58 protein-coding genes are annotated in these 56,769 nt (G+C 49.4%); 36 read left to right on the top strand and 22 right to left on the bottom strand.

Annotation, left to right across the window (positions count from 1 at the left end; all coding sequences use genetic code 11):
• Positions 1-168: 168 nt before the first annotated feature.
• The 3 genes from ompR to R3187_RS16520 all read left to right on the top strand — a co-directional run bounded on the left by ompR (position 169) and on the right by R3187_RS16520 (position 6,312).
• Positions 169-894 (top strand): two-component system response regulator OmpR, encoded by a 726-nt coding sequence (gene ompR / locus R3187_RS16530; RefSeq protein ID WP_141397766.1) that lies wholly within the window; start codon positions 169-171, stop codon positions 892-894.
• Positions 894-2,207 (top strand): two-component system sensor histidine kinase EnvZ, encoded by a 1,314-nt coding sequence (gene envZ, locus R3187_RS16525; protein ID WP_318968165.1) that lies wholly within the window; start codon positions 894-896, stop codon positions 2,205-2,207. Before ompR ends, envZ begins: the two co-directional genes overlap by 1 nt.
• Positions 2,208-2,568: 361 nt before the next feature.
• Positions 2,569-6,312, top strand: coding sequence for a S8 family serine peptidase (locus R3187_RS16520; protein ID WP_318968274.1), 3,744 nt, complete (start codon positions 2,569-2,571; stop codon positions 6,310-6,312).
• A 57-nt stretch (positions 6,313-6,369) separates the two neighbouring features.
• On the opposite strand, the gene hslO is transcribed toward R3187_RS16520, so the two are convergent.
• Positions 6,370-7,215: an Hsp33 family molecular chaperone HslO gene (hslO, locus tag R3187_RS16515; protein WP_413229037.1), complete on the bottom strand. Its 846-nt coding sequence runs from the start codon at positions 7,213-7,215 to the stop codon at positions 6,370-6,372.
• Positions 7,216-7,225: 10 nt separating this feature from the next.
• Positions 7,226-7,636: a ribosome-associated heat shock protein Hsp15 gene (hslR, locus tag R3187_RS16510; RefSeq protein ID WP_318968164.1), complete on the bottom strand. Its 411-nt coding sequence runs from the start codon at positions 7,634-7,636 to the stop codon at positions 7,226-7,228.
• Positions 7,637-7,804: 168 nt separating this feature from the next.
• On the opposite strand from hslR, the gene gspC reads away from it, so the two are divergent.
• From gspC to R3187_RS16450, 12 genes are read left to right on the top strand one after another with little or no spacing between them, the layout of a single operon-like run.
• On the top strand, positions 7,805-8,740 hold the full coding sequence (gspC, locus tag R3187_RS16505) for a type II secretion system protein GspC (RefSeq protein ID WP_318968163.1): 936 nt from the start codon (positions 7,805-7,807) through the stop codon (positions 8,738-8,740).
• Positions 8,741-8,770: 30 nt separating this feature from the next.
• Positions 8,771-10,888 (top strand): type II secretion system secretin GspD, encoded by a 2,118-nt coding sequence (gene gspD, locus R3187_RS16500; RefSeq protein WP_318968162.1) that lies wholly within the window; start codon positions 8,771-8,773, stop codon positions 10,886-10,888.
• Complete coding sequence (gene gspE, locus R3187_RS16495) at positions 10,888-12,399, top strand: type II secretion system ATPase GspE (protein ID WP_318968161.1); 1,512 nt, start codon at positions 10,888-10,890, stop codon at positions 12,397-12,399. The genes gspD and gspE overlap by 1 nt, the downstream gene beginning before the upstream one ends.
• The gene (gspF, locus tag R3187_RS16490; protein ID WP_318968160.1) at positions 12,399-13,619 is read left to right on the top strand and encodes a type II secretion system inner membrane protein GspF; all 1,221 of its coding nucleotides are present in this window, start codon (positions 12,399-12,401) and stop codon (positions 13,617-13,619) included. The genes gspE and gspF overlap by 1 nt, the downstream gene beginning before the upstream one ends.
• Position 13,620: 1 nt before the next feature.
• Positions 13,621-14,064, top strand: a complete 444-nt coding sequence (gspG, locus tag R3187_RS16485) for a type II secretion system major pseudopilin GspG (RefSeq protein WP_318968159.1) — start codon at positions 13,621-13,623, stop codon at positions 14,062-14,064.
• Entirely contained in the window at positions 14,064-14,651 is a 588-nt protein-coding gene (gene gspH, locus R3187_RS16480; protein WP_318968158.1) for a type II secretion system minor pseudopilin GspH, read from the top strand. The genes gspG and gspH overlap by 1 nt, the downstream gene beginning before the upstream one ends.
• Complete coding sequence (gene gspI, locus R3187_RS16475) at positions 14,651-15,019, top strand: type II secretion system minor pseudopilin GspI (protein ID WP_318968157.1); 369 nt, start codon at positions 14,651-14,653, stop codon at positions 15,017-15,019. The genes gspH and gspI overlap by 1 nt, the downstream gene beginning before the upstream one ends.
• Positions 15,012-15,740 (top strand): type II secretion system minor pseudopilin GspJ, encoded by a 729-nt coding sequence (gene gspJ / locus R3187_RS16470; RefSeq protein WP_318968156.1) that lies wholly within the window; start codon positions 15,012-15,014, stop codon positions 15,738-15,740. The genes gspI and gspJ overlap by 8 nt, the downstream gene beginning before the upstream one ends.
• Positions 15,740-16,726 (top strand): type II secretion system minor pseudopilin GspK, encoded by a 987-nt coding sequence (gene gspK, locus R3187_RS16465; protein WP_318968155.1) that lies wholly within the window; start codon positions 15,740-15,742, stop codon positions 16,724-16,726. The genes gspJ and gspK overlap by 1 nt, the downstream gene beginning before the upstream one ends.
• Positions 16,723-17,913, top strand: a complete 1,191-nt coding sequence (gene gspL / locus R3187_RS16460; RefSeq protein ID WP_318968154.1) for a type II secretion system protein GspL — start codon at positions 16,723-16,725, stop codon at positions 17,911-17,913. The genes gspK and gspL overlap by 4 nt, the downstream gene beginning before the upstream one ends.
• Positions 17,910-18,380 (top strand): type II secretion system protein M, encoded by a 471-nt coding sequence (locus R3187_RS16455; RefSeq protein WP_318968153.1) that lies wholly within the window; start codon positions 17,910-17,912, stop codon positions 18,378-18,380. The genes gspL and R3187_RS16455 overlap by 4 nt, the downstream gene beginning before the upstream one ends.
• Position 18,381: 1 nt before the next feature.
• On the top strand, positions 18,382-19,125 hold the full coding sequence (locus R3187_RS16450) for a type II secretion system protein N (protein WP_318968152.1): 744 nt from the start codon (positions 18,382-18,384) through the stop codon (positions 19,123-19,125).
• Between the two features lie 15 nt (positions 19,126-19,140).
• Here R3187_RS16450 and yrfG read toward each other — a convergent pair whose 3' ends face one another.
• Positions 19,141-19,830 carry a GMP/IMP nucleotidase gene (yrfG, locus tag R3187_RS16445; RefSeq protein ID WP_318968151.1) on the bottom strand — a complete coding sequence of 230 codons (690 nt, stop codon included), beginning with the start codon at positions 19,828-19,830 and terminating at the stop codon, positions 19,141-19,143.
• 59 nt (positions 19,831-19,889) lie between these two features.
• Here yrfG and nudE point away from each other — a divergent pair, with 59 nt between their 5' ends.
• The 8 genes from nudE (at position 19,890) to R3187_RS16405 (ending at position 28,169) form a co-directional block, all read left to right on the top strand.
• Positions 19,890-20,477, top strand: a complete 588-nt coding sequence (gene nudE / locus R3187_RS16440) for an ADP compounds hydrolase NudE (RefSeq protein WP_318968150.1) — start codon at positions 19,890-19,892, stop codon at positions 20,475-20,477.
• The gene (gene cysQ, locus R3187_RS16435; RefSeq protein ID WP_318968149.1) at positions 20,455-21,285 is read left to right on the top strand and encodes a 3'(2'),5'-bisphosphate nucleotidase CysQ; all 831 of its coding nucleotides are present in this window, start codon (positions 20,455-20,457) and stop codon (positions 21,283-21,285) included. The genes nudE and cysQ overlap by 23 nt, the downstream gene beginning before the upstream one ends.
• 214 nt (positions 21,286-21,499) lie before the next feature.
• The gene (gene pckA / locus R3187_RS16430) at positions 21,500-23,098 is read left to right on the top strand and encodes a phosphoenolpyruvate carboxykinase (ATP) (protein WP_318968148.1); all 1,599 of its coding nucleotides are present in this window, start codon (positions 21,500-21,502) and stop codon (positions 23,096-23,098) included.
• Between the two features lie 169 nt (positions 23,099-23,267).
• The gene (locus R3187_RS16425) at positions 23,268-23,774 is read left to right on the top strand and encodes a hypothetical protein (protein ID WP_318968147.1); all 507 of its coding nucleotides are present in this window, start codon (positions 23,268-23,270) and stop codon (positions 23,772-23,774) included.
• Positions 23,774-24,442, top strand: coding sequence for a PspA/IM30 family protein (locus R3187_RS16420; protein WP_318968146.1), 669 nt, complete (start codon positions 23,774-23,776; stop codon positions 24,440-24,442). Before R3187_RS16425 ends, R3187_RS16420 begins: the two co-directional genes overlap by 1 nt.
• Entirely contained in the window at positions 24,442-25,125 is a 684-nt protein-coding gene (locus R3187_RS16415) for a YqiJ family protein (RefSeq protein WP_318968145.1), read from the top strand. Before R3187_RS16420 ends, R3187_RS16415 begins: the two co-directional genes overlap by 1 nt.
• A 35-nt stretch (positions 25,126-25,160) precedes the next feature.
• Positions 25,161-26,906, top strand: coding sequence for a flotillin family protein (locus tag R3187_RS16410; RefSeq protein ID WP_318968144.1), 1,746 nt, complete (start codon positions 25,161-25,163; stop codon positions 26,904-26,906).
• A gap of 120 nt (positions 26,907-27,026) precedes the next feature.
• Positions 27,027-28,169, top strand: coding sequence for a hypothetical protein (locus R3187_RS16405; protein WP_318968143.1), 1,143 nt, complete (start codon positions 27,027-27,029; stop codon positions 28,167-28,169).
• Positions 28,170-28,179: 10 nt separating this feature from the next.
• Here the strand turns inward: R3187_RS16405 and R3187_RS16400 are convergent, their stop codons facing one another.
• From R3187_RS16400 to R3187_RS16385, 4 genes are all read right to left on the bottom strand, one after another.
• Entirely contained in the window at positions 28,180-29,202 is a 1,023-nt protein-coding gene (locus R3187_RS16400; protein ID WP_318968142.1) for a CNNM domain-containing protein, read from the bottom strand.
• A gap of 140 nt (positions 29,203-29,342) precedes the next feature.
• Entirely contained in the window at positions 29,343-31,193 is a 1,851-nt protein-coding gene (locus R3187_RS16395) for a choice-of-anchor I family protein (protein ID WP_318968141.1), read from the bottom strand.
• A 105-nt stretch (positions 31,194-31,298) separates the two neighbouring features.
• Positions 31,299-31,535 (bottom strand): YheU family protein, encoded by a 237-nt coding sequence (locus tag R3187_RS16390; RefSeq protein WP_290618402.1) that lies wholly within the window; start codon positions 31,533-31,535, stop codon positions 31,299-31,301.
• Complete coding sequence (locus tag R3187_RS16385) at positions 31,532-32,557, bottom strand: hydrolase (protein ID WP_318968140.1); 1,026 nt, start codon at positions 32,555-32,557, stop codon at positions 31,532-31,534. The genes R3187_RS16390 and R3187_RS16385 overlap by 4 nt, the downstream gene beginning before the upstream one ends.
• A gap of 52 nt (positions 32,558-32,609) precedes the next feature.
• Between R3187_RS16385 and R3187_RS16380 the strand changes: the two genes are divergently transcribed.
• The 3 genes from R3187_RS16380 to R3187_RS16370 all read left to right on the top strand — a co-directional run bounded on the left by R3187_RS16380 (position 32,610) and on the right by R3187_RS16370 (position 36,327).
• The gene (locus R3187_RS16380) at positions 32,610-33,113 is read left to right on the top strand and encodes a hypothetical protein (protein ID WP_318968139.1); all 504 of its coding nucleotides are present in this window, start codon (positions 32,610-32,612) and stop codon (positions 33,111-33,113) included.
• 216 nt (positions 33,114-33,329) lie between these two features.
• On the top strand, positions 33,330-34,883 hold the full coding sequence (locus R3187_RS16375; protein ID WP_318968138.1) for a GMC family oxidoreductase: 1,554 nt from the start codon (positions 33,330-33,332) through the stop codon (positions 34,881-34,883).
• A gap of 85 nt (positions 34,884-34,968) precedes the next feature.
• Positions 34,969-36,327, top strand: coding sequence for a diguanylate cyclase domain-containing protein (locus tag R3187_RS16370; protein WP_318968137.1), 1,359 nt, complete (start codon positions 34,969-34,971; stop codon positions 36,325-36,327).
• Here the strand turns inward: R3187_RS16370 and R3187_RS16365 are convergent.
• Both R3187_RS16365 and R3187_RS16360 read right to left on the bottom strand, forming a co-directional pair.
• Positions 36,307-37,113, bottom strand: coding sequence for a CLCA_X family protein (locus tag R3187_RS16365; protein ID WP_318968136.1), 807 nt, complete (start codon positions 37,111-37,113; stop codon positions 36,307-36,309). The genes R3187_RS16370 and R3187_RS16365 overlap by 21 nt on opposite strands.
• Before the next feature lie 5 nt (positions 37,114-37,118).
• The gene (locus tag R3187_RS16360; RefSeq protein WP_318968135.1) at positions 37,119-38,753 is read right to left on the bottom strand and encodes an NAD(P)/FAD-dependent oxidoreductase; all 1,635 of its coding nucleotides are present in this window, start codon (positions 38,751-38,753) and stop codon (positions 37,119-37,121) included.
• A 341-nt stretch (positions 38,754-39,094) separates the two neighbouring features.
• Between R3187_RS16360 and R3187_RS16355 the strand changes: the two genes are divergently transcribed.
• Complete coding sequence (locus R3187_RS16355; protein ID WP_318968134.1) at positions 39,095-39,313, top strand: hypothetical protein; 219 nt, start codon at positions 39,095-39,097, stop codon at positions 39,311-39,313.
• A 120-nt stretch (positions 39,314-39,433) separates the two neighbouring features.
• Here the strand turns inward: R3187_RS16355 and R3187_RS16350 are convergent, their stop codons facing one another.
• Together R3187_RS16350 and R3187_RS16345 are read right to left on the bottom strand one after the other, a co-directional pair.
• A complete protein-coding gene (locus R3187_RS16350; protein WP_318968133.1) occupies positions 39,434-39,673 on the bottom strand; it encodes a hypothetical protein in 240 nt (79 codons plus the stop codon).
• Between the two features lie 20 nt (positions 39,674-39,693).
• The gene (locus tag R3187_RS16345; RefSeq protein ID WP_318968132.1) at positions 39,694-40,668 is read right to left on the bottom strand and encodes an RHS repeat-associated core domain-containing protein; all 975 of its coding nucleotides are present in this window, start codon (positions 40,666-40,668) and stop codon (positions 39,694-39,696) included.
• 165 nt (positions 40,669-40,833) lie between these two features.
• Here R3187_RS16345 and R3187_RS16340 point away from each other — a divergent pair, with 165 nt between their 5' ends.
• The 3 genes from R3187_RS16340 (at position 40,834) to fdxA (ending at position 41,734) form a co-directional block, all read left to right on the top strand.
• Positions 40,834-41,055, top strand: coding sequence for a TA system antitoxin ParD family protein (locus R3187_RS16340; RefSeq protein ID WP_318968131.1), 222 nt, complete (start codon positions 40,834-40,836; stop codon positions 41,053-41,055).
• Positions 41,048-41,332: a type II toxin-antitoxin system RelE/ParE family toxin gene (locus R3187_RS16335; RefSeq protein ID WP_318968130.1), complete on the top strand. Its 285-nt coding sequence runs from the start codon at positions 41,048-41,050 to the stop codon at positions 41,330-41,332. Before R3187_RS16340 ends, R3187_RS16335 begins: the two co-directional genes overlap by 8 nt.
• A 78-nt stretch (positions 41,333-41,410) precedes the next feature.
• Positions 41,411-41,734, top strand: coding sequence for a ferredoxin FdxA (fdxA, locus tag R3187_RS16330; RefSeq protein WP_318968129.1), 324 nt, complete (start codon positions 41,411-41,413; stop codon positions 41,732-41,734).
• Positions 41,735-41,761: 27 nt separating this feature from the next.
• Here fdxA and R3187_RS16325 read toward each other — a convergent pair whose 3' ends face one another.
• The 3 genes from R3187_RS16325 to R3187_RS16315 form a co-directional block, all read right to left on the bottom strand.
• Positions 41,762-41,908 carry a DUF3149 domain-containing protein gene (locus R3187_RS16325; RefSeq protein ID WP_318968128.1) on the bottom strand — a complete coding sequence of 49 codons (147 nt, stop codon included), beginning with the start codon at positions 41,906-41,908 and terminating at the stop codon, positions 41,762-41,764.
• 88 nt (positions 41,909-41,996) lie between these two features.
• Positions 41,997-42,497, bottom strand: a complete 501-nt coding sequence (locus tag R3187_RS16320) for a TIGR02444 family protein (protein WP_318968127.1) — start codon at positions 42,495-42,497, stop codon at positions 41,997-41,999.
• Positions 42,490-44,397 (bottom strand): ATP-binding cassette domain-containing protein, encoded by a 1,908-nt coding sequence (locus R3187_RS16315; RefSeq protein ID WP_318968126.1) that lies wholly within the window; start codon positions 44,395-44,397, stop codon positions 42,490-42,492. The genes R3187_RS16320 and R3187_RS16315 overlap by 8 nt, the downstream gene beginning before the upstream one ends.
• A 100-nt stretch (positions 44,398-44,497) precedes the next feature.
• On the opposite strand from R3187_RS16315, the gene R3187_RS16310 reads away from it, so the two are divergent.
• Positions 44,498-44,704: a YheV family putative zinc ribbon protein gene (locus tag R3187_RS16310; protein WP_318968125.1), complete on the top strand. Its 207-nt coding sequence runs from the start codon at positions 44,498-44,500 to the stop codon at positions 44,702-44,704.
• 29 nt (positions 44,705-44,733) lie between these two features.
• On the opposite strand, the gene R3187_RS16305 is transcribed toward R3187_RS16310, so the two are convergent.
• Positions 44,734-44,961, bottom strand: coding sequence for a SlyX family protein (locus R3187_RS16305; RefSeq protein WP_318968124.1), 228 nt, complete (start codon positions 44,959-44,961; stop codon positions 44,734-44,736).
• Positions 44,954-45,874 carry a hypothetical protein gene (locus tag R3187_RS16300; protein ID WP_318968123.1) on the bottom strand — a complete coding sequence of 307 codons (921 nt, stop codon included), beginning with the start codon at positions 45,872-45,874 and terminating at the stop codon, positions 44,954-44,956. Before R3187_RS16300 ends, R3187_RS16305 begins: the two co-directional genes overlap by 8 nt.
• 155 nt (positions 45,875-46,029) lie before the next feature.
• Here R3187_RS16300 and R3187_RS16295 point away from each other — a divergent pair, with 155 nt between their 5' ends.
• On the top strand, positions 46,030-46,758 hold the full coding sequence (locus R3187_RS16295; RefSeq protein WP_318968122.1) for an FKBP-type peptidyl-prolyl cis-trans isomerase: 729 nt from the start codon (positions 46,030-46,032) through the stop codon (positions 46,756-46,758).
• A gap of 59 nt (positions 46,759-46,817) precedes the next feature.
• Here the strand turns inward: R3187_RS16295 and rsd are convergent, their stop codons facing one another.
• Positions 46,818-47,303 (bottom strand): sigma D regulator, encoded by a 486-nt coding sequence (gene rsd, locus R3187_RS16290; protein ID WP_318968121.1) that lies wholly within the window; start codon positions 47,301-47,303, stop codon positions 46,818-46,820.
• 177 nt (positions 47,304-47,480) lie between these two features.
• Between rsd and nudC the strand changes: the two genes are divergently transcribed.
• The 3 genes from nudC (at position 47,481) to hemE (ending at position 49,737) form a co-directional block, all read left to right on the top strand.
• Positions 47,481-48,290, top strand: a complete 810-nt coding sequence (gene nudC, locus R3187_RS16285) for an NAD(+) diphosphatase (RefSeq protein ID WP_318968120.1) — start codon at positions 47,481-47,483, stop codon at positions 48,288-48,290.
• A complete protein-coding gene (locus R3187_RS16280) occupies positions 48,277-48,441 on the top strand; it encodes a hypothetical protein (RefSeq protein WP_318968119.1) in 165 nt (54 codons plus the stop codon). The genes nudC and R3187_RS16280 overlap by 14 nt, the downstream gene beginning before the upstream one ends.
• 213 nt (positions 48,442-48,654) lie before the next feature.
• The gene (gene hemE / locus R3187_RS16275) at positions 48,655-49,737 is read left to right on the top strand and encodes a uroporphyrinogen decarboxylase (protein WP_413229036.1); all 1,083 of its coding nucleotides are present in this window, start codon (positions 48,655-48,657) and stop codon (positions 49,735-49,737) included.
• A gap of 45 nt (positions 49,738-49,782) precedes the next feature.
• On the opposite strand, the gene R3187_RS16270 is transcribed toward hemE, so the two are convergent.
• The 3 genes from R3187_RS16270 to R3187_RS16260 form a co-directional block, all read right to left on the bottom strand.
• Positions 49,783-51,150, bottom strand: a complete 1,368-nt coding sequence (locus tag R3187_RS16270) for a TonB family protein (protein WP_318968118.1) — start codon at positions 51,148-51,150, stop codon at positions 49,783-49,785.
• A 126-nt stretch (positions 51,151-51,276) separates the two neighbouring features.
• Positions 51,277-52,698 (bottom strand): Si-specific NAD(P)(+) transhydrogenase, encoded by a 1,422-nt coding sequence (gene sthA, locus R3187_RS16265; protein ID WP_318968117.1) that lies wholly within the window; start codon positions 52,696-52,698, stop codon positions 51,277-51,279.
• An 88-nt stretch (positions 52,699-52,786) separates the two neighbouring features.
• Entirely contained in the window at positions 52,787-53,905 is a 1,119-nt protein-coding gene (locus tag R3187_RS16260; RefSeq protein WP_318968116.1) for an acyl-CoA desaturase, read from the bottom strand.
• Positions 53,906-54,000: 95 nt separating this feature from the next.
• On the opposite strand from R3187_RS16260, the gene fabR reads away from it, so the two are divergent.
• Complete coding sequence (fabR, locus tag R3187_RS16255; RefSeq protein WP_318968115.1) at positions 54,001-54,612, top strand: HTH-type transcriptional repressor FabR; 612 nt, start codon at positions 54,001-54,003, stop codon at positions 54,610-54,612.
• On the opposite strand, the gene trmA is transcribed toward fabR, so the two are convergent.
• Positions 54,609-55,697, bottom strand: coding sequence for a tRNA (uridine(54)-C5)-methyltransferase TrmA (gene trmA / locus R3187_RS16250; protein ID WP_318968114.1), 1,089 nt, complete (start codon positions 55,695-55,697; stop codon positions 54,609-54,611). The two genes, fabR and trmA, sit on opposite strands and share 4 nt — an antisense overlap.
• A 167-nt stretch (positions 55,698-55,864) precedes the next feature.
• The gene (locus R3187_RS16245; protein ID WP_318968113.1) at positions 55,865-56,338 is read right to left on the bottom strand and encodes an RNA-binding protein; all 474 of its coding nucleotides are present in this window, start codon (positions 56,336-56,338) and stop codon (positions 55,865-55,867) included.
• Between the last annotated feature and the right edge of the window lie 431 nt (positions 56,339-56,769).

The following is a 56,769-nucleotide window of genomic DNA, read 5'->3' as shown; positions in this document are numbered from 1 at the left end:
ACTATGGGAGTGCTTCCAGAGTGTATTGGGTGAACCCCCCAGTCAAACGCGAACTGCGAGAGGACAGTAAGGCGAACTGAAAAGTTTTGTAACACAGTTTAACCGCCATTGTAGTAACAATGGCGGTTTTTTCGTTTATAGTGAGAAAAAACAACGGAAGCTTGTGTGATGACCAGCCAGGAAACTCTGAAAATTATTGTAGTAGATGATGATTTACGTTTGCGGGCCCTGCTTGAACGCTACCTGGTGGAGCAGGGATATCAGGTGCGCAGCGTTGGCAACTATGAGCAGATGCAGCGGTTGATGGAACGCGAGCATTTTCATCTGGTCGTGCTTGATCTGATGTTACCTGGTGAAGACGGCTTGTCAATCTGCCGTAAGTTACGTCAGCAAAACAATGATGTGCCTATTATCATGTTAACCGCGAAAGGAGATGAGGTAGACCGGATCATTGGCCTGGAAATGGGCGCTGATGATTATTTGCCGAAACCTTTTAATCCACGTGAATTACTGGCGCGGATCCGCGCGGTATTGCGCCGCAAAAGTAAGGATTTACCCGGCGCACCCTCGCAGGAAGAAACCGTTATCAGCTTTGGTCCTTTCACGTTTAATTTAGCCACCCGCGAAATGCGCAAGGGCGACCAGCCGCTGCCACTGACCAGTGGTGAATATGCTGTGCTCAAAGTACTGGTCAGCCATCCGCGGGAGCCACTGTCCCGCGATAAACTGATGAATCAGGCCCGTGGCCGCGATTATTCGGCAATGGAGCGCAGCATTGACGTTCAGGTTTCGCGTTTAAGACGGATGCTGGAAGACGATGCCACTAATCCCCGTTATATTCAGACGGTCTGGGGGTTGGGATACGTCTTTGTGCCAGACGGCAGCATTGCCTGATGCGTTTGCTACCCCGTAGCGCTTTTGGTCAGACTGTATTTTTAATTGGTTTTTTATTACTGATTAACCAATTGGTCTCTTATGTATCGGTAGCGCTTTACTTTATTAAACCGACCACCCAACAAATAAACCATTTAATTGCTAAGCAAATTAAGGTGGTGTTTATTGACGTGGGTCAGAACACACCAGTGCTGTCGGATGAGCTGACCCGCCGTTTCAGTGAAGCCACCGGCATTGAGGTGTATAGCGAAACTGAGGCGATGCAACAGGGCTTGGCCAATGCCCGTTACTACGGTTATTTTTCAGAGCAAATGTCGGCTGAGCTGGATGGCGAAGCCGAGGTGCGGATTGAGCAGGGAAATACCTTTACTTTTTGGGTTAGGCCTCCGCAAGCGCCGGCTTACTGGGTAAAGGTACCGTTATCCGGCCTCGATGAAACCGACTTTTCACCGCTGACGTTTTACTTATTACTAATCGGTATTTTGAGTGTGGGTGGCGCCTGGGTATTTGCCCGCCATTTAAACCGGCCATTAAAGTCATTGCAGCAGGCGGCTTTGCAGGTAGGCCGCGGTGATATTCCGCCACCTTTAAATGCTGATAAAGGCTCAACTGAGATTATTTCGGTGATTCGGGCCTTTAACTATATGGCTGAAGGCATAAAACGGCTGGAGCAGGACAGGGCATTACTGATGGCAGGGGTATCTCACGACCTCCGTACACCCCTGACCCGGATCCGGTTGGCGTCAGAAATGATGGCTGAACCGGACAGCTGGATCCGCGATGGCATTGTCAACGATATTGACGATATGAATGCCATTATTGACCAGTTTATTGATTTTCTGCGCCATCATAAGCAGGAAAGCCTGCAAAGTGTTGATTTAAATGAGTTGATTAACGAGCTGGTCCTGGCAGAGCAGGTGCAGCAACGCCATTTTATCACTGAACTAGACCCGAAGCTGCCGGCTATTATGTTGCGCAAAATAGCGATAAAACGGGTGCTGAATAACTTGCTGGAAAATGCGTTACGCTACAGTGATGGCGATATAGAAATTAGTACCGGCTATGAAAAAAGTCGCAAACAGGTCTATCTGGAAGTCCGGGATCATGGCCCTGGTATTCCTGAGCATAAAATGGAGGCAATGTTTGCACCTTTCACCCAAGGCGATGAAGCCCGCGGCAGTGGTGGTTCAGGCTTAGGGCTGGCGATTATTAAGAAAATAGTCGATGCCCATCAAGGCGGGATCAGTTTATTTAATCATGCCCATGGAGGTCTGGTCGTCAGAGTATATTTGCCGGTTAAAGCAGCTGTGTAATACCTTAACATTTCATTTATTTTGACTTGACTAACAGTGACTTAGTGCTTTCACTTCTTTGCTGCTGTCAACATTTAGTAACAATAAGCAGTTTGTTTCGTTGTTTTTTTACACTGCTATGTCGCAATTCCTTACAATTTCCAAATTACATCCAATTACATTTGTGATAAAAGAATGTGCGCTAAGGCGAGTCAAACGGGCTTGCCAGCCACGCTGCTTATTGTGCAATCCACAGCATAGCAGCGGATGAGCGATGATGTTCCGGTGACTGAGCTTTTTGCTGCACCCTCTGCCGCAGCCAGTCATTGTCTAAAAATATAAAAGTACCTATGCAGTACAAAAGGAGTACACCTTGGGAACCATGAATAAAGCCCTACTGGCGACAGCAGTCAGCCTTGCGATATCAGGCACGGCAAATGCCGGTTTTAACCAGTATCGTGCTGCCTCCGGCCAAAGCGTCCATGAAGTTGTTGGCAATGTAACCGTCAGTCTGAACGAGCAACAGCAAGCTCCAAGCGCCTGGTTTGTTGTTTTAAATGCACCGGCAGCAAGTGCCGCCTTGTCAGAAACTGGTTTTGATCAACAGCGGGCACAGCAGTATGTTGTTCTGGCAGAACAGGCTCAGCAACAAGTCACTGCAGCATTAATGCAGCTGGACACCGATGCGCAAATTCTGACTACAACCAAAAACCTGGCTGCAGGTCTGGTGGTAAATGCTTCTGCCGAAGCATTAGATGCACTGCAGAAAAATCCGTTAGTGGCATCTGTAAAGCCAATGTATGACAGCGAACTGCATGTAGCAGACAGCGCGGCCTATATTAAAGCTGTGCAGACTGTGCAGTCTGGCAAAGCAACCGGTGAAGGCGTGCGGGTAGCAATTCTTGATACCGGTATTGATTACACTCACGCTGCTTTAGGTGGTGCAGGCACCGCAGAAGCTTACAGTGCAGCCCGCGCTAATACCGGAGCGGTAAGCTGGCCTCAGGGCAGTGTTATTGGTGGTTATAACTTTATTAATAATACCCCGAATCCGATTGACCCGGCGAATGAAGGCCACGGTACTTCTGTAGCAAACTCAGTTAATGGTATTGCTCCGGACGTTGATTTTTACGGTTACAAAGTATGTGCTCCAGCTCCGGTGAATTGTACTGGTTTAGCGCAGGTGAATGCGCTGGAAGCCGCAATGGACCCGAACGGTGATGGCAATCTGGCTGACCGGGTTGATATTGTCAATATGTCATTAGGCGGCGACTTTGGTTCTACCCAAACCCAGTCCGGCAGCCAGTTTTTAATTCAGCGCGCAGTTGAATTGGGCGTGAATATGGTGATCTCTGCCGGTAACGATGGCAATGTACCGTTTATTGTTGGTGGGCCAAGTACCACGCCTAATGCCCTTTCTGTTGGTGCCATGACGCATCCTTCTGCTTTAGTTGGCTCTTTCAGCAGCCAGCTAATTGAAGGTGAAGAGGTAGCGATGGTGGCTGCCGGCTTTAATCCGTCATTTGATTTTGCCTTTAATTCTGCTGATACGCCGTTAGTACTGGTACCAGGCGAGTACACTGCCTGTAATCCATTAGCCGAAGACGCTGACCTGACCGGTAAAGCGGTATTAGTGTCACGCGGCGTTTGTGCGTTCTCACAAAAGGTTCTGAATGCGCAGGCCCGCGGTGCTGCTTTTGTTATAATTGCCAACAGTAACCCGGGTGAAGCACCGATTGTCGCTGGCGGTGACGGTACTGGTATAACTATTCCTACGGTGATGATTACCAAGGAAGTCGGAGATGCTGTCAGCGCGATGCTAATGGACGGCATGGAAGTGAATTATGATATTAATTCAGTCGCTAAATCCGGCGCAGGTGCTGTAGCTACTTTCACATCACGTGGTCCGTCAATGAACGGTTTATTGAAACCAGAAATTACTGCTCCGGGTGTGGCAATTATGGTTGCAGAGGCCGGCTCCGGTGATGGTCTCGCACCAGCAACGGGAACATCATTCTCTGGTCCTATGACTGCCGGCGCAACCGCTTTAGTGCGTGGTGCCCTGCCAGAGCGTAATGCTTTTGAAATAAAAGCGACCATGATGAACACGGCCAATATGACCGTGCATCGGGATCCGATAGATATTAACCCTGATGCTGCCCTGGCACCGATAAGTATGATTGGTGCTGGTTTAGTCGACGTTGAAAAAGCGGTAAACAGCCCGGTTGCCGCCTGGGTTTACAATGCTGAGCATAATACCCGCCAGGCTGCGTTGTCTTTTGGCTTGCAGACATTGGCAGAAGCGACCAGCATTACCAAAACAGTGAGTTTGAAAAACTTCAGCAACGAAGCCAAAACCTATTCATTGTCAATCAGTGATCGTTTTGTTGAGAAAACTGAGACAGCCGCACTAAGCTGGCAGCATCCGGCTACTGTTACGGTGCAGCCGGGTCAAACAACTCACTTTGATGTGACGTTAACGGTCGATCCTGCCAAGTTGCCTGAGTTCACCCTGTCAAATGGTATGACCTGGTTAGCCTATATGGCAGCAGAAATGCTCGATCAGTCTGAGTATGATGGTGCTTTAATTTTTAATGATACCAGCACCGACACTGATCATGACCTACACCTGGTGTATCACCTGTTACCAAAAGCGGCTGGTGAACTGGCATTGAGCAGTGAAATGGTAGATGGCGAAGTCGCCACTAAACTGACCAATACCGGCGTCATTGATGTTGAACCTTTTGCTTCAGCACTGGTAGCAACCTCACCGGCTAATGCTGCACTGCAACCGATGCACGATATCCGCGCTATCACCATGGATATCGAAGAAGCGTCCTGGTGTGATACCGGTTATGCACTATATCCAACATTCCACCTGGACGGTGCTATAAATCACCTGCTGCAGGGCAATTATGCGCTGGATCTGGATATCAATGCTGATGGCGTACTGGATTACACCATGAATACCTTATTAGTAACCCGGTTAGGCGCTGCCTACGCTGCTTTCCCTGGGGTAATGGTATCATTCAACACACCTTTTGGCCGGTTGTCAGGTAACCTGGGTGATGTTTACCACTTTGCTGGTGGCAAGCAAGTAACATTAGAGTCATGCTTTGAAGATGTCGGCTTAACTGCGGCCGATATTGGCCGCACGGTGACAGCACGTTTCCGGACCGATACAAACAGCTACTCATTAAATGCTAACTTTATCGCTGATCAGGTTATTACGCCGGTACGGGTAGAGTACTCACCGCAAATCAGTTTAGTGAATGAGCTGAATGTCGCGGATGCTGAAGCTGTTACTACTGCCGCCGATGAAGAAGTTGATAATAATGTCGAGGTGCTAACGCCAGGTCAGTCTGCTTATATTGTGCGGCCTGCTGGTGATAACCGTAACTATGTCATGATGTCAGCTCAGGCAGAGGCGGTAGCCGTCGCTAACTTTGATGCGCCTATTGCTCAGCCGGTGGTTGATGCCGGTCAGACGCTTAGCGTTGCTGAAAATGCTGCTGATGGCACTGTAGTCGGTCAGATTTCTGCAACAGTGGATTTCCGCACGGTAGTAACTGAGTTCGTTACTCTGGCCAGCAGCTCTGATGCCGTTAGGGTTCAGAATGATGGCTCGGTCGTCGTCGCAAATTCAGCGGTGCTGGATTTTGAAGCGGGTATGACTGAGATTCAAATGGAAGTAGCCGCTTTGGATTCAAACGGTAATATGTCTGCGCCGGTAACCGTTACTGTTAACGTCAACAACATTCCGGATGAACAGCCAGCGGTAACGGTTAATCTGACTAATCAGGAAGTGTTGATTGGCAGTGCGGCTGGTACCGTGTTGGGTAACGTTTCGGTTGATGTAAGCGAAGCAGGCGCTAGTCTGGTGTCAGTCAGCACGAACAACCCGTTGTTTAAAGTCGAAAATGGCCAGCTTAAGTTAGCCAGAATGGCGGTTAAATCGGATGTGCGTGTGCATACGGTCACCATTGCTGCAACAGACAGTTCTGGCATGCGGGGCACGGTCAACACTCAGGTAACGGTCAACAAAGGCTCAAGCGGTAGCTTTGGCATCTTTGCCCTGTTGTTACTGCCGTTGGCACTGTTACGCCGTCGTACTAAAACAAACTAAGTTGTTTTAATAAAACTTAGTGAATAAAAAACGCCCCGCAACTGCGGGGCGTTTTTATTATAGCTGATCGCTTATTTGCTGCAGTTCTTCTGCACTGAACTGATATTGCTGATTGCAGTATTCACAGGTCATTTCCAGTTTGCCTTCGGCAATATGTTCACTGAGCGCATCTTTGCCGATGCTGAACAATGCTGTTTCACATTTCTGGCGGGAGCAGCCGCAAACAAAGTTGACGTCCTGCGCCGGGAATAATTCTACCTGTTCCTGATGGAATAACCGGTACAGCATTTGCTCTGCAGGAAGGGTCAGTAATTCGTTACCTGTAATGGTATCGGCTAAGACAACCAGCTCGGCAAAGTCCGCCGCCGCTTTTTCCGGCTCAACCGGCAGTACCTGTAACATCAACCCGGCGGCACTGTTATTGACAGAAATGTCCGTATAAATGTACAGCCGGGTAGGCAGTTGCTCAGACTGGGCGAAATAGCCCTCCAGGGTACTGGTCAGTGTGTCACCGGTAAGGGGGATAATGCCCTGATAGCGTTCGCCCTGGCGTGGTGTAATAGTGACTATCATGTAGCCATTACCGATTAGCTCCCGAAAGCCGCTGCCGCGAAGCTCAGCCTGCAGCCGCACCACGGCCCGGAAATTCTGTAGGTTGTCACCATTTACTGCGGCAAATTTAACCGGACCATCGCCTTGCAACTGCACGGCAATTTCGCCGTCAAACTTCAATGTGGCAGTAATTAAACTGGTGGCAACCACAAGTTCGGCTAACAGCTGTTTCACCGGTAGCGGATAATCATGATTACGCAGCATCTGATCCAGGCTGTCGCTAACCTGCACCAGCTCGCCTCTGACATGTTTTTGCTGAAACAAAAAACGGTGTAACTTATCCGGGTTCATAATGTCTCTCTTACTGCTTAGATTTTAAAAGTAATAACTGACGGCGCATTTTTTTATCTGGTTTAGTATCCGGGTGTGGGGCAAACAGGCTGTTGGTTTTACGTAATTCAGCCCGGGCCAGCCGTTGTTCTGCGCTGGCTGTTGTTTCCTGATATAGCGCCTGCGCCAGTGGCGCTGCTAAACGTTTTTCTGACAACCCCATTACCACAACGGTCTTTTCATCGCTGCCTTGTGCCAGCTTAATGGTGGCGCCAATCTCGACCTGGCGGCTTGCTTTGCAACGCTGGTCATTGTAGTGTACTTTGCCGCCTTCAATCATGCTTTTAGCCAGGGCGCGGGTTTTATAAAACCGACATGCCCAAAGCCACTTATCCAGCCTGATGCTGTCATGTTGCTGTATTTTGGCTTGCGTTGTTGTCATATTTAACCTGTAAGCTGAACTGAATGAGCATTATAGTGCCAAACGACTGGCGAAGCGTAGTGTCGGCATCGTTTTTGCTGTTATTAAGTTGTAAAAAAACCGGCCCGCTCTTGTTGGTAAGCCGACAACTGAGTAAGATGAAACCGAATTTATTATAAGAAAGCTGAAATGAACCTGTCCTTGTCGATGCAAGATTTTAATCGCTACAGCCAGCGTCTGCCGGTCAGTACGTTACGCAAGCTACTGAACCTGGTGCTGGTGCTAATGCTTGCCTGGCTGCTAGCGCGCTTAAGCTGGCAATTAGTGCCTGCTCCGGAATTGGCAGGCCCGGCACCGCTGCAGCAAACTGCGGTATCTACAACGGGTAAAGCGGCAACCTCTGTTGATCAGCTATTGAGTTTTTCTCTGTTTGGTAAGGTAACGGCCGAACCAGAGCAGGCGGCACCTGTGGTGACTGAGGCACCCAAAACCCAGCTCAATGTTAAGCTGACCGGGGTGGTGGCACAACCAGATCCGAACAGTGGCAGCGCGATTATTGAAAGTCGCGGCAATGAAGGTACTTATGCTGTCAACGATACTATCGACGGCACCAATGCAGTATTAAAACAGGTATTAATTGACCGGGTGCTGATTCAGCAGGCCGGTCGTTTTGAAACCCTGATGCTCGACGGTATTGAATATACCAAAATGGCGCAGGCTAATGCCGGCCTGGGACGGGAAGATAACCCCGAGCCCGTGTATGAAAATGAGCTGGTAGCGTTGCCGCAGGCTGAAGCGCCTTCATTAGATGAAAGTGAGTTAGCCGTAAGCCGGGATGAGCTGCTGGCCGAGCCGATGAAATTTTTTGATTATGTCCGGGTGTCACCGCAGCATCGGGATGGCAATCTGGTTGGCTATCGGTTAATGCCTGGCAAAGACCCGGCATTGTTTAATCAGCTGGGGTTGCAGCAAAACGACCTCGCTGTCGAAATAAACGGTATACCGCTTAATGACATGCAGCAGGCAATGCGGGTGATTAATGAGCTCAGAGATGCCAGCGAAGCGGCAATTAAAATAGAACGTGACGGCGAAATCAGAGATATTCTGTTTAGTCTGTCGCAATAAGATAATTAGATAACAATTGGTTAATTTCTCATGATATCAGGTGGTTTTCTCAGGGGTTCAGGACGCGCTATAGCCGGTTTTCTGGCTGGTGCAGTGCTTAGTTTTGCGGTTTTGGCTGATACTGAGCAAGTGCAGTATTCACCTAATTTCAAAGGGACAGATATTAACGAGTTTATCAATATCGTTGGTATGAACCTGAAAAAAACTATCATTGTCGATCCGCAGGTGCGTGGCCGGATTAACGTCCGCAGTTATGAAATGCTTAACGAAGAGCAGTATTACCAGTTCTTTTTAAATGTGCTGGAAGTGTACAGCTTTGCCGTAGTGGAAATGGAAAGTGGCGTTTTAAAAGTTGTCCGTAATAAAGATGCCAAAACCTCTAATATTCCGGTAGTAACGGATGACGAGCCCGGAGTGGGCGATGAAATGGTAACCCGGGTAGTCCAGGTGCGTAACGTGTCAGTGCGGGAACTGGCACCGCTGCTGCGCCAGTTCAGCAATCAGGCCGGTGGTGGCCATGTCGTTAACTATGACCCTTCCAACGTGATTATGATGACCGGGCCAGCGGCGGTGGTAAACCGGATAGTGGACATTATCCAACGTGTGGATAAAGCAGGCGATCAGGAACTGGAGATTTTGAAACTGGAATTTGCTTCGGCCGGTGAAATTGTCAGGATCCTTGAGAATATTTATAAAAGCCAGGGCCGTGCTGAACAGCCAGATTTTTTAATTCCGAAAATTGTCGCCGATGAGCGCACAAACAGCGTCATTGTTAGTGGTGAGCTGCAAGCGCGGCAGCGGGTTATCGAACTGGCCAAGCGGTTGGATGCCGAATTGAAAACCAGCGGCAATACCCGGGTTTATTATTTAAAATACGCCAAAGCCGAAGAATTGGTGCCGGTATTAAAAGGCGTCAGTGAGTCAATTGTTGCAGAAGTGCAGGGTGCTACAGGCGCTGCCGGTGCTCAGGGTGCCAGACGAAGTGCCGGTACCGGCCGGGAAATCAGTATCGAAGCGCATGCCGACAGCAACTCGCTGGTGGTAACCGCCCAGCCTGATATGATGCGCTCGTTGGAAGATGTGATCCGTCAGTTGGATATTCGTCGGGCGCAAGTGTTGGTTGAGGCTATTATCGTTGAAGTATTTGAAGGTGACGGTACCGATTTTGGAGTGCAGTGGCTGAATAAGAATGGTGGCGGTACTAATTTTAGTAATGGTAATACCATTCCTATTGTTAGTGCGGTTGGCGCGGGGCTCCAGGCCAGACCTACGCCCAATCCACCACGGGTTGAACAGTCCACTATTCCTGGGGTGCCGAGCGTAACGGTGCCTGTACCTGATACAGAGGGTAATTATCAACCGGCTGCAGATTTACTGAGTGGTTTAAATGGCGCTTTGTTAGGTTTCGTCCGGGGCGATTGGGCGGCACTGATCCAGGCAGTTCGCACCAGTACCAATTCCAATGTGCTGGCAACCCCGCATATTACTACTATGGATAATCAGGAGGCCTTCTTTCTGGTCGGCCAGGAAGTGCCGGTGATTACCGGTTCGACCACCGGCGCCAATAATACCAATCCGTTTCAGCAGGTTCAGCGCCAGGAAGTCGGTATTAAGCTTAAAGTGACCCCGCAGATTAACGAAGGTAATGCCGTGCAGCTGACAATTGAGCAGGAAGTGTCGAGCATTGGCGGCGCTACCCCGGTAGATATCACTATTAATAAGCGCGAAATAAAAACCACAGTAATGACCGACGATGGTGCCACGGTGGTGTTGGGCGGTTTAATTGACGAAGACGTGCAGGAAAGTGAGTCTAAGGTGCCGTTGCTGGGCGATATACCTTTTTTAGGCCATTTATTTAAATCGACCAGTGTTACCAAACAAAAACGCAATCTGATGGTGTTTATTAAAGCGACCATCGTCCGGGAAGGCTCTGCTATCTCTGGTATTTCGAAAGCGAAATACAACCATATCCGGGCTGAGCAATTGCTGCGAGATGAAGAAGGTATCCGCTTAATGCCAAATACCAGACAGGTGATACTACCGGAGTGGGATGAGTCACTGGCCCTGCCACCGACTTTCGATCGCTTTATGGAAGAGCAGCAACAGCAACCGGCTGAACAACAGCCTGCTACCGGAAGCCGCGACTAATGGAAGGCCTGGTAGCAGAGGAAGAAGTTAAGCCGGTAAGCAGCCGTATCCGGTTGCCGTTCAGCTTTGCCAAACGCCATGGTGTGCTGCTGCAACAGCAGCAGGACGGCTGGCTGCTGTATGTCCAACCGACCACCCGGCCCGAATCGGTGCTGGAAGTGCGGCGTTTGCTGGCAGAGAGTTTTAGCGTGACCTCGTTGTCGGCGACAGAGTTTGAAGCTCTGCTGGAGGCCAGCTATCAGCGTGACTCGTCTGAGGCTCAGCAGCTGATGGAAGATATTGGCAACGAAGTAAATCTGGCATCGCTGGCTGATGATATACCGGAAACGGAAGATTTACTGGAAAATGAAGACGATGCGCCGATTATCAAGCTGATCAATGCGATGCTTGGAGAGGCCATTAAACTCGGCGCCTCAGATATTCATATTGAAACCTTCGAAAAAGCGCTGATCATCCGCTTCCGGGTGGATGGCTTGTTACGGGAAGTACTGCGACCTAACCGGCGCTTATCCAGTTTACTGGTCTCGCGGATTAAAGTTATGTCAAAAATGGACATTGCTGAAAAGCGGGTGCCACAGGATGGCCGGATTAGCTTACGGATAGCCGGCCGGGCCGTAGATGTCCGGGTGTCGACCATGCCGTCCAGTCACGGTGAGCGGGTGGTACTGCGGTTACTGGATAAAAATAACTCACATTTAAATCTGGCTGATTTAGGTATGACGTTAGCAGTACAACAGGCATTCTCCAGACTTATTTTAAAACCCCACGGCATTATTCTGGTGACCGGCCCGACCGGTTCCGGTAAGAGTACTACGCTGTACGCCGGCCTGACGGAAATTAACACCAAAGACCGGAATATTCTGACCGTCGAAGATCCGATAGAGTATGAACTTGAAGGTATCGGTCAGACTCAGGTTAATACCAAAGTCAGTATGACCTTTGCCCGTGGTCTGCGCGCCATTTTACGGCAGGATCCGGATGTGGTGATGGTCGGTGAAATCCGCGACCTTGAAACCGCACAAATAGCAGTGCAGGCCAGTTTAACCGGTCACCTGGTGTTATCTACCTTGCACACCAACACGGCTGCCGGCGCTATTACCCGGCTGGAAGATATGGGCGTAGAGGCGTTTTTACTGTCATCCAGTTTACTTGGGGTACTGGCCCAGCGACTGGTGCGAACCCTGTGCAGTCATTGCAAAGAATTACATGAGCCTGATAAGGAAGAGCGTAATTTGCTCGGTATCAGCAAAAAAGAAGGCCAGCATATTTTCCGGGCCAAAGGTTGTGAACACTGTAACTTTACCGGTTATCGTGGCCGTACCGGCATCCATGAATTGTTGCAGGTTGACGAAACCATTCGCGAGATGATCCATAACGGCAAGGGCGAGCAGTCGATTGAAAAATATGCCCGGGCCCATTGTCCCAGTATCCGGGTGGACGGTTTCAGCAAGGTCCTGGCCGGTGAAACCACGCTGGAAGAGGTATTGCGGGTTACCCGTGAGGATGTGTAATGGCCGCATTTGAATATCTGGCGCTGGATTTACGCGGCAAAAAAAATAAAGGGGTACTCGAGGCAGACAATGCCCGTCATGCCAGGCAGATGTTGCGTGAGCAAAAGTTACAGCCACTGAGTGTTGAGCTGGCATCGCAACAGGAAAAGCTGGTGGCATCGGGCCGAAAGTGGCTTAGCCGGAAAATTTCGGCCTCTGAATTAGCGCTGCTAACCCGCCAGCTGGCGACACTGGTTGAAGCGGCATTGCCGATTGAAAGTGCCTTACTGGCGGTGGCTGAGCAATGTGAGAAGCCGCGCTTACAGAATATGATGATGGCAGTGCGCTCGAAAGTGGTAGAAGGTTATACATTGGCGGAAGGTCTGGCGGAGTTTCCGCATGTATTCGACCATCTGTTTCGCTCAATGGTGGCTGCCGGGGAAAAGTCTGGTCATCTGGAGCAGGTACTGAACCGGTTAGCTGATTATACTGAGCAGCGTCAGCATATGCGCAGCCAGATCCTGCAGGCGTTACTGTATCCGATTATTTTAACCTGCTTTGCGGTACTGGTAATCAGCATCCTGCTGGCAGCAGTGGTGCCGAAAATCGTTGGTCAGTTTGAACATATGGGCCAGTCTTTACCGGGTACCACCCTGTTTCTGATTGCTGCCAGTGATTTTATCCGCAGCTACGGCATCTTAGTGCTGGTTGCAATTATGCTGGCAGCCGTGTTCTGGCAGCGGGCGCTCCGCAAGCCCGAGTTAAAATACCGCTGGGACCGTTTTACATTGCAGCTGGGTATATTCGGTAAAGTAAGCCGGGGCCTGAACACTGCCCGGTTCGCCCGTACCCTGAGTATTCTGAATGCCAGTGCAGTGCCGTTACTTGAAGCAATGCGGATCAGTGCCGATGTGCTGAGTAACAGCTATATGAAAGAAGCAGTTGCCGAAGCAACCGGCCGGGTGCGTGAAGGCACTTCGCTTAGAAATGCGCTGGAGCAAACCAAGATGTTTCCGCCAATGATGCTGCATATGATTGCCAGTGGTGAAAAAAGTGGTCAGCTTGACAGTATGCTGGAGCGGGCCGCCAACGCTCAGGATAAAGAGTTTGAGTCGTTGGTAACGGTATCGTTAAAAGTATTTGAACCTGTGCTGGTATCGGTAATGGCGGGCATGGTGTTATTTATTGTAATGGCAATATTACAGCCAATTTTGGCGTTAAATAATATGGTAGGTGGATAAAATGTTAAGGCAGATACAAAAAGGCTTTACCTTGCTGGAGGTAATGGTGGTAATCGTTATACTTGGTATTATTGCCAGTATGGTGGTGCCAAATTTAATGGGTAATCAGGAGCAGGCCGCCCGCCAGAAAGTCGTGGTCGATATACAGCAGCTGGAAAGTGCGCTGGATATGTACCGCTTGCGCAATGGGTTTTACCCGACCACAGAGCAGGGTATCGAGTCACTGGTCACGGCACCCACCACCCAGCCTGCGCCACGATCTTTCCCGGAAGGCGGCTTTATTCGTCGCTTACCAAAAGACCCATGGAATGAAGACTATATTATGGTGAGTCCGGGCCAGCTTGGCCGGATTGATGTGTACAGTAAGGGCCCGGATCGGGTAGCGGGTACTGATGATGACATCGGTAACTGGAACCTGGATGCGGCAGATAGCAGCAATAATTAATGCCGACTCCGCTGCCAGGCCCGATGCGCCAGAATGGCTTCACCCTGCTGGAAGTAATGCTGGTAATGCTATTGATTGGCTTACTGGCGACCACCGTTGTGCTGAATTTCAGTGGTGATTCACCAGAGCAGCGGCTGAATAAGGAAACCGAGCGCTTCCAGCAGGTTTTCCAGTTTATTGCCGAAACAGCCATGTTAAAGCAACAGGAGTGGGGCCTGGTGCTGCAGGAAGGCAGTTACAGTTTTGTTTATTTTGATGGTGAAAAGTGGTTGCTGGCTGATGAGCCTAAGGCAGCCGCGCAATATGACCTGGCTGAAGATATCCGGCTGCAGCTGGAGCTGGAAGGCTTGCCGGGTGCAGAGCTGAGTTTATTAAGCCAGCTTAACTGGCAGGACGATGATGAATTTGCTGCCACTGACAGCGAACAACCGCCGGTACTGCCCCAGGTATTTATTTTATCCTCAGGTGAAATCAGCCCGTTCCGGCTAATGTTCCAACTGGGTGAGCGACTTGACCAGGTAACTCAGACCGTTGGCACCGATTTTACTATTCCGCTTAACCGCTCTGATATAGTTACGGTGCGCTGATGAATAAGCGCGGCTTTACTCTGTTAGAACTGCTGGTTGCCATGGCGATTTTTGCCACTGCCGGTTTGGCTATTATGCAAGCCAGCGGGGGGCATATCCGGGCGCTGAGTCAGATAGAAGAACTGACAATAGCCGGTTATGTTGCTAACAACCAGCTGCAACTGGCGATGCTTGAACCGAACTGGCCGCCAAAAGAAATACTACAGGGTGAGGTTGAGATGGCGAACCGGCAATGGCTTTGGCGCCAGCAGGCCACCACTGTGCCAGATGCTGATTTACGTCAGTTGGTGGTCAGTATCAGCCTGGCTGAACAGCCCGACGACGTACTGTTGCAATTAACTACATTTGTAGGCAAGCCCAGTGGTTAAACAACAGGGTTTCACCTTTATCGAAATGTTGCTGGCTACCGCGATATTCGCCATGGTGGGCCTGGCCTCTGTTGCTGTGCTGACCAGTGTTACCAACAGCGACGAGTTGTCGCAGGAAGCGACGGAACGAATTCAGCAGTTACAGCGCACCATGCTGATGCTGGAGCGCGACTTTATGCAAATAAGCGCCCGCCACGTCCGGTTAGAAGGTGAAGCACCGGTTAAATACCGGCTCTACGGCGAGCAGTATTTGCTGGACAGCGAAGACCACGGCCTCAGTTTTACCCGCCAGGGCTGGCGCAATCCCGGGCACATCTTGCCACGTGCTGAAGTGCAGCTGGTTGCCTACCGGCTGGAGCAGGGTGAGCTGCAACGCCTGTTCAGTCTGTATCCTGACGCAGTAGCAGGCAGTGAACCGCTAAAGCAGGTATTACAGCAGAACCTGACGGCTTTTACTGTTCATTATCTGCAGGGAGACGAATGGCTGGAAAAATGGCAGGACAGTGTTATGCCAAAAGCGGTGAAAGTGAGCCTGAGCCATCAATACCTTGGCGATATAGAGCGGATATTCAGTTTGCCGCCGGGTATGGTAGTACAACGAAGTGCAGCCAGCCCGGATCCAAATTCAGGCGGCCAGAACCGGCAAAATAATAATCGCGACCGGCAAGGTGATACCAATACCCCGGGTCAGCCGGATGATCAGCGGCGGGGCCAGCGCTGATGCTAAAAACCGAACGCGGCGCGGCGTTAATTACCGTACTAATGATTGTGGCTATAGTGGTGGTGATCGCTGTCAACATGACCGGCCGCCTGCAATTGCAGCTGCAACGGCAGCAAAATTTGCAGCAGCAACAGCAGGCATTCTGGTATGCCATGGGCGCTGAGAATTTTGCCCGGGTGTTGTTAAGCCGCAGCCTCAGCGGTGAGCAAACGGTTAACCTTGAGCAGGACTGGGCGCAAAGCGGTGCCAGCTTTGTGGTTACCGATGGTAATATCGCTGGTGAGATCACTGATTTGCAGGCGTGTTTTAATTTAAACTCGTTGCAGCAGGCGGGGCAGCGCGGACCGTCCGGCCGGATTGAGCAGACCGCGGCGCAGCGCGGTTTTAATCGCTTACTGGAACTGGCTGCCACTGATTTGTCGATGCCTGCCGAATATCTGGTCGCCAGAGTGCATGACTGGCTGGATGACGACAGTTTGCTCAGCACCGCTGGCAGTGCAGAAGAAGATGATTACGCCGCCTTACAGTTTCCCTATTACAGCGCCAACTCGTTAATGGTTTCAGTCAGTGAGCTACGACAGATCCTTGATATAACGCCGGCCGATATACAATTGCTGCTTCCCTATGTCTGCGTGATACCGGAAAATAATCAGTTGCTGCTGAATATTAATACCCTGACTGAGCAAACCTCGGTATTACTGGCAGCACTGGTGCCGGAGCTAACCGAAGCTGATGCCACCGATATGATAGCGGACAGGCCGGAGGGCGGCTTTAGCAGTGTCGATGAGTTACTGGCTTTGCCGCAATTAGCGGGTATTGAAGTGGCAGATGACGTCAAAGCATTGTTAACGATAAAATCCAGTTACTTTCAGTTAGTCGCAACCACATCTTATCTGGAAAGTGGTTTCGTGCTAACGTCGATATTCAGAGTAGATGATGAGAATACAGTCAGGGTATTGGCCCGGCGATTTGGAGGCCAGGGGTGAGTGAACAGTTAATTATCAGGCTGGGAAGCCGGGCGGGCGACACCATCAGCTGGCTGGTCTGGGCCAGCCATAATGATGAGATCATAGCGTCAGGCGAAATCGCCAACGCGGATGAGCTGACGCATCTGGCCGAACGCCTTGGCAACCGGCCTGTAGTAGCGCTGGTACCAGCCTCCGACGTCGTATTAAAACAGGTTAGTCTGCCGACCCGGCCGACCCGGCAAATTTTGCAGGCATTGCCTTATATGCTGGAGGATGAACAGGCCGAGGATATTGATCAGCTATGGCTGGCGCTTGGTGATTTAGAGCAGCAGGACGGTCAGTATCAGCAACAGGTGGCTGTGGTAAAGCGGGCACGGATGGATGACTGGCTTAGCTGGCTGCAGCACGCCGGTTTTAAGGTGGTACGCATGCTGCCGGACGCACTGCTGTTACCTGATAACCCGCTACCCGCCTGCATAGAGCTGAATAAGCAGTGGCTGATTAAGCAAGGGCCATGGCAGGCCAGTGCGATAGATAGTAGCTGGTGGCCGCAGTATCTGGCGTTGGCTGCCCTGCCAAATATCGCCAGTTACAGCCCCTGGCCCACTGGCATAATGCAGTCACAGCAGAGTATGGAACCTGAGCTGCCATTGGCCTTGCTGGCCAGACAGCTGCAGCAGGTCAACTTTACGCTGTTGCAGGGGCCTTATGCGCCCAAGCGTCAGACCAACAAATATTGGCAGCAGTGGCGAAGCACTGCAGCACTGGCTGCCAGCTGCTTTGGCGTATATCTGCTGGTGCAAAGCTTTACCATCTGGCAACTCGATCGGCAGTTAACTCAGGTTCAGCAACAAAGCCTGGCCCGTTATCAGCAAGCTTTTCCCGGCGAAACAATTGTAAATTTATCGCGCCAGATTGAGCAAAAGCTGGCTGCAGCGGGTATGGGCAGCGAGTCAGCCAGTTTTCTGACTTTGTTAGAAGCCCTGCAACGTCAGCTGGCTGAAGTGGGCGATATCAATGTTGACAGTTTACGGTTTGATGCTGAGCGCACCGAGCTGAGATTTTCCGCCAATGCCGGTGGCTTTCAGAACTTTGAGCGTTTAAAAACCGCGCTGGAAAGTGCCGGCTATGTGATAGAGCAGGGCGCGTTAAGCAACGATGGTGCGCGGGTACAGGGCACAGTAGTAATGCGGAGCAGAGCATGAAGCAGCAACTTCAGAATTGGTGGGGTGGCTTAGCGGCACGCGAGCAGCGGCTGGTCAGTGTCGCGGCGGTGGTGTTGGGCGTGGGTGCCCTCTACTGGTTAATCTGGCAGCCAATACAGCAAGGTCACGCCAGTAAGCAGGCCGCGTTAAATCAGGCTCAGCTGCAGCTGGCAAAATTACAACAGGCTTTACCGCAGCTGCAACAGGCTGCGTCCAGTCAGAGCCGGGTGGGCGGAAGCCTGGCACAAATCGTCAGCAACAGCTCCCGTACCTATAACATTCAGGTTAGCCGGATGCAGCCACAAAATGAGCAATTACAGCTGGTGCTGGAAGACGTCCCTTTTGAGCAGTTGTTGCGCTGGCTGGCGCAACTGCAAAGTGCCAACGGAGTCAGGCTGGTCAGTCTGGATGTTGCCAATACAGATCGCAGTGGCATAGTTCGGGTAAGGCGGATGGTAATTGAATAGTATGAAGTATTGGAAATTAACGGTAATTGCAGTGCTCGCTTATTTGTTTTTTATGCTGTACCTCGTGCCTGCTGCCTGGTTTGTGCATTGGCTGGGCTTACCTGCCAACATACAGCTGAGCCAGGTACAGGGTACCCTCTGGCAGGGTTCAGCTATGGTAGCCCAATACCAGAGCTTACAATTTCAGCAATTACGCTGGCAGTTTAATGGCTGGTCGTTATTGCGTCTTGCTCCCCAGGTGAACGTGACGGCAGGCAGTATTGGCGAGCGTGAGCAGCCCTATGTCTCAGCCAGTGTGGCCTATAGTGTCAGTGGCCTTGAAATAGAGCAGGCACTGGTGCGGTTGCCAGTCAGTCAGTTACTGCCACTGCTTAAGTTGCCGTTGCCGGTGTCAGCAACAGGTGAGCTAATGATTGAAGTGCAGGAGTTCCAGCAGGGTAAACCCTGGTGCAGCAGCCTGGCTGGCAATGCCAGCTGGCTGGATGCCCGGTTGCAACCGCCGACCGGCACCTGGCTTGACCTGAACAGTATTGTTGCTGACTTACGTTGTCAGGACGGCAGCCCGGTGCTGATAACCGATGGTAACAACAGTTTAGGCCTGGCGGTTACTGCTGCGGTGGAAAACAACCGCCTGACTGTTAATGGCAGTTTAAAGCCTGAAGCCAGGCTGCCACAGGAAGTGCATCAGGCGATGCAATTTGTCGGCCGGCCGGATGAGCAGGGCCGCTATACCATCAGGTTTTAGCGGCAAATAGCCAGCTTATTCAGCTACTTTTTCCAGTTTGGAATGTGCCAGAATATCCTGCAGCAAGGGCGTATAATCGGTAATTGCCGGAAACTCACTGATGGTTCTGGTTTGTTGCTGGCTGTCAGGGTTGGCTACTGCTAGTAAATGTTTTATACCAAAGTTCTGGGCCGCGGTCAGTATAGGCAGGCTGTCGTCAACAAATAATGTGGTTTCATTATTAAAACCAAGCCGCTGCTGCAGTTTTTGCCATAAGGCCCAGCTTTCTTTGGTGACACCAAATTCATGGGTGGAAATAAGGGTGTCGATATATTTGGCTAAATCGGTTCGCTCCAGTTTTAATGATAAGCTGTCAGGATGGGCATTAGTCACCAGCACGACATTGCGTCCGGATTGTTTCAGGGCGGTTAAAAATGCCGGTACATCGGGGCGCATCTGAATTTTATCCATTACCTCACGTTTCAGCTCAGTAATAGGGAGTTGTAATCGCTCGCCCCAGTAATCCAGGCAGTACCATTGTATTTTACCCGTTAATTCAGCGTACTCACTCTGTAACTGGGCTTTGGCATCGGCCAGGGTAATACCGCTTATTTCAGACCAGCGCAGCGGTAAATGCTCCAGCCAGAAGTGATTATCAAAATGCAAATCCAGTAAGGTGCCATCCATATCCAGCAATACGGTATCAATTTCTGCCCAGTCCAGCATAGGTTTTTCCTGTTATTCGTTTTATAGTAGCCTCAGCAGATTGTAACAGAGGGCAAGTGATGACGCAGCGCCATACGAGCAAACAGGTACCGGAAATTCTGGCGCAGGAAATCGTGGCCCAAAGCAGATTATTTAAAATTGAGCAACTGCAGTTGCGTTTCAGCAACGGTGCAGAGCGGGTTTATGAGCGGATGCGTGGCTCTGGCCGCGGCGCAGTGATGATTGTTGCCTGTCCCGATCCCGACCATTTTTACCTGATCCGTGAATACAGTGCCGGCACCCATGATTATCAGCTGGGGTTCCCCAAAGGCTTGATCGATCCGGGTGAAGATGTGCTGGCGGCGGCGAACCGGGAATTAAAAGAAGAAATTGGCTTTGGCGCCGGCCGTTTTGTACCGTTAAAGTCTCTGGCGCTCGCGCCGGGATATTTTAATGCTACAATGCATATAGTTATGGCATTCGATTTATATCCCGAGCAGCAAGAGGGAGATGAACCTGAACCGCTGGAACTAATCAGTTGGGCGCGCGGTGACAGTGATCTGTTATTACAACAGGTAGACTTTACCGAAGCAAGGAGCGTGGCCGCCCTGTTACTGGCACAGCAATACCTGGAAGCTAATCCGGATGTTTTTAAGCAAACTGCTTGAGAGTGTAAAACAGACTGCCCGCGAAGCTGGCCAGCATTTGTGGCAGCTGTATCAGAGCGGCGATTTTGTCGCTGAACAAAAAGCCGATACCAGTCCGGTTACAACGGCAGATCTTGCAGCCAACGCCATGATTATCGACCGCTTGTCTGATTTAACCCCGGATATCCCGATAATTTCAGAAGAAACCACCATCATCCCGTTAGCACAACGTCAGCACTGGCCACGCTACTGGCTGATCGATCCAATGGACGGCACTCAGGAGTTTGTTGCCCGCAGCGGCGATTTCGCCGTCAGTATCGCCCTGGTAGAACATGGCTGGCCGGCGTTGGGAGTAATATACTGGCCGAAAGAAGATATCCTGTATTATGCCAGTCGCGGCCATGGGGCATTTAAACAGCAGCGCAATTTAATCAACCGGATGCAGGTCCATCAGCATCAGCAAGGCGAGGTGTTGCGAATTGCGGTAAGCCGGCGCCAGCCGTTACAACCTATTGTATCTTTGCTGAGCGAGCGCCAGACAGTCGAGTATATTCCGCTTGGCAGTTGTTCCCTGAAAAGTTGTCTGGTTGCTGAGGGCAAAGCAGATTGTTATCTGCGACTTGGTCCGACCGGGGAATGGGACACTGGCGCGGTGCATATTATTGTCGAAGAAGCCGGCGGTAAAATTCTCGACAGTCAGTTTGCGCCGCTGAGCTACAACCAGCGGGAAACCCTTGCCAACCCCGATTTTATGGTAATTGGTCAGGCAGAGTTGCCGTGGCGGGAACTGATCCAGGCGAAGCCGACTACCAGGCTTCTTACCTCATAACCAACCATTTATTTTGCATAACTTTGCTATAGGCCATACAGCACGCGGTTTACTGCAGTTTTAGCGCCATTCTCAACTATCTTTTTTCTGCTGAAAACGCTAAGATACACGGGTATTTTTTGGACAAAAACCAGGCTGTTGCCCAAAAAATAACATAATTAATAAGTCCGCTAGAGACTGCACCCTTACCTACAGTACCCTTAGGAGTTACATCATGTCCGATCTGGATCTGGGCCAATACGGCATTACAGATGTCACGGAAATCGTTTATAACCCGTCATATGACTTATTGTTTGCGGAAGAAACCCGCAGCGATCTGCAAGGTTATGAGCAAGGCAAACTGACCAAGCTGGGCGCGGTTTCGGTTGATACCGGTATCTTCACCGGCCGCTCCCCGAAAGATAAATATATTGTTCGTGACGACACCACCCGCGATACGGTGTGGTGGTCAGATCAGGGTAAAAACGACAACAAAGCGATTAGCACGGAAGTATGGGCTGATTTAAAGTCGCTGGTGACTAACCAGCTATCGGGCAAGCGTCTATTTGTAGTCGATACTTACTGTGGCGCCAACGCCGATACCCGCTTAGCGGTGCGCTTTATTACCGAAGTAGCCTGGCAGGCGCATTTCGTTAAAAACATGTTTATCCGGCCGACTGACGAAGAGCTGAAAAGCTATAAACCAGACTTTATCGTCATGAATGGCGCTAAATGTACCAACCCGAACTGGCAGCAGCAGGGGTTAAATTCAGAGAATTTTGTGGCATTTAACCTGACCGAGCGGATGCAGCTGATTGGCGGCACCTGGTATGGCGGCGAAATGAAGAAAGGTATGTTCTCGATGATGAACTACTTTTTACCACTGCAGGGCATCGCGTCGATGCACTGTTCTGCCAACGTTGGTAAAGACGGTGACGTTGCGGTATTTTTTGGCTTGTCAGGAACCGGTAAAACCACCCTTTCCACCGATCCAAAACGCCAGCTGATTGGCGATGATGAGCACGGTTGGGATGATGACGGCGTATTTAACTTTGAAGGCGGCTGTTACGCCAAGACCATCAATTTATCAGAAGAAAACGAGCCGGATATTTATCACGCAATCCGCCGGGATGCGCTGCTGGAAAACGTCAGTGTGGCAGCTGATGGCACGATTGATTTTGACGATGGTTCAAAAACCGAGAATACCCGGGTGTCTTATCCGATTTATCATATCGATAATATCGTTACCCCGGTTTCGAAAGCCGGCCATGCCAAAAAAGTCATTTTCTTAACGGCAGATGCCTTTGGTGTGTTACCGCCGGTATCAAAGCTGACTGAAGAGCAGGCCAAGTATCACTTTTTATCGGGTTTTACCGCTAAACTGGCCGGGACCGAGCGCGGCATTACTGAGCCTACCCCAACCTTCTCCAGCTGTTTTGGCGCGGCCTTTTTAAGCCTGCACCCGACACAGTATGCTGAAGTATTAGGCAAACGAATGGCGGCATCTGGCGCTGAAGCGTATCTGGTCAATACCGGCTGGAATGGCACGGGTAAGCGGATTTCCATTAAAGCCACCCGCGCTATTATCGATGCTATTCTGGATGGCAGTATCGAAAATGCTGAGTTTGTGCAGCTGCCGTACTTTAATCTGGCAATGCCGAAGCATTTGCCCGGTGTGGAAGACGGTATTCTGGATCCGCGCGCGACTTACAGCAACCCGGCAGACTGGGACGTAAAGGCAAAAGATTTAGCCAAACGCTTTGTCGATAACTTCGCCAAGTTTACCGACAATGCCGAAGGCAAGGCTTTAGTGGCTGCAGGCCCGCAGCTGTAACCCCCTCATCTTTGTAAATAAAAGCCAACCTTCGGGTTGGCTTTTTTGTTTATAAAGCAAATTCGTTAATTATTTATCAATATTCTCAATTTAAATGTTTACTTTTGAATTCAATTGAATACACTGAGTGCGAATTGAACACAAAGCAGCCAATAACAGGGAGTGGAAAATGAGCAGCAAAACGGTGCCATTCAGTGCCCGGATAAGTATTGAAGATGCCGAGTTTATCAGCACACTGGAATACGATGGAGCTCATACGCCTTCTGACAAGTTGCGGGCGCTGCTGGCAGAAACCCGCCGTAAACATGCCAGTTATCCAGACTATGGCCACAATCTGGCGCAAATGCAGGAGTGGCTGGGGCAGATGAAACGCCAGTTGCTGATCCGGCAGCAGCAGCTTAATCAGCAGGCAGAGCCAGTGGTACGGGTGCTGGATGCCTTACCCGATTTACTGGCAACATTGCAAACGATGGCGGCCCGATGTCCGCAAATGAATGTGCGGGAGCTGCAGCAAACAGAACACAATGTTTTGCAGAAAATTTACCGGTTAAATGAGTTATTGCTGCCACTGGCAATAACCGAGAGCGATAGTAATGACCAGGAATTACAGCGGGGTTTATTCGCGCTGGCAACATTAATTAATGAACACAGAATGGCAATACAAGGAGAGCAGTGATGAGCGAGAGTATTACCCGCCGGGTAGCCCGGTTAGTTAGCGGCAGTGTTAATGCGTTAGTTGATGCGGTAGAAAGTAGTGCGCCGGAAGCTGTAATGGAACAGGCCATTCGCGAGCTGGATGCTGCAATTGCCGATACCCGTGCCGAATTGGGGCAGCAGGTTGCCCAAAAGCACCTGGCCAGTAAAAAGTTAATGGAAGAGAACAGCCGCTATGAGCTGCTGGCGGGGCAGCTGGATGTGGCCGTGGCCAATGGCCGGGATGATTTAGCTGAAGCTGGTATTGCCCAGCAAATGGATATTGAAGCCCGCATTCCGGTGCTGGAAGCCTCAATCAGTGATTGCGCGAACCGCGAAAAAGAACTGGAAGGCTTTATTCAGGCCTTGCAGGCGAAAAAGCGCGAAATGAAGGCTGAGTTAACTGCTTTTGTCCAATCACAGACAGCAAAGAACAGCGCGACAGCCGTTGGCAGTAAAAACGCTGACAATGCCACCGACAAAGCAGAGCGGGCTAGCGATGCATTCGGCCGGGTGCTGGAAAAGGCATCTGGTGTTGCCGGGCGGGATACGGCTCTTGGCAATGCCGGCAAATTAGCAGAGCTGGAAGAGCTGGCCCGAAAAAACCGGGTAGCTGAACGATTAGCAGCCCTGAAGGCCGGTAAAAGCTGATGCTGAGTCTGGCGCTGGCCAGTGAAAATCTGGTGTTCAGTATTGCTCTGGTTCTGATGTTGATGATCGCGGTACTGGAAGGTGTAGCAGCACTTTTTGGCGCCGGAGTGTCCTCAGCTCTCGAGAGCCTGCTGCCTGAGTCAGAAATTAGCCCGCATGCCGAAGTTGGTTCAGTCGACGCTGATTCCGCGCTTAGTCGTTTTCTGGGCTGGTTGCGGATTGGCGAAGTACCGATCCTGATGTTACTGGTGATTTTCTTACTTAGCTTTGGCCTTGCCGGCTTATTGTTGCAGGGCCTGCTTCATTCTGTGACTGGCAGCCTGGCGCCGGGCTGGCTGGCAGTGCCTGTTGTATTTTTAATTAGTTTACCGGTTGTCCGGTTTGGCGGTGGTGTGCTGCAGGCTGTTATGCCGCGGGATGAAACCACTGCAGTGACCGGGGACAGCCTGCTGGGCAGGATCGCGGTAATCACTTTGGGAACCGCCCGTTATCGCTATCCGGCTGAAGCCCGGGTAAAAGACCAGCATGGCTACAGCCATTACCTGCAACTGGAGCCCGATATTGAAGGCGACGAGTTTGAGCAGGGCACAGAAGTATTATTGTTGTCCCGCCAGGGCGCAGTTTATAAGGGGATCAGGAATGCTAATCCTCATTTATCAGATCAGGACCCAAACCGGTCTTAATTAAACGGAAAGACATTTTTCAAAAGGAGCAGTAAATGTTGGCAATGAATTTGGTAGATATTTTAATTATCGCCGGGGTAGCACTGGTTGGGTTGCTGGTGCTGGGAATGATTCTGGCGCGCTTATATAAAAGAGCGACCAAAGAAATTTCCTTTGTACGTACCGGTTTTCGTGGTGAAAAAGTGATAATGAACGGCGGTGCTATTGTGCTGCCGGTGCTACATGAAATTATTCCGGTAAATATGAACACGCTGCGCCTGGAAGTGCGCCGCGCCAATGAACAGGCGCTGATCACCCGGGACCGGATGCGGGCAGATGTGACGGCTGAGTTTTATGTCCGGGTAAAACCAACGGTCGATGCCATTGCCAATGCAGCCCAGACCCTGGGTTTAAAAACAATGAACCCTGCGGAGCTGAAAGAACTGGTTGAAGGTAAATTTGTTGATGCGTTACGCTCTGTTGCTGCTGAAATGGCAATGGAGGAATTGCATGAAAAGCGGGTCGATTTTGTCCAGAAAGTACAACATGTGGTATCAGAAGACTTATTGAAAAACGGTCTGGAGCTGGAGTCGGTGTCATTAACCGGGCTGGATCAAACAGCGTTCGAGCACTTTAATCCGCAAAATGCCTTTGATGCTGAAGGTTTAACTAAGCTGACCCAGGCTATCGAGTCACGGCGTAAAATTCGCAACGACATCGAGCAGGAAACAGATTTAGCAATTAAAACCAAAAACCTGGAAGCAGAGCGGGCCAAGCTGAATATTTCGCGGGAAGAAGAATATGCCCGTTTAGAGCAGGAGCGGGAAGTCTCTATTCGCCGCGCGTCGCAAATGGCAGAAATTGCCCGCGAACAGGCGGAGAAAAAGCGGGAAGCGGAGGAAGCTCAAATTGCCTCGCAACGCGAAATTGATTTAAAACGCATTATGTCAGAGCGGGATATCGACAACGAAAATATCCAGAAAGACCGGGCAGTGCGGGAAATGGATATTGCCAAGCAACGGGCAGTGGAACAGGCTGAGATTGAGCGGCAAAAAGCGGTTGAACTGGCAACACAGGAAAAATCGATAGCCGTCGCCGAGAAGTCACGGGCCGAGTCTGAAGCGAAAGCAGAAGCAGATAAAGCACGGGCATTGGCAGTGAAGCAGGAAGAGGGCGTTATTACTGTGCGTCAGACCGAGCAGGCTGAACGGGCAAAGCAGGTTGATTTGATAATGGCGCGCCAGCTTGCAGAAAAAGAAGCAATACAGTTGATGGTGGCAGCAGAAGCCGATAAAAAAGCAGCGGAAGACCAGGCTGAGGCGATGCGGGTTGCCGCACAGGGTGAAGCGGATAAAGAGCGGTTAACCGCCAAAGGTCAGGCCGATGCTGAACTGCTATTAGCAGACGCTAAAGCGCGTAGCTACGAAGTAGATGCCGAAGGTAAGAAAGCGATTAATGCTGCAGCCAATATGTTGTCGGTTGATCAGATTGCCATGCAGATCCGGTTGGCGCTGATTGAGCAATTACCGGAAATTATTGCACAGAGCGTTAAACCGATGGAGCAAATCAGCGACATTAAGATTTTGCAGGTTAACGGTATGGGCAACCAGGGTGGTGGCAATAGCGGAGAGGCAGGTAGCGGCGAGGCAGGCAATGGTTCACTGGCCGATCAGGTGGTAAACAGCGCACTGCGTTACCGGGCTCAGGCACCTATTCTGGACTCACTGCTATCAGAGATTGGCTTAAAAGCCGGTGATATCAATGGTATGACAGAAGCGCTGCAAGCACCGTTAAAACAGTAATGCTAATTTAAACGGTATAACAGGCCGCAGTTGCGGCCTGTTTCAATTCAGTTTCAGGTTATTCTCTTGTGCTAAGGTTACTGACAGCAATTTGCTGGCTAGCAGACGCAGGAGGTGCCAATGAAACTGTCTAAGCTGATATTTACCGCAAGTACTGGTCTGGCGCTATTATCCGTGGCGCTGTTATTCGGCCAGCCTGAAGCTGACAATTTAACCAATGGTCACTCAGACAGTACGCAACAATATAGTTCCGGCTGGCAGCCGATAACTGACACGACGCTGGTCGATCATTGCCCGGCTAACGATTTATACGACTATCCGTTTGCTGATTACTGTCATAATGTGGTGTTCGCCTGGGGTGGCGGCGCGCTGGATCAGAACAGCGGCCGGCTGTATCTGTGGGGCGGCGGTCACAATGACTACTATGGCAATGAGGTTTATCAGCTTGATGCTATCAGTGGTGAGTTACAACGGCTGACCGAGCCGGCGCAACCGGCGGATCCGGAAAAAATACCCAGGCTGACAGAACTGGCCCCCTTTGACGGCAGCCAGCCTAATTCCCGCCATACTTACGATGGCCTGGCATTTCTTAGTAACCAGGGGTTGTTGTGGGCATTTTCTGGTGCGCTGGCAGGCAGACATTCTGGTGGTGCAGATCCGAATACATGGCTATTTGACCCTGATGCCAAACGTTGGCAAAAAGATGCCGTCAGTGGTGATATTCCGCGCGGCGCCTTTGGGGTAGTGGCTGCTTATGACAGTAAAACCGGCCTGGTTTTTGTGCATGACAGATCAGCATTATACAGTTATCAGTATCAGCCGGAGGGCGGCATTTATAAAAAGCTGAATGATAAAGGTGGCCTTGGGTTAGGGGTTAATGCGGCAATTGACCCTGATAATCGCAAAATGCTGATAATAGGGCAGAAAAAACAGATAATTTATGATTTAAACCCAACGTCAGGTTATAGAAGGACGGTTTTGCCGTTAAAAGGCGATGCGGAATTTATTAACCAGTTTCCGGCACCGGGTTTAAGCTACAACAGTAAGGATGGTCACTTTTACGCCTGGCCGGGCGATGGCAAGCTGTATCAGTTTGACCTGGCCAGCCTGAGCTGGCGCGGTATTGAAATAAAGGGTGATCCGGGACCCCAGGTACGCCACGGTACCTTTGGTCGGTTTGCTTATGTTAAAGCTCAGGATGGCTTTGTGCTGCTGAATAACCCGCGCCAGCCAGCCTACTTTTTAAAGCTGCCGGCGCAGTAAAAACAGTCAGTTATTCATCCGACAGGTTTTTCAGTCGGTGCTCCCAGCGCCTTTTGGCAAAGCGGCGCATATTGGGAATATCATCGGTTTCATCCATGATTGGCTGGCCGATAATGGTTTCAATTACGTCTTCCATTGTCACCAGACCAAGCCAGCTGCCATATTCATCATACACCAGACACATATGCTGGCGCTCATGCATTAACTGGGTCATTAAATGCTCGGCATTCATTTTATCCGGGATAACTTTAACCGGCTTCATGATGTCTGCCACCACCTGTTGATCAGTAATATTCAGCAGATCATAGCGAAACACGATACCCAGCGGTGACTCATCTTTATCCAGCACCGGGTAGCGCGAGAACTGTCCCACTTTTACCCGCTCAGTAAATTGCGTTAATGGCTCGTCCGGGCTGGCACTTTCACAGACAGTACGCGGGGTCATAATATCGCGTACTTTAAAATCATGCAGGTCGAGAATATTAGCAATAACCCGCTGTTCATCTTCGTCCAGTTTGTTCATCTCCCGGCCGAGCACAGTCAGCGCTTTAATTTCCTGGCGAAGATCGGGCTCATGGCTAACGCCACCGAATAACTTCATTAGTTGGTCTGACAGCCAGATAAAAGGCCGCAGCACAGTGATCATAATTTTTAATATAACCGGCAGCATTGGTGCCAGTGCCGGCCAGTAACGGGCACCGATGGTTTTTGGAATAATCTCTGACAACACTAAAATAAGCAGGGTCATTACCGCAGAAGCAATGCCCAGATAGCCATCACCAAATACCAGCGTTACCTGCGCGCCGACGCCAGTGGCGCCAACGGTATGAGCGACAGTATTCAGGGTTAAAATCGCTGCCAGCGGCTGATCAATTTTATCTTTTAATACTTTAAGTTTTTCATATAGTTTCGGGTTCTGTTGCTTCTGCTGAGCAATATAACTCGGAGTGACGGAGAGCAATGCTGCTTCCAGAATGGAGCAAATAAAAGATACGGCTATCGATAAAACTGCAAACGCAATTAACAGGCTCATACAGGTTGGTTACAACACTCCGTTTTGTTAAAGAAGCGGCAGTATAAAATGGCCTAAATAAAAAAGCGAGCCGCTAAAAAGCCGGCTCGCTGTTCAGACTGTCGGTTAAGCAAACTTAACCTGCATATAATGGAATGAGTTTATAACTCTGTAACCTGATATACCGTTACCGAGCCGCTCACTTCGTTACCGATAATCAGCAATGGGTTGCCATTCGGGCTGTCTGCTGATGGCACAAATTTAATACTTTCCGGGCCAAGATCGCCGGCCAGCGGTACTTCAGTGCAATCCAACCCTTCAGCAGGGTCACAGGGATCGGCCAAATCGTCGTCCAGTTCAAAGTCTGCACTGAAATCGCGGTTAATATAATGGCTGACAAACTGGGCCTGGAACGGATTGGTGACATCATACACGAATAAATCACCGCTGCGCTCCTGCGCGATAAAGGCGTAGGTCCGGTCTTCGATTATGCCAACGTCAATAGCTTCCGGCTCGCCCCCTTTATCATCAGAGCGGTTATCACCTTTGTTTTCGGTGTGGGCACTGTTAAAGTTGTTGCCGAGAATAGCGGCTGAGATGCGACCAAAATCGTCACCGGAATCATATACCATGTTGATATTTTGATCCCAGATAGAGAATGAACGCCCGCCATAAGCATACAGTTTGTCGACAATACCATCGTTGTCCGGGTCAACCAGCGCTGCGGTGACTTTTAAACGGCCTAAACCATCATCACCGCCAGTGGCGTCATACAGGGCCTGCAACTCAGTGCTGAATGTTTTATTCAGTTCATCCGGGTCGATAATATCAGCGGCGCGGATATCTTCCGAATACGCATCCCAGTCTCTTGAATCACCCTCGTTGGCTGAAACAATAAAGGTTGCACCATTCCACTGATACGAGGCGATGCTGTCGGGCTGATACATGCCATAGACGTTAGCTAATGTGGCAAAAGAGGCCACTTCATCTTCGTTGGTGTAGTCAATCAGGTACTGGCCCCAGTCTTTTAAGCCCAGTGCTTTAACTTCAATGGTCATATCTGTCAGGTCGATAATGCCAATGGCGTTACTTTCCTGCAGTGACACCCAGGCTTTTTTGCTATCGGCGGCAACCGTAATATATTCCGGCTCCAGTTCCTGAGCCACTGTGGTGCCTGCCGGGCTGGCAAATTTAACCCCGGCCTTCATTAATAAGCTTTTGCGTTTGGCATCTGTGTCGTAGTCACTGGCAGCAAGCAAGTCGGAGCTGAATACCATATCACTGCTGAAATTGATCGTCTGAGCCAGATCGGCTGCAACGCCATCGGTCATATTAATTACTGAGATACTGCCTTGCGGGTCAACCAGATAGTCAGTATCAGGTTCCCCTTCGTTGGCTACCAGTACCTTACTGCCATCCGGAGTAAAGGTCAGCATATCTGGCAGGGCGCCTACTGCTACGGCCTTAACAAAACTGCCGTTGCCGGTTGCATCCAGGTTGTAAAACAGTACTACCCCATTGCTGGTTTTTACCGGCGCCGCCACTGCAATTGCCAGCATATCGCCAAAAATGGCAATGGAATTGGCCTCTCCCAGCGCCACACTTACATCGGCACCGGCTTCGTTTTTAACGGTGGCAGTATCGGCAAAAGTAAAGGGTACTGACGTTAAACTGTCATCGGTAATCCCATTGCCAACAGCAGCAACAGGCAGGTTGGTTAAGTTAATCACTTCAATCTGATTAGCCGCGGCGTTTATTGCAAATGCGGAGTTTGATGGTTTGTGAAACTGGACGATCTCAGCAGCAGATTTACCGTAAATACCGGTGTTAAAGCGGCCGACAACCTCAATGTTCAAATCGCGTGGCAGGTTTTTTCCTGGCTGACCACTGGGCCCGGTGCCTCCGGTTGGGCCGGCTGGCCCGGCAGCGCCCGCTGCACCATCGTCGCCATCAAGCGAGCAGCCAGCTAAAATAGTAATAATACTTAAGGTAAGTAGTGAACGTTTTAACATGCCGATATCCCTGATTTTATTATTAAAAGTAACAACTATTAATAAATCAGTGTCAGCGGTGGCTATGACAGTTACATGAAAAAAGGATGATCTTTTTATGACGCGCTACGGCTGCTCAGCTTGCTGTTGCAAAAAATGCTGCTTCGGCATCAGGTTTACCGTTTCGTGCAGCTCTGAATAAACAATAACGACCTCGCCTGTTTTCAGCTGGCGTTTTACTGCAGTTACTTTTTCTGCGAGTGAGATTTCCTGCTCGCCATAATCGGTGCCTTCACGCAGCACATAATATTCAATCAGGTTATTCAGAGTATCCTGATCCAGTTCGTGGTATGGAATGATCATAAGATTAATTGCTGCTTTATAAAGGCCGGAATACGCTGGCTAAGCCAGAACTTAGGTTTTAACGGGCTGCCATAAACAAAGCCGACATGGCCGCCACCGCGGGTCAGTTCATAATGAATGTGATTATTCAGCTCCGCTGGCTGCGGGATCACTTCATCACTTAAAAAAGGATCGTCGTTGGCGTGAATAATCAGGGTGGGGATTGCAATATGCTTTAAATAGGCCTTAGCGCTGGCTTTTTGATAGTAATCCTGTGCGTTTAAAAAACCATGGATTGGCGCAGTATAGTGCTCGTCAAACTGCTCAATGCTGGCAAACCCCTGAACTTTTTCCGGCGTTAACGGCAGCGGGAACTCGGTAAATTGCTGCAGTTTTAATAAGGTGCTGCGTTTTAACCTGCCCAGTAAATAGCGCTGGTATAACTTGCTGCTGCCGGTGTTAATCCGTTTGGCGCATGCAGATAACGACAGCGGCGGGCAAACTGCGATGGCAGCTGCCAGCGGGTTGTCAGCAGCCTGCTCGCCACAGTATTTTAAAAGCACATTGCCGCCAAGCGAATAACCTATGGCCACCAGCGGCCGGCCAGGGTAGCGCCGGGTTATTTCTTTTATTACCAGCGCCACATCTGCGGTGTCACCACTGTGATAGGCCCGGGGCAATTTATTCGGTTTACCATTGCAGCCGCGAAAATGCAGCATTACGGCACTCCACGCTAATGTCTGACACTGTGCCAGCATCGCCTGAATATAATGGCTGTTGATATCGCCAGCCAGGCCATGCAACAACAGCAGCAGCGGGGTGGTGTCTGTCGCATTATCGGCAGGCAACCAGTTAAGTTGCAGCTCATCACCATCTGGCAGACTGAATATTTCAGCTTCGGTGTTGATAAGGTGTTTCGGGCTTAAATATTTGGCAAACACCGTTTGCAGATGGGCATGGCGTAACCACCAGGCGGGTTGAAAAGGCGGCTGGTTGTATGACTGAGCGTGCTGCTGCGGTACTGGTCTGAGCTGAGCTTGCAAATGCGCGTATCCTGATAAACAATGGCTTAAATTCTACTTCTGGTACAGCACTATGGATCGGCGGCAATTTATTTTATCCGGTATCGCGCTTGCTGCTGCAGCCAGTTTAGGTGCCACCATCAGTTGGTATGGCTGGCAGCAGAGCCTGAGCCCGGATACAAGTAACCAGGACTTAGTGCTGTCGGCTGTGTTACCGGCGCTATTGTACGGGGCTTTACCTGAAGATGCGACCCTGGCGGCGACTGAACTTGAGCGCACTAAAGCGGCCGTTAATGATTTTCTGCCGTTTTTACCACTGCGCCAACAGCAGCAGATGTTCCAGCTGTTTAATCTGTTAGCCAACCGGATCAGCCGGCTGGGCATGACCGGCCACGTCAGTCAGCTGGAAGAATTAACGGTACAACAGCGGCTGGCACTGCTGGATAGCTGGCGTGACAGTTATCTTGCCTTATTGCAGCAGGCTTATCATGGCCTGCGCGAGTTGCTTTATGGTGCGTACTATGGCCAGCCTAAGCACTGGCAGGCGCTGGCTTATACTGCGCCAAGGTTTCGGTAAAATGTTAAGACCTAATTTGAATAGCGGCAGGGTGGAACCCCGATGCGCAGCCACAGAGTGTCTGAGTGGTCGCGTAAGCGACCGCGAGTTGCTGTGGCGAGCACAGCGGGCGTTGCAGACTGCAAGCTTTAACGTAAACCTGGGTTTTGTGTATGGCTCGGGTACAAGGAAATCCACACTTCGCCGCCTTGGAAATCACGTTTGTGGAACCATACAATGATAACTAATCACCTGGACGCCAGCCAGTTTACTGAGGATCAGCAGTTTGAAGCGGATATTGTGATTATCGGCTCGGGTGCCGGCGGCGGTATTGCAGCTGAGCAACTGGCGCAGGCAGGGCTGAAGGTGCTGTTGTTAGAAGAAGGCGCCTATTACACCCGCGATGATTTTGTCATGGAAGAGCGCTGGGCTTACCCTAATTTATATCAGGAAGGCGCTGGACGGAAAACCCGGGATCAGGCTATCAGCATTTTACAGGGCCGCACTGTTGGTGGCTCAACCACTGTTAACTGGACTACCTCTATCCGCACCCCGCAGCCAACGCTGGATTACTGGCAAAGCGAGTTTGGTCTGAATTTTAGCGGTAGCAATGACTTAACGCCGTATTTTGCCAAAGCCGAGCAACGGCTGAATATCCGGCCCTGGCCGGTGCCACCGAATGGCAATAACAGTGTCATTAAGCGAGGCTGCGAGGCCCTGGGCTGGCAGCACACGATAATCAGCCGCAATGTCAATGGCTGCGCCAACCTGGGCTACTGCGGCATGGGCTGTCCGATTAATGGTAAGCAGTCAATGCTGGTCAGTACCATTCCCGCGGCGCTGGCCCTGGGCGCGACCTTAATCTCGCGCCTGTCAGTGCGTAAATTTACCTGGCAGGGTGATAGCATACGCGGTATTGACGCAGTGCCGGTGAACCAGCACTTTCAGCCACGTAACGACATTTGTATTGGTATCAAGGCTAAACACTATATTCTGGCGGCGGGCGCTATTGGCTCGCCAGCTATTTTGCTGCGCTCAGAGGTGCCGGATCCGTCCGGCCGGCTCGGCAGGCACACTTATCTGCATCCATCGCTTATCAGCGGTGCCTTGTTTACTGAACAGATTAACGGCCATGCCGGGGCGCCGCAGTCGGTCTATTCCGATCAGTTTGTCTGGCCCGATGGCAGCGATATTGGTTATAAGCTGGAAGCTGCGCCGGTGCATCCGGTTTTAATGGCGACTAAGCTTACCGGCAGCGGCCAGCAGCACGCGGCTTTAATGCAGCAGTTTAACCAGCTACAGGTGACGATAGCATTGCTGCGCGATGGTTTTCATCCAGAAAGTCAGGGGGGCAGGGTAATGCTGGATAGTCAGCAGCAACCAGTGCTCGATTATCCGCTAACAGAGTATTTATGGCAGGGCGCCCGCCGAGCTTTGTTATCAATGGCTGAATTGCAGTTTGCGGCCGGTGCTGAGCAAGTGCTACCAATCCATCATGACGCCAGACTATATAACAGCTGGCGCGAAGCCAAAGTTGCTATTAATAATCTGCCCATACAGAAATACCGGCAAACGGTAGCTTCAGCCCATGTTATGGGCGGCTGCAATATGAGTGTTGATCCGGCTAAAGGGGTCGTTAACCAGCAGGGCCGCCATCATCAGCTGCAGAACTTATCAGTATTCGATGGTTCTATTCTCCCTACCAGCCTGGGCGCCAATCCACAGCTCACTATTTACGGTATGACCTGGCGTAATTGCCAGCGCTTGCTGTCTGAGCTGACCAAGGCATAGTTGGCCTTTGCCAAATTCATGCTATGGTTAATCAACTGCCGGTACCCATACCGGTTGACAGCGCTTTTAATCTGCGAAGATGATTATGACCGAGCCCAGCTATACGGTATTAAGCAATTATATAGACCTATTGCTGGATGCTATCTGTGTGGTAGATAAAGATGGTTGCTTTGAATTTATCAGCCCCGGCGCAGAGCGCATTTTTGGTTATACACCGCAGGAAATGCTCGGTCATTCGATGCTGGAATTTATTCATCCGGATGACCAACCGTTAACCCTTGCCACGGCCGAGCAAATTAACCTGGGCGCTGTGAAACTGGATTTTGAAAACCGCTATATCCGCAAAGATGGCAGCGTAGTGCATCTGCTGTGGTCGGCCCGTTGGTCGGAAGATAAGCAGCAACGGGTTGCGGTTGCCCGCGATATCAGTAGTCTGAAACATGCTCAGCGCTGCCAGGCAGCGCTTTATGCCATAGCAGAAGCGGCGTTTGCCGCAGAGGACATCGACCAGCTCTACCTGCAAATTCATCAGATTATTGCCGGCTTAATGCCTATGTACAGCTTTATAATAGCCCGCCACGACAGCCAAAATGGTTTGAGCTTTGGTTATAGCAGTACCGGCGCAGCGTCATTAACCAAGCAGAGTTTAACTTCAGAGCTTTGTCATCAGGTAATCGCCAGCGGCCAGAGCAAACTATTTTATGGTCAGCATGCCAGGAACCTGACTGCGGTAGCAGCTGACCTGAATGCCTTAGCGGTACCGCTGAAAACGCACAGTGGCATTATTGGCGTTTTGCTGGTGCAGAATACAGTTCAGGCACCGGCATACAGTAACGCTGATCTGGATATGCTGGAATTTGTCGCTACCCAGGTAGCGGTTTCTATCGAGCGGCAGCAGATGCTGGCCCGGTTAAAGCATCATGCCTTATATGACCAGCTAACCAGCTTGCCTAACCGGGAGCTATTTCAGGACCGGATACATGCAGCGTTGGCCAGGGCAGAGCGCGAGCAAGCAAGCCTGGCATTACTCTATGTTGATTTAGATAAGTTTAAGCTCATTAATGACAGTTTTGGCCACAATGTGGGTGATGAGTTACTGCAACAAACAGCCCAGCGCCTGCTAAAGTCAATCAGGCAAACGGATACGGCTGCCCGCTTTGGTGGCGATGAATTTGTGGTTTTACTGGAGCAGGTAAGTAGTGCCGCCAGCGCCATGCAACTGGCGCAACATATTCGCCAGGCGCTGGGCCAGCCTTATCTGATTAATGACCAGCAACTGAGTATTCATCCCAGCATTGGGGTTGCCTTATATCCGGAACATGGTTCAACCCAGAAAAAGCTTATATTGTATGCCGATGCGGCGATGTATCAGGCAAAAAAGGCCGGTGGCAATAAGGTGGTGCTAAGTGATGGCATATTATTATTAAACCGTGCCACTAATTAACGATGTTTTAGCACGCAAACTAACGCCTAAAGCCCGGAAATAGGGCAGCCAAAGCTGGCTGAGTGCCAGACTTAGTCGCTCGTTTGGATAAATTCCCATTTTAGCGGCTTTACTTTGTAAAGTGCCGGCGACCAGAAAGCTGTTTTTTAATGGCTGACGCTGTAGCATATTTTCAAAGGCCCGGGCGGCCATTTCTTCCGGCATGGCCAGATAAAGCTGCTGGCGCGTGGCATCCAGCGTGCGGCATTGTTTGAAAAAATCGCTTTCGTTCTGGCCATTGTCAGATAAATACAAAGTTTGAAAAGCCTGTTGCAGCAGCTCTTTTAACGGGTGGGCCTTTACCGCCATACCATCCAGCCAGCAGCGGCTGGCAAAGCGGTCTGCTGATGGCAGAAGGCAGAACATTTTACCGGCAATATAGTGATCAAAGGCATGAAACCATTCATGGGCCAGGCTGCCGCCACCGGCATTTTTGGCCAGCGCTAAAATACGCCCCTGTGGCTGGTAGTGGGCGCAAACGCCACGCTGGCCGCCTATACCGTATGTTAAAGCCAGGCTGCCGTTAAGCGAAATAACCTGCTCGGGGACCTGCAGTAACAGCTGCAAGTCGCACAGCGCATCAAAAAATAAATTAGCGGCCTGCTGTTGTTCATCACGTTGCACCCAGCGGCCAATATGAATGCTGTTAAAGCCAAAAATCTTAACCAAGTCACCAAAACTGACATCAGCGCCGGCCCGGTGTGGCGGGCCGTTACGATAGTACTGCCGGCTAAGTCCGTCTGCCACTTCAGTTATGCTGTTGGGGCGTTATCGGCATCAGAAACAGTATCCAGCATCGCCAGCGCCAGTGCTTCGGCCACTTTAATGCCATCAATACCGGCGGATAAAATACCACCGGCATAGCCGGCGCCTTCACCTGCCGGATACAGGCCTTTGACATTAATGCTTTGATAGTCGCTGCCGCGTTTAATGCAGATGGGCGACGAGGTGCGGGTTTCGACTCCGGTTAATAAACCATCAGCTTTGGCGAAGCCTTTAATCTGCCGGTCAAACGCCGGTATCGCTTCGCGGATCGCGGCAATAGCAAAATCAGGTAATACCTGGGCTAAATCCGTTAAGGTGATACCCGGGGTATAGGAAGGCTTAACTTCACCCAATTCGGCTGACGGCTTACCTTTTAAAAAGTCGCCAATTAACTGCGCCGGCGCATGATAGCTTTCACCGCCCAGTTTAAAGGCTTGCTCTTCCAGCTGGCGTTGCAGCGCTATGCCTGCCAGCGGGTGGCCGGGGTAATCGCGCTCGGGGTCTATCCCGACCACTATGGCGCTATTAGCATTACGCTCGTGCCTTGAATACTGGCTCATGCCATTGGTGACTACCCGGCCAGGCTCCGAGGCTGCCGCCACCACGGTGCCGCCCGGACACATACAGAAGCTGTATACGGTGCGGTTATTGCTGCAATGGTGCACCAGTTTATAATCAGCCGCGCCTAAAATCGGGTTGCCGGCATTTGGGCCAAAGCGGCATTCATCAATCATCGATTGCTCGTGTTCTATCCGGAAGCCTATTGAGAATGGCTTGGCTTCGATATAGACACCTTGATCATATAACATTTGAAACGTATCACGGGCGCTGTGGCCAACGGCCAGCACCACATGCCGGCTTTGCAACTGTTCACCACTGGCCAGAGTTAGCCCGGTCAGCTGGCCATTATCAATATGCAGTTTTTCTACCTTACTGCTAAAGCGGATTTCACCACCCAGTTCGATAATTTTCGCCCGCATTTTCTCTACCATCGCCACCAGCTTAAAGGTACCGATATGCGGCTTACTGACATACATTATTTCATCGGGTGCGCCGGCCGCGACAAATTCACTCATTACTTTGCGGCCATAATGTTTCGGGTCTTTCACCTGGCTGTAAAGCTTGCCATCAGAAAAGGTACCGGCACCGCCTTCGCCATATTGCACGTTTGATTCCGGGTTTAATTCTTTGCCGCGCCAGAAACCGAAGGTGTCTTTGGTACGCTCGCGCACTTCTTTACCACGCTCTAAAATAATCGGTTTAAAGCCCATTTGTGCCAGCAATAAACCGGCGAACAAGCCACAGGGACCCAGGCCAATGACAATGGGCCGCTCGCTCAACTTAGCCGGGGCCTGAGCGACAAACTTATAACTGGTGTCAGGCGAAGGTTTAACATGCTGATCAGCGGCAAAGGTGGTTAGCAGCTGCGCCTCGTTATCAACTGCTAAATCCAGAGTATAAATCAACTGAATGTCAGATTTCTTACGGGCGTCAAAGCCACGTTTAAACACGGTAAAACTGTGCAGCTGCTTCGCAGGTATCTGTAATTTACTTAAAATGGCAGCAGTTAGTGCATTTTCATCATGGTTTAGCGGTAGTTTAATTTCAGTCAGGCGCAGCATAGAGGTTCCGTATCGGTGTCATTGCGATCAGGCAACAGGCCCGCCGCTCACAAGATGGCGCTATTTTACGCTAAGCGTAGTTGATTGTCCGCAAGGGTTTTGCTCTTGAGCTCAACTGTTCACCTCTGAGCAAAAGATGTCAGCCATTGAATCGGAGCAGGCGAAAATGATGTCCGGGCTATCTATCTATGGCAATGATGATGCAGCCATCAATTTCTTCTGCCGCTACAAGCGAGATATGAGTTTTTAGGTCAAGAAACTTCAGTCCTTTGCCGCCAGGCACGGCATTGCCTCTACCATTCAGTCAAGATAGTTAAACCTTATCTTTAGGGAGTAACCTTGTGACCAATAAGCTTGATGTACTGGCCTTGTCTGAAGAGGTCGAGCGTGACAGCCAATCTGGACAATTAAACCGTGAGTTGTTGGCTCAGGGGCAGGCGCTATATGGCAAAGTGGCAGATTACCCAGATCACCTTGTTCGAACCACACCAGATGGCAAAAAGTCTATTGGCCACTGGAAAGATGGCGAGTTTGCTGAAGAGTTTTGCCTTTTTTGGTAACAAAAAGCCCCGCCGACACCGAGTTACTGGTGAGGGAGAGGCTTTGGATTCAAAGCTTCTACCGAATCAATTTTAGCCTGAAGAAATCAATGAACCTGACACTATTGATTCTTATGACCGTCAAATATCTTCGTCGTTCTCAGTGGTACCAAAGAAAACGATATAAAGTAAGCAAAAAATTCCAAAAAAACCAAACACTATAAAAAACCAAAAAAATATCGGCTCATTCACACGAGAAAATGTGATGGCTTTTATATGTATATCACCATTTTTTATATTGCCCACTAAACCATGTGCTCCCCAAATACAAAATACCAGAATCACTAGATTTCGTAGATTTAGCTTTTCTTTTAATTTCATAACTAGCCTTAACTTTCTTCTCATTCCTTTCTAAGCCTGTGTGACGTGTCAACTTGAACTACCGGTGGGCTTCCAGAGTCAGTTCCATTAGCCTCCTGAGTAGCGCGCATATTTTGTTCATGAGCTTTAACTCCTTCTGAAGCCTCATTAGACACATATTGTGCTCCCGCCCACTTTACTAATGGACCAAACCTAGATGGAACTTTAACTTTGTCTAGTTGATTTTGAGCCAACTCTCCTGCAGCTAAGCCAGCAAGCGCATCAAAACTGCCACTTTCAACCATGTGAAGTACACCAAATGTTGTCGCTACAGCTAATGCACCGTACCCAGGGATGAAACTAGCCAACGTAGCAAAATTACCTGAATTTGCCATAAATGCCCTACCAGTTCCAGAACCGACATATAGCATTGCATCTCCAGCAAAACCGGGTACACCTTTAGCTGTGTCCATAACTCCATAAGAAATTTGACTAATAATTTCCTTCTCTCTAGCTTGTGGGAAAAGAGAGTTAAAGTTGATAGGCTCTTTCCCATCCGGATCGATATACTTATACGGATTATTATTGGCATACGCATAGCGGTTAAACATCATCGGGTTACTGGCGGTAAAGCCCACAGGGTCATTGCTGTAAAACCGACCGATAACTGGATCATAGTATCGCTGCTGCATATAGTTCAGGCCCGTATCAGAATCCTTGATATGGCCGGTAAAACCAATTTCATCTTTATTAGCAGCAACGGCATTTAATTCCTCACCAAACGGCGTGTGTTTTTGCCGCCAGGTTACGTTACCAGCCGAATAGGTTCCGCTAACGGCACTGCCAACGATGTCGTTATGCAAATAAGTAACAACACTTCCATCATACTTAGCAAAAGTGCCGTTGGGCCCCGCCACATACTCTGTTGTTTCGCCAGTTGTTACGTCGTCTCTGGTAACTAAGGCGCCGGAACGATCGTAAACAGAATAGGTAGTTGCGCCATTAACCTGCCTCAAACAGATAAATCGGTCACAAAACCAACTGGGAAAAATGGTGTAGTTGCAAAGCGTTGATACAAGTTAGCGGTGGTTGCTGATACATTATCAGCGAGCTTGCCTCAATATTGTACATCTGTGGCATTCTGCTACAATTGGGCGGTGAAAAATAGTTTGGAGGTAGCCATGACAACGGCAAGTATTAGGCTGGAAGATACTTTGGTAGAAAGAGCCAAGATCGTCGGTTCTGCGCAATCCCGCTCTGCGGCCAAACAAATTGAGCATTGGGCGAAAATCGGCCGCATGATGGAAGATAACCCGGATTTATCCTACGAATTTGTACAACAAGCTATGCTTGCTAAAGCAGAAAAAGACGCTGGCCAGCTTGAGGCTTACACCTTTGGCTAAGATAGAGCAGGTATTACAAACAGCAACATTTAACAAAGCCGTAAAGAAATTAAAGCCCAATCAGAAAGCAGACTTGGATAACGCTGTAAAAGCGTTAATCGATAACCCATTACTCGGTGAAAAAAAGCGCGGCGATTTGGCCTATCTGCGCGTATATAAATTTAATATGGTAAAGCAATTAACCTTGCTGGGTTACAGTTATGAGGATGGCGCGGTGATCCTGGAGCTGCTAAATCTGGGCTCACATGAAAACTTTTACCGGGATATGAAGCGCTGATCAAACACTTGTCTGTGTTTGTTTTTGGAGTTTTCTACAGTATGATCGCCAGCCTGCAACAATGGGAAGCAAGACACTATGGCCTTTGTGGTATTAGATAACTGCATTAAATGCAAATACACCGACTGCGTGGCAGTGTGCCCGGTTGATGCATTTTTTGAAGGGCCGAATTTTCTGGCGATAAGCCCGACTATTTGTATCGACTGTGCCCTGTGCGAGCCAGAGTGCCCGGCTAATGCCATAGTACAGGAAGATAAAGTGCCCGCTGACCAGCAAGGCTTTATTCAGCTAAATGCTGAACTGGCGGAGTTATGGCCTAACATTCGCGAAGTAAACGCTCCGCCAGCCGATGCCGACGCCTGGAATGGCGTACCGGACAAAATAATTTATCTGGAAACCTAGCTTAACACTTCCTGTTGCCCGCCCTGTTTAATGCTGCTCTGACTCAGGTGTATCGTGGTCAATTTTATAAATAAAATAAATTGCGTAAAACAGACACAAGCCAATGACGATGGCCAGGCCGCTAAATGAAATAAAGATCACCGGATCATTTAGAAATTCATGCCACAGGTTCATAACGTTACCCTCTTGCTGCGTTGTCAGGGTAAGTGTAGGTAAAGTGCGGTCAGGTTTAGCTGATACAGATCAAAGTTTACCTGGCTGTTTAACTCAACTTTACCAAGGCTTGACGCAGATCAATTAATTGCCCCATTGCTGCGTCCGCTGAGGCATCGGCGTTGAGTAATTGCAGATAGAGTTCCAATACTTGTACCGGGTTTACAGCAAGCGCAGGGCAATGCTGCAGCAGTAATTGTTGTTCCAGCCGCTCCAGTTCCAACTCGCTGGCCAGTAATGTTTGCTTTAGCTGTTGCTGCATAGCCGCATCTAGGCCGCTTTCGCTGACACTGCGGCGTAACTGACGCAGTGGCCGGGTAAAGCGTGCACTAAAGCCTTCCAGCTCAGCGTGCAGCTGCTGTAGCTGTTGCCGGCCGATACTCAGCTGTTGTCGTTCTAAGTAACACAGCATCAGCAGCAGGTTGACGTTAGCGCCCAGTTCGTCCTGCCACTGCAGGCACACTGACTTTACCTCTGGATAAAACGCCACGCTAAACTGCCACAGCGCTGCTGCTGTCAGCGTTTCAGTCATTTTACTGCGGTTAGCCATTGCTGTTCCAGAACAGGCTGGTTTGCTGTTCCAGCTCTTCCTGCGCCATAAACCAGTCTTCTTCAATACTGGCCAGATTGCTGCTGGCCGTGGCTTGTTTGGCCAGTAGTGCGGTCAGCTCGGCTTTGCGCTCAGCGCTGTAGATCTCCGGATCGGCCATTTTTTCCTCAATAGCGGCCAACTCTGTGGTCAGCTTTTGTTGTTGCTGCTCCAGTTTTTCGATTTTCTGCTTTAGTGGCCTGAGCAGATTACGCAGCTCAGCCTCCAGCCGTTTCTGATCTTTACGGATAACAGTGCTGCTGGCAGGTGTATCTGGCTGGTTGCTGCTGGCGCTTTGCCGGGCGTCCTGTTGCAGCCACTGGTAATAGTCCGTCAGGTCCCCGTCAAATGGCGCGACCCGGCCATGGGCGACTAAATAAAACTCATCGGTACAGCTGCTGAGCAGATGCCGGTCGTGCGAGACGATAACTATAGCGCCCTCAAACTCCTGCAACGCCATAACAATGGCTTCGCGCATATCTAAATCAAGGTGGTTAGTGGGTTCATCCAGCAGTAACAGGTTAGGGCGCTGATAGACAATTAATGCCAGAACCAGCCGGGCTTTTTCGCCACCGGAAAACGGCGCGCAGGCTTCCAGCGCTTTATCACCATGAAAACCGAAGCCTCCCAGAAAATCACGTAGCTTTTGCTCGGGTACCAAAGGGTCCAGCCGCACCAGATGCTGCAGCGGTGAATCTTGCGGGCGCAGCGTTTCCAGCTGATGCTGGGCAAAATAACCTAAACTTACCCCATTAGCGTACCAGATCTCGCCACTTTGTGGTGCCATGCTGCCAGACAGTAATTTAATTAAGGTAGATTTACCGGCACCATTGCGGCCAAGTAAGCCAATCCGGCTGCCGGGCAGTAGCTGAAACTTAATCTGGCTTAAAATAATGTTGTCGGCATAGCCGGCCTGAACATGTTCCATTTTCAGAAGTGGGTTAGGTAACGATTTTGGCTCGCGAAAGCTAAAGCTGAACGGCGAATCAACATGGGCCGGGGCCAGTATGGTCATCCGTTCCAGCGCTTTAATCCGGCTTTGAGCCTGACGAGCCTTGGTGGCCTGCGCTTTAAAACGGTCAATAAATTTTTGCAGGTGAGCAACCTGACGCTGTTGTTTATCAAAGTTGGCCTGATGCTGCGATAGCTGCTCAGCGCGCTGACGCTCGAACTGGCTGTAATTACCCTTATACAAAGTCAGGGTCTGACGTTCAATATGGACGATGTTATCGGTTACCGCATCCAGAAGGTCGCGGTCATGGCTTATCAGCAGCAAGGTGCCCTGATAGTTAGCCAGATATTTTTCCAGCCAGAGTACGGCATCTAAATCAAGGTGGTTGGTCGGTTCATCCAGCAGCAATAATTCGGCAGGTTGCATTAGCGCTTTCGCCAGATTCAGGCGCATCCGCCAGCCACCGGAAAACGATTTAACCGGCCGTTGCTGGGCATCACCGCTAAAACCCAGGCCATCAAGCAGCACACCGGCTTTTGCTTCTGCCCGGTAGCCATCCAGGGCTTCAATTTGCAAATGCACGGCGCCCAAATCAGTGTCACTGCACTGGCTGCGGGCTTTAAGTAACAGCGGGAATAATTTTTCATCGCCCTGCAGAACATAGTCCATAGCGCTGCAATCCAGCGCCGGGGTTTCCTGGGCAACGGTAGAAATAACCCAACGCTCCGGTATACTTACCACACCTGCATCAGCATGCAGTTTGCCCTGCAGCAAGGCAAACAAGCTGGATTTACCGCAGCCATTGGCACCAATAATTCCGACTTTTTGCCCCGGAAATACGGTAAGATCGGCCTGAGTAAACAAAGCCTGTGGGCCGCGGCGCAGTTCAACCTGCTGTAACTGAATCATGCTTTTACCTGTAATACTGAACTAAGGTGCCAACTTTACGCTATAACCAGCATAAACCAAGGCCTTCGCAGAAAATTGGCGCTAACAAACTGAGATAACTATGACTGTTCGTAAGAAAAAACGTTTTATCGCCGGTGCCAGTTGTCCGAAGTGTCACGCTATGGACACTATGATGTTATTTCTGGAAAATAACGTCGAAAAAGTGGAATGTGTCAGTTGCGGCCATCAGATGGTGCAACCGGAGCAGCAGGTAAGCAAAGCGAGCCGCGCCAGTGAGCAGGTGATTGGGGTGTTTAAACCGGAATAGCCCGCTGGCGCTAAGTCTGCCTGTTGCTGTTAATAGTGCGGTGGAGGTGGCTCTTCTTCAGGGCGTAAGATGCCCTGATCATCCGGGAGCTGCCGGAGCTTCTCGGCCAGCAACATCACCTGTTGCTGTAATTTTTCAATCCGTTGCTGATGCTGATGTAATTCATTATTCAGGCTTTGGACGGTGTCTTCCTGAAACGCCAGTTTACTTTCCAGCTCAATAAGTTGTTGCTGCATTGCAGCATCATGCTCAGTCATAATTAATTTCCCATACCTCGGCGAAGCCACTGGAGCTTTCGGTAATTATACGTGTTGGGCTTAAGAATGCTACTGCATGAACCACAGCCCCGGCTGGCCGGCTGCCATCCCGCGGCATTACCCGCCAGCGCTGCAGCTCCTGGCCATCACTTACCCGCCATAATGCAGCATTACGGGTGGGGGCGCCGGTAAGTAAATAGTTACCATCAGCGCTAAAGCGCACCGCACTGAACACTTGCTGGCGGGCCGTAATTTGCAGCTTACTGACCAGTGCTCCGGTTTGGATATCCCAGATCCTGGCCAGACTCTGGCTATCTGCGGTAAAGGCATAGCGACCTTTGGGATCTAAGGCAACTTTGCTCACCCGGCTGGGGTGGCTGAATGTATGAATAATCTGAGCGCTGTCAGTATCCCACAGGTAAGCCTGATAATCGTTACTGCCGGTCAGGGCGTAGCGACCATTAGGTGACATTGCCACGCTGTTAATCTTTTCACTGTGGCCCAGAAACTCCAGGCGCCGGCCGCTCGACAGCGTGATATGTTGCACCGCGCCATCACTTTTCCCTATCAGTAGGTGAGCGCCGTTGGCAGACACGGCGATATCACGCACAGTTGACTGATCAAGTTGCCAGAAACCCGCATTCTGACCTGTGTCTGTGCGCCACAGCGCAAAGGTGTGCTGATCCGCGGTCAGTACATGGCTGTTATCCGGGCTGATGGCCAGGCTGAATACCAGGTTTTCCTGCTCCGGGTCGTGTTGCCACTGATATTTCAGTGCGTTTTGCTCCAGATCCCAGTAGGCAACACCATGCTCCACCGAAGAGACCACAGCGAAGTTGCCATTATCGGCGATCTCAGCTGCATAACTGCCCTGAGCGACGTGTTGCCATTGCTGCAGTGCTGTTGTTTCCACTTTTGTACAAGACGAGAGTAAAAAAGTGAGAAAAAGCACAGGATATTTCATTGCGGGTGTTAACCTCATTCGCACAAACCGTTAGTATAGGTCAGAATCTGACGGATTATTAAAACACACTTTTGCAGCCAGGCTGCCAATAATTGGAGAAATGAATGCGCGTAACAACCAAATTATCACTGATTGCCGTGGCAATGCTAACGTTAACAGCCTGCCAGAAAGAACAGCAACCTGAAGCACCTGCATTAGACACCGATCAAGCTAAACAGGCTTATAGTCTTGGTGTGTCTGCAGGCCGTTACCTGGAGAGCACTATCCAGGAGTATGACAAAATTGCCGTTGATTTAAATAGTGATTTAATCATGCAAGGCGTCAAAGACGGTCTGGCGGGTAAATCCAGTGTCAGCGATGACGAAATTCAACAGCTGTTGGCCAGTCTGGACGAGCAGTACCGTGCTAAGCAAGCTGAAATTGCCGCGGCCGAATCTGAAGCAGTGATCGCTGCCGGAAAAGCCTATTTAGAACAAAATGCCAGCAAGGAAGGGGTAACGGTTACTGATTCTGGTTTACAGTACGAAGTACTGGAACAGGGCGATGGCCCGAAACCGGCGGCTACCGATGTGGTAAAAGTGCATTACACCGGCACGTTAACTGATGGTACTAAATTTGACAGTTCGTATGACCGTGATGCGCCAGCTGAATTTCCGTTAAACCGGGTGATACCAGGTTGGACAGAAGGGGTTCAGCTGATGAACGTAGGTTCAAAGTACAAGTTCACCATTCCATCTGAACTGGCTTATGGTGAGCGCGATATGGGTGTTATTACCCCACACAGTGTTTTAGTATTTGAAGTGGAATTACTGGAAATTGTTACCAGCGAATAATCACAACTCTGGCAGCGACAACCTTGTGGTTGTCGCTCCTGTTATTCGCTGACGTTCAGTCAGGCTGATACACTGGCATCGGTGTGTTTAGCGTGCAGCGTATCAATCAGTTCGTCTTCCAGTTCAAAACGCTCTTCTAATGCCTGGCCCAGCTCAGAAAGTTCACGATCGAATGCCGCGCTGTTACGTGTGCTTAAATGATCCGCATAGGCGTCATTAAAACTAAGCGCTAAGTCAGTGGATACTGAAATTTTCGGATATAAGCTATCGGCTAATTGGCGGGAGTCAGTGCCATTTACCGTGCACTGATCGACGATACGTTCATAGACTTCAAAATGACCGGCAGATAAATAATCCATTAGCAGCTGACAGAATTCGCGAATTTTCTCCTGAGCAGGCAGCGTGTGGCGGTCCTTTTCAAATGGCGGTAGGCCAGCTAACTTGCAATAACTGACAATAAGCTGTTGACGCTCGTCAAGCCAGTTATCTATCGCAGTTAACGACCCTCCCCACTTTTGTTGCGCTTGTTGCACACGACGGTACATTGCCTTCTCCTTAAGAGCAGTAAATTAGGAGCAGTAAAAATTCTGCTACCTCTAATTAAAAGAATTTCACACTAAAAATCAACCATTTTTTTATTGGTCAGCCCAGTGCACAAGCCGTATCATAACAACAGCACACTAATCTGTAACTAATAGAGTACGTCAATCAAGGACCTTTGCATGATAAAGCACAGTATAACGCTGACAAACAGCCAACCTGGATTCTGGTTCGTTGTTAATAAAGGCCGCTTGTATCTGACAGCTGAGGGCAAGGTGCCGCAAGGCACCTTAGCAAATTTAACGATTGCAGCGGAACCTGAGCAGATTTGCCGGTTGGGACATTACCAACAGCAACCCTGCTATTTAGTGGTAGATCATGATCAGATAGTGGATGAATCATCATGGCATTCAGCCCGCAGTTTGCTGACTCAGAATGAAATGCTGTTTCAGCTGGCAGCGAGGGCGCTGCAGGTCGCGCTATTTTTGCAGACACACCGCTTTTGTGGCCAGTGCGGCAGTGCTATGCACCTGGTAAACTGGGAACTGGCAGCGTTATGCAGCAAATGTGGTCATCGTTGTTATCCGCGAATTGCCCCGTGCGTGCTGGTCGGTATTACCCGGCCGGGACAAATACTGCTGGCACGGTCTACCCGCCACAAAGCCGGCTTCTTTTCAATCCTTGCAGGATTCGTTGAGTCGGCTGAAACCCTGGAGCAGGCGGCAGCGCGTGAAGTAAAAGAAGAAGTGGGGGTGGATATTACTAATTTATGTTATGTCGGCAGCCAGCCCTGGCCATTTCCGCACTCTTTAATGACCGGCTTTACGGCAGATTATCAGGACGGTGATATTGTATGTCAGCCTAATGAGATTGCTGAAGCCGCCTGGTTTGACTTAAATAACTTACCGGATGTGCCACCTGCCGAAACCTTGTCTGGCAGGATTATCAGGCATCTACAGCAACGAAACTTCGCCATGGATGGCAGCAAATAAAAAATCATCTGGAGTGATTTTTAACAATGCGGAGCGTTGGCCCAAAGGGTTTGCGCCATGGATGGCAGCAAATAAAAAATCATCTGGAGTGATTTTTAACAATGCGGAGCGTTGGCCCATAAGGGTTTTCGCCATGGATGGCAGCAAATAAAAAAGCCACAAAATGTGGCTTAACTTGGTACAGCATGGTCCTGTAAATCAGGCTTCTCGCTTATAATTCTTCACTAGCGCAAGTAGTTTATAACAGATAGTGTTAATGGATACAAGCACTGATCACAAAAAATATGAACTGCAGATTAATAGCCTAGAGTCAGGCAGTGACAGATGGTAAACTTGCGCAGATTTTATTGAAGGCGAGAGAATTATGCAGTTACAAAACGACCGTTACCTGCGAGCACTGTTAAAGCAGCCAGTTGACCGGACACCCGTTTGGATGATGCGCCAGGCAGGTCGTTACTTGCCCGAGTATCGTGCTACCCGCGCTGTGGCAGGTGACTTTATGTCGCTGTGTAAGAATCCTGAACTGGCCTGCGAAGTGACATTGCAGCCGTTACGTCGATATCCTCTGGACGCTGCTATTTTATTCAGCGACATCTTAACCATTCCTGATGCAATGGGTTTAGGTCTGTATTTTGGTGAGGGCGAGGGTCCTAAGTTCCAACGTCCGATCCGTGACTTTATGGATGTGGTTAATTTACCGGTGCCTGATCCGGAGCAGGAATTAAAATATGTAATGGATGCCGTACGAACCATAAGGCGTGAGCTGAACGGCAGCGTGCCGCTTATCGGCTTTTCCGGCAGCCCGTGGACTTTGGCAACCTATATGGTGGAAGGTAGCGGTAGCAAAACCTTCAGCATTATTAAAAAGATGATGTACAGCGAACCTGAAATACTGCATATGCTGTTAGACAAGCTGGCGCAGAGTGTCGTGCTGTATCTGAATGCACAAATTGCTGCGGGTGCGCAGTCCGTAATGATATTCGATACCTGGGGTGGCATCCTGACACCACGCGACTATAAAGAGTTTTCATTAAGCTATATGCAAACTATTGTTGATGGTTTGACCCGCGAGGCTGACGGTCGCAAAGTGCCCGTAACCTTGTTCACTAAAAATGGTGGTCAGTGGTTAGAACTAATTGCTGCAACTGGTTGTGATGGGGTTGGCCTGGACTGGACGACTGATGTTGGTAACGCCCGTGCCAGAATAGGGGATAAAGTTGCGCTACAAGGCAATATGGACCCGTCGGTACTCCTTGGCTCTCCGGAGCGGATCCGCCAGGAAGTGCAATCAATATTAGACAGCTTTGGCCAGGGCTCAGGCCATGTGTTTAATTTGGGGCATGGTATTACGCCCGATGTTGATCCTGAGCGAGCAGGGGTATTTATTGATGCGGTACAGTCGTTAAGCCGCACCTATCATCTGGACACCAGTGACAAAGACAAATAAAAAGATAAAGAATAATAAAAAGGCCATCATCAGATGGCCTTTTTATTAGTTCGTCCCAGCGACAGAGGTCTGATAATCCAGCAATAAATCTTCAAAGTTCTGGGTGGCCCAACTACGTTTTTTGGCTTCAGCTATAGCTTGTTGTAACATAGCTTCGCCTCGTCCCTGCTGGCCCAGCTCAATAAAGGCTACGCCAAGAGTCGATAACAGGTCCGGATGGTTTGGGTCGATAGCACGGCCTTGTTCCGCCAGGCTAACCGCTTTATTGGGGTTATAAATCTGGGGGTCATCTGACATTGCCAGCAGTGACGCATAATCTGCAATGGCTGGCATATATTCCTGCAGTGCTGCCAGCTCCAGATAGCGCGCAGCTTTGCGTGGTTCATAGTTAACATTATTACTATCCAGTAGCTCTTGTGCCAGCAAATAGGCTGCTTTGGGGTTACCACCTTCTGCTGCAACGGCCAGCCAGTTGACGGCTTTGCTACGGTCTTTTTCACACCCATTACCGGTTATCAGACACTGTGCTAATCGATACTGGGCAGTTTGATGGCCATTAATTGCAGCTTTCTGATACCACTCCAGCGGATTTTCTGTCTTAACAATATTACTCTCAGCCAGAATGGCATATAAATACTGATATTCTGCAAATTCAGCCTGTGCTGCTGCAGCGATTGCATCAAGGTATTCCTGATTATCGCGGTTAAACCGGCGTGACTGAGAGCCCTGAGACGCTTTGATTTGAAAACTATGTAATTGCATTTCCAGTCGCTTGGTATCGCCATATAAATCTCTTGGCGGCTCAAACCGCCAGTTATTTACCGCCTGCAGCACATACTCATTAATACCATCTACCGGAAAAGACGCCACTACCTTGGCGTTTTCTACTTTACCGTCTTCATTAATATCATAATGGACAACCGCCCAGGCAGACACGCCACCGCGCTCAAAATAAGTAGGAAAGTTTGGTTCGTCCTGACGGATTGCTTTTATCTTTGCAAAACTTCCGACGACAAACCTGTTGGCAATCGGATATAAGTTGCCGTATAGCGCGTCTTTGCCGTATTTACTGTTAAGTTCTGTAAACGCTTCCTTACCATCGCGGCGTGATTCAAGTTTGCGTCTTAAAGCTAAATACTTTTCTGCAGCTTCTGCATGATCCCGATCGCGGGCAATCAAAGTCCATGCGTAAGCTTTATTATTGTCTACATCAGTACCCAGGCCTTCAGCATAAATTCTTGATACCAGATATTGTGCTTCAACATGGCCTAACTCAGCCAGCTTTTCCAGCCGGGGCTTTGCCAGTTGGTATTCTTGTTTTTCAAACAACGATTTTGCAGTAGGAAAATCTGCAAGTGCATGCCAGGAGAAACAAATTGCAATCCAAGCCAGACTAATACGAACTATTGGCATAATATGTCTCCACGACTTTCTTACAAAATTTTATTCTTTCATTGAGTTTACAATGATTTATCAGGCAAAACAAAAATAATTATTTTGTTTTATTTCAGTTGGTTAAATCTCTTCACTATTCCTTAATCAAAAAAGCCGGTTTAAACCATTTAATGCTGCAACCCGGTATGCTTCAGCCATAGTGGGATAATTAAACGTTGTATGCACAAAATAGTTCAGATTATTCCCGCCGTTTGTTTGCATCATAATGGCCTGACCGATATGAACAATTTCAGCTGCCCGCTCACCAAAACAGTGGATACCGAGTATTTCAAGGGTTTCACGGTGAAATAGTATTTTCAGACTGCCGACACTGGTATTGGCAATTTGTGCCCGGGCCAGATGTTTAAACTGGGCCCGACCCACTTCATAGGGTATTTTTGCATTGGTGAGTTCCTGTTCGGTTTTACCTACTGAACTCATTTCAGGAATGGTATAAATGCCAACAGGAATATCGGCGATCAGGTGCCCATCCAGATTCCCCTTGACGATAGCCTCCCCAGCAAGACGTCCCTGATCGTATGCTGCACTGGCTAAGCTGGGATAGCCAATCACATCACCGACAGCATAAATGTTGTCAATGCTGGTCTGATAACTGGCGTTAACACTAACCAGCCCCCGGCTGTCCGAATCCAGCTGTATTGCCGCCAGATTTAACATATCGGTATTACCAGTGCGGCCATTAGCAAACAGAAAACAGTCAGCTTTCATTTTTTTGCCAGATTGTAAGTGCAGAACGACGCCATCTTCATGTCCTTCTATCTGAGCAAACTCTTCACCATGTCGAATGGTCATACCGGAATTCCAGAAGTGATAACTAAGTGAGTCTGAAATCTCTGCGTCCATAAAAGAAAGTAAGCGATCCCGGGTGTTAACCAGATCAACTCTTACACCAAGACCACGGAAAATAGAGGCATACTCACAGCCAATAACCCCTGCACCGTATATAATGACGTGTTTCGGCTCGTGCGCCAGCGACAGAATAGTATCGCTATCGTAAATTCGTGAGTGATTAAAATCGACCTGGGGTGGCCGGTAGGGCCTTGAGCCGGTAGCTATTACGATATTTTTTGCTGTAAGCATATAGCTGCTGCCTTCAGCATCGGTAATTTCCAGAGTATGGGCATCAACAAAACGCGCCTCTCCCTGATGTATTTTTACCAGATTGCGGTCGTAGAAACCGGCTCTTAATTTTACCTGCTTACGGATAACGCCGGCGGCATGCTTCAAAATCTGTGAGAAAGTCAGCCTGGTGTGCTGGTCATCGAGTTGAAATAACGGATTTTCATTAAACTCAATCAATCGGCTAACCGAGTGCCGTAATGCCTTTGATGGTATGGTTCCCCAGTGAGTACAGCCGCCACCAACCGATTTATAACGTTCAATGGCTGCAACTCGTTGGCCACTTTTGGCGAGATACATCGCTGCACCCTCGCCCCCGGGACCGGTACCTATAACTATGGCGTCATAATCATAAACAGTTTTCTTAGCTATTTTTTTCTCGGTCACAAGTGTCGCCTTGTTTAGTGCAATCTGTTACTTGCCAGCATAACAGGTCTTTATAGCAAAAAAAGAGGCCGCAGCCTCTTTTTCAATATCAGTGGAAAGCAGCTGTCAGCCTTTGCCAATGCCGGTGTTGTTGCTGCAAATGGTATTTGAACTCGCGATAACGTTGCTTAAAGTCAGCAGACTGATATTGCTCAATTAAGGCTTGCTTCTTCTGGACGACAAATTGCTTTTTCAGCAGATAGAAATCCTGCATCCTGGCTACCAGGAGTTCATACTCCCGTTCCAGCAACTGTAACAGCTGTTCAGAATTAGGCAGCAACTGAGCTTTTTGCTGGGCCCGTAATAGCTGCATTTTAACTTTCGCCATTGCAATACGTTCTTCCGGTACTGTGCGCAGGTTGCGGGTCAGGCCGATAAAACTGGCCGTTTTTATCAACCATTTAGTGGGATCAAACTGCCACCACTTAATACCGTTTCTGTAATCATACTCAAATATATGATGATAATTATGGTAACCCTCACCATACGTCAGAAAAGCAAGTATGCCATTGTCGCGCGCAGAGTTTTTGTCGGTATAAGGTTGGTTACCCCAGATATGGGCTAATGAATTAATAAAGAATGTAAAATGGTGGCTTAATACCAGTCTTAGCACGCCAACACTCAGAATCATGCCCAGCATATTGCCGCTTATCAAGCCCAGTAATACCGGAATACCTAGGTTGGTCGCTATCGTCAGCACCAGATAATGCTTGTGCTGCCACGCGACAATACGATTTTTCTGAAGATCACGGACATTAGAATAATCGTTATAAACATCGCCCTGATAGTCACGCAACATCCAGCCGATATGACTGTACCAGAAGCCACGACCCGCAGAGTATGGGTCTTTGTCGTTATTATCGACGTGACGGTGATGATCGCGGTGATCGGACGACCAATGCAGCGCGCTGTTTTGCAAAGCGAAAGCGCCCCCAATAGCAAAAAGCCATTGCATAAGCGGATGGGCATCATAGGTTTTATGCGCCCACAAACGATGATAACCTGCAGTGATTGACATACCGCAGTAGCCAAGCGCTAAAATGGTGGCGATAATTTCGAACCAGCCAAACCCGACCGCTACGGCATACCACGGCACAGCGATTGCTGCGACAAGAAACGTAACGCTGAATAAGATAGTGGTGGTCCAGATAATAGGGGCTTTTTTCATAAAGGGCACTTTGAGCTTACAACTGTACGCCAATTTAACTAGCCAGCAGGGACAGGTCAAGGTATAAAATAGCTATTTTTTCTGTAGGATGGTCCGTGAGCAGAGCGCAACAAAAAGAAAAAACACGTAAGGCTATAATAGAAGCCGCTTTTTCTCAGTTAAGTGCGGAAAAAAGTTTCGCCAGTTTAAGTTTGCGGGAAGTAGCCCGCGAAGCAGGTATAGCACCTACGTCATTTTACCGCCATTTTGCTGATATGGACGAACTGGGCTTAACATTAGTAGATGAGGCAGGTTTGATGCTACGTCAATTAATGCGTCAGGCGCGGCAACGAATTGAAAAAAACGGCAGCGTTATCAGCACCTCTATCGAAACCTTTATGGAGTTTGTAACCGGTAACAGTAACGTTTTCAGATTATTATTGCGAGAGCGTTCAGGTACATCCGCTGCTTTTCGTGCGGCAGTGGCTCGCGAAATTCAGCATTTCTCTGCAGAGCTGGCACATTACCTGCGAAAGGAAACAGCCTGCCCTGATGAGTTGGCACAACTGCAGGCCGAAGCAATGGTCACGTTGGTATTTCATACCGGAGCTGATGCACTGGACGCGCCGCCTGAACAATATGCCAGTTTAACCAGTCGCACGGTCACTCAATTGCGTTGGCTTGCCCATGGCGCAGCCAGTTATGGCAGAAATAAGGCTAAAAGTTAGCGTTTTTGCAGCCAGAGTCCGGTTTCAACGTGATGGCTGTAGGGAAACTGGTCGAATAATGCCGCATTTACAATCTGATGTGTTTTACTCAGGTATTGCATGTTGTCGGCCAGCGTTTCTGGGTTACAGGAGATATAAATAATATCGTTGAAACGGCTGATCAGTTGCAAAGTGTCCGGGTCTAAACCCGCACGAGGGGGATCTACCAACACAGTGTTCAATGTCATGCCGGCCAGGTCAATATGTTTTAAAGCTGAGCTTGCTACCAGTGCTTTTGATACATCTTCGGCAGACATTTGTAATACCTGAACATTATCAATATTATTAAGCGATATATTGTATTGCGCTGATTTAATTGATGTTCTTGAAATTTCAGTCGCAACAACCTGCTTAAAATAGTTCGCTAATGCCAGAGAGAAATTGGCATTACCGCAATACAGCTCCAGCAAATCTCCCTGAAGTTGGCTGGCTATCCGGGCGGTCCAGTTAAGCATTTGTTGATTTACGCCGGCATTTGGTTGAGTAAAACTGCCTTCTACCTGCTGATATGCCAGGGTCTTGCTGCCAACAGCAAAGCGCTCTGTGACAAAGTCATCACTTAACACAATCTTTTGCTTGCGGGCCCGGCCGATAATTTTAACTGGCCATTCGGGTAGTAATTCTGCGATTAAAGCCTGCGCAGCTTGCTGCCACTGCTCATCAAGTTGTCTTTTATAAATCATGCTGATTAACAGTTCACCTGATAAGGTTGCCAGATAATCGACTTGGTACAACTTATAACGAAGTGAGTGGTTAAACTGAATTTTCTTAAGTAATACCGGCATAAAGTCTGCGATCAACTTCGAGGCCACAGGAAAATAGTCAATCCGGACCTTTTGTTTGGTTTCAGGATCAAACATTGCGTGGTAAATATCATCACCGTCATGCCATATCCGAAATTCAGCGCGCTGCCGATAATGCTCTGCTTCAGATTGGAAGACCTCGATTTCGGGTAAAGCATAAGATGCGAAAAGATCTTGCAACAGAGCCTTTTTGGTAGCTAACTGAGTTTGATATTCTGCTGGAAAAACCTGACCTATTCGCATAATCGTCTCTGCTTGGACTAAAAGGCGGCTATTTTAGGCGTTTTTGGCTGTGACGCAAACCCAAGTTAAAGTAACGGTCAGCTATTACTGATATAATAGTTAAAACGCCGACTGAATGCCGGCGTTATAAAGAAGTACTTTGCGAGAGACGATTTGGTTGACGCTACTTATTGCTGACTGTCGTCTTCCTGACGCTCTTTTGCTTCGCGTACCTTTAATGTTCTTTCCTGAAATTCGAAGTCGTTAAGTTTATTGATCATTTTAGCGGCATCTTTAGCTGAAACTTCAACAAAGCCAAACCCACGTCGCCGACCGGTTTGCCGATCTTTCATCAATCGGACATTTTTAACCGCACCATATGAAGAGAATAACTCTTTAACAGCATCTTCGTTTGCCCGATAGGGAAGATTACCGACATACAAAGTGGCAGTCTCGCCGTCGAATTGAGTGGGGACTTCGCTGGTAGTTTCTGCTGCTCCTTTCACATCGACCAATACGGGTACTAGAATGCCTGCCAGCAAAACACCGATCACAACAAACCAGGCCTGATTAATTTCCAGGTTAAAGAATGCAAAAGCAAAATAAGCCAGCACGGCCAATGCCAGGGTATAAGGTAATGAAGCACGTAACGTTGGTAACATAATAATTATTTCCTAAATACAGAGAAAAAGAGCTTACTTACCATAAGCAAATCTATATTAGCGGTTAGATCTTAAGCAGCCAATAGAAAAAATTCCGTTATAACAAATAACACTGCAATAAAAACAGACAAAAAGTGTGATAAATAGGCATTTGATAGCTAAAACGAAAAAAAATACCTATTTGACTCTTGCAGCACGTCTAAAACGCCCTATAATGCGCGCCATGCCAAGGGGTGCTGCGCTAAGCAGGCTTCAGGTGAGATAAGCCGGATTGCAAAAATCTTTCAAAAAGACCCTTGACAGTCAGGTTTAAATCACTAAAATGGCGCCCTCGCTTCAAGGTGGCAACGAAAGCCCTGAAAAGCGGGATTAGTAACAAAGGGTCAAATGTGACAAGCTGTTTAGTAAAAAAGACAACTTATCACGCTTGA

The sequence above is a fragment of the Arsukibacterium sp. genome, assembly GCF_033721375.1.
Taxonomy (GTDB): Bacteria; Pseudomonadota; Gammaproteobacteria; order Enterobacterales; family Alteromonadaceae; genus Alishewanella.
Note: the sequence above shows the minus strand (reverse complement) of the source record. Positions and strands in the feature narration are given on the sequence as shown.

Coding starts and splice junctions, on each gene's coding strand:
- R3187_RS16325 (WP_318968128.1), bottom strand. CDS start 41,908: ATGAACCTGTGGCATGAATTTCTAAATGATCCGGTGATCTTTATTTCA.
- hslO (WP_413229037.1), bottom strand. CDS start 7,215: ATGAACCCGGATAAGTTACACCGTTTTTTGTTTCAGCAAAAACATGTC.
- gspF (WP_318968160.1), top strand. CDS start 12,399: ATGGCCGCATTTGAATATCTGGCGCTGGATTTACGCGGCAAAAAAAAT.
- gspD (WP_318968162.1), top strand. CDS start 8,771: ATGATATCAGGTGGTTTTCTCAGGGGTTCAGGACGCGCTATAGCCGGT.
- R3187_RS16260 (WP_318968116.1), bottom strand. CDS start 53,905: ATGAAAAAAGCCCCTATTATCTGGACCACCACTATCTTATTCAGCGTT.
- rsd (WP_318968121.1), bottom strand. CDS start 47,303: ATGTACCGTCGTGTGCAACAAGCGCAACAAAAGTGGGGAGGGTCGTTA.
- gspG (WP_318968159.1), top strand. CDS start 13,621: ATGTTAAGGCAGATACAAAAAGGCTTTACCTTGCTGGAGGTAATGGTG.
- R3187_RS16410 (WP_318968144.1), top strand. CDS start 25,161: ATGTTGGCAATGAATTTGGTAGATATTTTAATTATCGCCGGGGTAGCA.
- R3187_RS16455 (WP_318968153.1), top strand. CDS start 17,910: ATGAAGCAGCAACTTCAGAATTGGTGGGGTGGCTTAGCGGCACGCGAG.
- yrfG (WP_318968151.1), bottom strand. CDS start 19,830: ATGCTGGACTGGGCAGAAATTGATACCGTATTGCTGGATATGGATGGC.
- nudC (WP_318968120.1), top strand. CDS start 47,481: ATGATAAAGCACAGTATAACGCTGACAAACAGCCAACCTGGATTCTGG.
- R3187_RS16315 (WP_318968126.1), bottom strand. CDS start 44,397: ATGATTCAGTTACAGCAGGTTGAACTGCGCCGCGGCCCACAGGCTTTG.
- R3187_RS16425 (WP_318968147.1), top strand. CDS start 23,268: ATGAGCAGCAAAACGGTGCCATTCAGTGCCCGGATAAGTATTGAAGAT.
- R3187_RS16375 (WP_318968138.1), top strand. CDS start 33,330: ATGATAACTAATCACCTGGACGCCAGCCAGTTTACTGAGGATCAGCAG.
- envZ (WP_318968165.1), top strand. CDS start 894: ATGCGTTTGCTACCCCGTAGCGCTTTTGGTCAGACTGTATTTTTAATT.
- R3187_RS16305 (WP_318968124.1), bottom strand. CDS start 44,961: ATGACTGAGCATGATGCTGCAATGCAGCAACAACTTATTGAGCTGGAA.
- R3187_RS16320 (WP_318968127.1), bottom strand. CDS start 42,497: ATGGCTAACCGCAGTAAAATGACTGAAACGCTGACAGCAGCAGCGCTG.
- gspI (WP_318968157.1), top strand. CDS start 14,651: ATGAATAAGCGCGGCTTTACTCTGTTAGAACTGCTGGTTGCCATGGCG.
- fdxA (WP_318968129.1), top strand. CDS start 41,411: ATGGCCTTTGTGGTATTAGATAACTGCATTAAATGCAAATACACCGAC.
- R3187_RS16390 (WP_290618402.1), bottom strand. CDS start 31,535: ATGATCATTCCATACCACGAACTGGATCAGGATACTCTGAATAACCTG.
- R3187_RS16520 (WP_318968274.1), top strand. CDS start 2,569: ATGAATAAAGCCCTACTGGCGACAGCAGTCAGCCTTGCGATATCAGGC.
- gspK (WP_318968155.1), top strand. CDS start 15,740: ATGCTAAAAACCGAACGCGGCGCGGCGTTAATTACCGTACTAATGATT.
- gspC (WP_318968163.1), top strand. CDS start 7,805: ATGAACCTGTCCTTGTCGATGCAAGATTTTAATCGCTACAGCCAGCGT.
- R3187_RS16295 (WP_318968122.1), top strand. CDS start 46,030: ATGCGCGTAACAACCAAATTATCACTGATTGCCGTGGCAATGCTAACG.
- R3187_RS16405 (WP_318968143.1), top strand. CDS start 27,027: ATGAAACTGTCTAAGCTGATATTTACCGCAAGTACTGGTCTGGCGCTA.
- R3187_RS16450 (WP_318968152.1), top strand. CDS start 18,382: ATGAAGTATTGGAAATTAACGGTAATTGCAGTGCTCGCTTATTTGTTT.
- pckA (WP_318968148.1), top strand. CDS start 21,500: ATGTCCGATCTGGATCTGGGCCAATACGGCATTACAGATGTCACGGAA.
- R3187_RS16400 (WP_318968142.1), bottom strand. CDS start 29,202: ATGAGCCTGTTAATTGCGTTTGCAGTTTTATCGATAGCCGTATCTTTT.
- R3187_RS16420 (WP_318968146.1), top strand. CDS start 23,774: ATGAGCGAGAGTATTACCCGCCGGGTAGCCCGGTTAGTTAGCGGCAGT.
- R3187_RS16270 (WP_318968118.1), bottom strand. CDS start 51,150: ATGCCAATAGTTCGTATTAGTCTGGCTTGGATTGCAATTTGTTTCTCC.
- R3187_RS16395 (WP_318968141.1), bottom strand. CDS start 31,193: ATGTTAAAACGTTCACTACTTACCTTAAGTATTATTACTATTTTAGCT.
- R3187_RS16370 (WP_318968137.1), top strand. CDS start 34,969: ATGACCGAGCCCAGCTATACGGTATTAAGCAATTATATAGACCTATTG.
- gspE (WP_318968161.1), top strand. CDS start 10,888: ATGGAAGGCCTGGTAGCAGAGGAAGAAGTTAAGCCGGTAAGCAGCCGT.
- hslR (WP_318968164.1), bottom strand. CDS start 7,636: ATGACAACAACGCAAGCCAAAATACAGCAACATGACAGCATCAGGCTG.
- trmA (WP_318968114.1), bottom strand. CDS start 55,697: ATGCGAATAGGTCAGGTTTTTCCAGCAGAATATCAAACTCAGTTAGCT.
- ompR (WP_141397766.1), top strand. CDS start 169: ATGACCAGCCAGGAAACTCTGAAAATTATTGTAGTAGATGATGATTTA.
- R3187_RS16350 (WP_318968133.1), bottom strand. CDS start 39,673: ATGAAATTAAAAGAAAAGCTAAATCTACGAAATCTAGTGATTCTGGTA.
- R3187_RS16340 (WP_318968131.1), top strand. CDS start 40,834: ATGACAACGGCAAGTATTAGGCTGGAAGATACTTTGGTAGAAAGAGCC.
- hemE (WP_413229036.1), top strand. CDS start 48,655: ATGCAGTTACAAAACGACCGTTACCTGCGAGCACTGTTAAAGCAGCCA.
- R3187_RS16245 (WP_318968113.1), bottom strand. CDS start 56,338: ATGTTACCAACGTTACGTGCTTCATTACCTTATACCCTGGCATTGGCC.
- cysQ (WP_318968149.1), top strand. CDS start 20,455: ATGTTTTTAAGCAAACTGCTTGAGAGTGTAAAACAGACTGCCCGCGAA.
- R3187_RS16310 (WP_318968125.1), top strand. CDS start 44,498: ATGACTGTTCGTAAGAAAAAACGTTTTATCGCCGGTGCCAGTTGTCCG.
- gspH (WP_318968158.1), top strand. CDS start 14,064: ATGCCGACTCCGCTGCCAGGCCCGATGCGCCAGAATGGCTTCACCCTG.
- R3187_RS16380 (WP_318968139.1), top strand. CDS start 32,610: ATGGATCGGCGGCAATTTATTTTATCCGGTATCGCGCTTGCTGCTGCA.
- R3187_RS16415 (WP_318968145.1), top strand. CDS start 24,442: ATGCTGAGTCTGGCGCTGGCCAGTGAAAATCTGGTGTTCAGTATTGCT.
- R3187_RS16280 (WP_318968119.1), top strand. CDS start 48,277: ATGGCAGCAAATAAAAAATCATCTGGAGTGATTTTTAACAATGCGGAG.
- nudE (WP_318968150.1), top strand. CDS start 19,890: ATGACGCAGCGCCATACGAGCAAACAGGTACCGGAAATTCTGGCGCAG.
- R3187_RS16360 (WP_318968135.1), bottom strand. CDS start 38,753: ATGCTGCGCCTGACTGAAATTAAACTACCGCTAAACCATGATGAAAAT.